Genomic DNA, 56757 nt, shown 5'->3' with positions numbered 1-56757 from the left:
AAGAAAACTTGGCTAGCACCAAGCCCTAGCGAAGGTGGTAGGCCTAGTTGCCTTATCCTGCCGGACTTAACCACTTGCATCGTAGGAGAATGAAAGCCGCTGGTTGCACTTATACTATCTGCCCCAAAATTTATACTTTCTACCCTGAAAACAATTCTTCGTTTCAAATCTCTTAAGGGCAAAAATGTCCCCCCAAACCCGCAGGTTTCAGATTTTTTCAAAGCCAATCCTGGGGTATTTAGATTCTTTAATAACTTAATTGGCAATAGTCAATGCTTCAGGGTTGTTTACTGTGACTTCAATTCCTAAGTTTTGTAAAGTCTTTAATGATCGTTTAATTGTATAGTTCTTTCTTCGTCGGTCAAGGAAATCAACACCTAGGTCTTTGTACTTTTCTCGGGTCTTGAGCATGTTATAAATAATCACCAAAATCGTATGGCCAACCGCAACTGCGGCACGATTTGCTCCTCTTCGAGCAGCTATTCGATGATATTTAGCCGATAGATACGTATTCTTGCTTCGGGCTGCCGCCCAAGCAGCTTCTGTAAGCGTTCTTCGAAGAGCATTATTTCCTTTGCGCGTTCGACTGGCTTTTCGTTTCCCTGCACTCTCATTCTGACCTGGAGACATTCCTGCCCATGATGAAAGATGGGCATCGCTTGGAAATCGACTCATATCTGTCCCAATTTCAGCAATGATTTCTTCAGCTGAGCGCCGACCAATGCCTGGAATGGTATCCAAAAGCTCCAGGTCTTCCTCAAAAGGGAGTGTACGATTCACTACTTCTCGATCAAGATTTCCAATCTTTTGATCTAAAAAGTCAATGTGTTCAAGTTGGGTAGCGAGGATCATCTTCTGATGGGCCCCAATTAGTCCTTTCAAGGCTTTTTCGAGAGCTTCTTTCTTATTCTTGAGTCGTCCTTTTGCTAGGGATGCTAACAATACGGGATCATTCACATCCTGAATAATCGCATCAATCATTGCTCGCCCTGATACTCCTAAAATATTGCTAGCTACCGAGGCAAGTTTAATATTAGCTCCTTCTAAAATCTTCTGAAGCCGGTTGACCTCACGAGTACGCTCTTCGATTAAGCTTCGGCGATAACGGACTAATTCACGAAGCTCTCTCTGGTCTCGATCTGGAATATAACTTCCTTTAAGAAGTCCATGACGTAAAAGATCAGCAATCCACTCTGCATCCTTAACATCTGTCTTACGACCAGGAACGGCTTTAATGTGTTGAGCATTGATTACAAGTGTTGTCTCAACTTCATTTAGCTCTAAGAGATTGTAAATCGGTTTCCAGTAAACACCGGTGCTCTCCATGGCCACACGGGAACACTCTTTGCTCTTGACCCACTCGACCAAAGAAATAATATCTTCGGTCATCGTACCAAAACTTTGAATTTCTTTACCTTTTGGGGTGATGCTACAGGCGACGATAAGCTTCTTATGAATATCTAACCCACAACACCTTTCATACACGACTTACATATGCGCTCCTTCTACGGCAGTAGATTTGCTACGGCTAGTGCAGCAACCTCAAGGGAAATATTCTACCCTACGTTCTAATGAAACAATTTGTGGTGCACTAGACCGCTGAGGTCCGTCTGTTAGTCGGGCTCAAAAGCACCAAGAAAGTTCGACCTCGATCGCTAGCCGTATAAGGTATTAATTGCCAGAGCACCAGTTTTCATTCTTTGATGGTGCCATTGGTGGCATGGGGGTCTGTTAGTATAAATAAAGCGGGCCGATGGCCCGCTCACAAATCATTAAATAACTTCAAATTCAGCTTTTGCTACACCGCACAGGGGACAGACCCAATCATCCGGAATATCCTCAAAAGCGGTTCCTGGAGCAATGCCACCCTCAGGATCACCTAGCGCGGGATCATAGATATACCCACAACCTGGACATAAGTACTTTTTCGTTGGGGAAGCTTCTTTCTTCTCCTTGACGACTTCAAATTCAGCTTTTGTTACGCCGCATAAGGGACAAACCCAATCGTCTGGGATATCCTCAAAAGCGGTTCCTGGAGCAATGCCACCCTCAGGATCACCTAGCGCGGGATCATAGATATACCCACAACCTGGACATAAATACTTTTTCATTCTCAAATCCTCCTTTTGTTCCTAAAGCTGACTTTCTCGGTCTAGTCAGTATTTCTACTGAATCAGTCGATATTCCTGCTCTCATAAATAACTTTTCAAGTTACGCCAGAGAAATTCTCCTCCATCTAACCGAGCTCTTCCTTTTGGCACACGACATCTATCAACTTTTTGTTACTTAATCCTTCAGTTCTGAGGTGCAATGTGGACACCGAGTAGCAGCGATCGGTATTTCCGTATAACAATAAGAGCACACTTTTGTTGTCGGTTCAGCAGGTACTTCTTCTTTCTTTTTTGTAAAACGGCTTAACTGTCTAATCACGAAGAAAATAGAGAAAGCAACGATCAAGAAGTCGATAATATTGTTAATAAAGAGTCCGTAATTTAAGGTTGGAACGAGTGCTTTTTTTGCTTCTTCGATTGTAGCAAAATGCCCACTTCCAAGCGTAATAAACAAATTGGAGAAATCAACTTTACCTAATAAAACTCCAACTAAGGGCATGATAATATCATTTACGAGAGAGGTAACAATTTTACCAAACGCGCCTCCAATGATAACCCCAATGGCTAGATCGACCACATTGCCCTTCATCGCAAATTCTTTAAATTCTTTCAACATATGCGTATTCTCCTTTGTACCCAAAAGCTGGGTAATTTTTGCGGAATCTAGCCAGAAACATAAAGGTAACATGTTCAATACGGGAATTGCAATGGTTTTTTCGTAAGAAGCTTTCTGGATTATAGGTATTATATCATAAGAAGAATACTCTTTAACACGTGAAAAAATAACATCACCCTTAGCTTAAGATGGAATAAACTTTGATGCAGAATTTTTGATTATGCTTATTGGACCATCACAAAAGGAAGAGGCTGCTTCACAACAAACTAACCATTTCGTTGTGCAACAGCCCCTCTACTTTACTGGTGAGACACCCCACTCAATTTTCACATACAGGATTTTTTGGCACTGCTACCAGAACAGAGCTTATTTGAAAACCTTAACTCGTCCATCTAAAGGCAAAACCTCTTTTTCAGACGCCGAACCAATAGGTTTGCCAAAAGGCATTTGACCAAGGAGCTTCCAATCGCTTGAGATATTCCATTCTTTGCTTACTGCTTCATCAATCAGAGGGTTATAGTGCTGTAAAGAAGCTCCCAAACCTTCATTGTCTAAGCCTGTCCAAACGATAAATTGAAGAATACCTGAAGATTCGAGCGACCAAACCGGGAAATTATCAGCATAAAGGGCAAATTTTTCTTGGAGCCCTTTGATAACGCTTTGATCTTCAAAAAACAAGACGGTTCCATAGCCATTCCGGAAGGAGTTGATCTTTTCTTCCGTTGGGGCGAAATTTTCTGCTGGAACGAATTTTCTTAAGGTTTCCATGGTTATATCCCACAACTTATTGTGCTGTTCACCTAATAACAGAACCAATCGACCACCTTGGGAATTAAAAGCGGTCGGAGCATATTCTGCCGCCCGTTCAACGATTTCTTGAATTTGAGCATCCGAAATGGGTGATTCTTTACTGAGGGCGTAAAACGTTCTTCTTTCTTTCACTGCTGTTTTAAAATCTTTAGACATGATAATTTCTCCTTTCAATTTGACCATTACATAGGAAACTTAACCGCAGGGTATACAGGTGATTTATTATGTAGAAACTACGAATCGGATTTAAATTTACACTTCTCTATTACTTATTATAATTAAGTTAGTGTTATTTTGTCAAGTAGTTACTTTTAGATAGTATACTTTTTGATACTTATATTCTTAACCTTTAACTTACGTATTACGCGCAGCGAAACCTTTCCTCTCTGCTTTTTCCAACCTTTTGGCTTCTTGAGCATAATAAATATTCCACTCACCCGCCAAAAACGAGCTGACACACATTTTCAAAGACATCGACAAAACGGTCTTTGGTGTGTTCATCTTATCCACTCCACCCTATTTCTACCCTTGTTTTTGGCTGCATACAACGCTTTATCGGCACATTCTATTAAATGTCTAACCGTCTCCCCCTCGGAGGACTCGATGCTATGGACTCCAAAGCTAGCTGTAATCTTTACCGACTTGTTCTCAGATATGATTACTTCATCCTCGATAGCCTTACGCATCGTTTCAGCGATTTTACAAGCGCTCTCCAAGTTTGCTCCTGGAAGACAGATTAAAAATTCCTCTCCACCATACCTTGCCACCCAGTTACTTTCCCTTTTAACGCTGTCTGAAAGGACTACCGAAAAAAGTTTTAAGACACGATCACCAACAGAATGTCCATACGCCTGAACTACATATCGTTTCTCCTCGCGACGCAATAACTTTCTTTGTGATAGGGTCGACTAAACGGATATGCTCATACATTTTATCGACAACTTTTAGACTGTCAAAAATCTTTTCACTTTCTTCTTCTATTGACATTATGGTTCCTCCTGACAAGTCCCAAACAAAGCGTTAGCACTTTTTCATTCAAAAAAAGAAAAAGTGCATACATTACTTATGCACTTATATTTGACATAAATTTACAATATTCCTACATTATATACCCAATATTTTAATGGGCTTCTCATTCAGACTTACGCACATGCCGCTGAATTATAAACGCTATTAACCCAATGACAAGTAACCCCACGAAGGCAGACACAAGATACACAAGTGCTTGTTGCCAGAAGGACTGATCGAACCCCGCTCGACCATAATCCGGGAGCAAGCTATGTTTCCAAACGTCACCAAATTTCTGAAACCCACTCGGCAAGAAGCCTAGCTGTGCGTGCAATTCTTCCTGGCCCCATTCCCCCCAGGCGGTCCCTGACGCTAAGAGTCCCAATGGACTGAGTACAGCCAGGATGACGATACCGAGCACGAACTTGCCGTAACGAAAAGTTTTAGTCGGTTGATCAGATGTTTGTCTTAATTGTAGCATCGCCGGGTTGGTCCGTTGTAAGTAAATTACCACTAAAGCTGTAATTAATCCTTCAATCGGACCCGCTATCGTCAAATGAGAAAAAAGCATCGCTGGCACCGCAATATATAACCCATAAGGACTATAAAGGGGTATTCCATCCGGGGTGTGAAAGAGAAGAGGTTGTAAGCCAAACTCAATTCCCGTACAAAGAGCAGCAACGTTAAGCCCTATGTATCCAGCAATCGCCGCTGCAATCCATTGCCGTTTCGACTGAACGTTGCTTCTGCCTGCAATGAGCCGATAGACTCCATAGCTGACAAAAGGTAAGACCACAGCCATGTTAAAAATATTTGCACCCAAAGCCAGAATCCCGCCATCTCCAAAGAAGAGGGCTTGCAGAGTCAACGCAATCGAGACCCCAACCATCGCGGCCCAGGGTCCGAGCAGAATTGATAAAAGAGTTCCGCCAACGGCATGGGCAGTCGTCCCATCCGGTATCGGAATATTAAACATCATAATCGTAAAAGAAAAGGCGGCTCCAATGGAAAGTAAGGGAACATATTTGGCTTTGACAGTGTGAGCCGTTTGATAAGCAGCTCCAGCTGCGGCTATGGCACTTGCAATTCCTAAGACTGCATCCGTTTGTGGACTCAAATACCCATCAGGAATATGCATAAACACTCCTCCTTCATTCATGGGAAGCAAGAGAACCGTCCCTACATTTGAACCGTTTTCTTTCATCCTCCCAGGACTTTTTCCGCGGCAAACATGATCAGTCCTGCTAAAATAACGAACATCAAAATAAGAATATCTTGCCAGCCCAGTCGAGACTGGTGAAGGATACGTATTTCCCCTGTATAGCCTCGAGCGGTCATGGCATTATACACTTCCTCGCTCATTTGCAACGACTTTCCAAATAATCCTCCCATGGTTGTCGCTACAAATCTCCGTTGTTCCTTCAGCGAGGACTGTCCTGCATCACGCGCTTTACGCGCGATAAAGATTTCCTCCATGGCCTTAACTAAAACGAATATATAGCGGTAGGTCATCTCCATTGTAACGATGAAGATTCGCGGTACCAAGAAAGAGTGCAAGGCACGCAGCATCTCCATCCAACGTGTGCTTAGAGTGAGAACTGCCGCTAAAGAAACGGAGATACCCACCCTGCTAACCAACAGGATTGCTCCTGCTATCCCCTGTTTCGTCACAGCCAAAGTCGAAGGCAAGGTTATCGGACCAAGGCTAAAAGAGTGTCCAAAATTCCATATCATCCAAAGTGATTCGCCCGGTCGTACCCAGTTAAAAATTGACGGGAGCACCATGATCCCCGTAAATAAGGGAATAACCAACCAAACTCGAGAAATCACCTGACGCACGGGTAAATGAGACAAAAATGCCACCCCGAGCAATACAAAATAAAAGGTCCAGAGTAGGGCAAGGTTTGAGCCCAAATTGATAACGACCAAGAGATAAAACAGGGACATCACTTTTACCCGTGGATCCATGTGTTGTAAGAACCCCTGTCGCATCGCAATTTCTTCAGAAAGCACAGCTTCACGTAGAAAGTTCACAATATCATGGAGGGTCTTCTCGATAAAGTTCCCTTTACGCCGACCACCACAGCCGCAACGACACATCGAAGGGCTCGTCTCATTTAACCAAATTGGAAGTTCCATCACGCTATCCTTTCTCCAAAAAAGAAAAGATCATAGAGTGACCCTCTACGGGGTCAGACCTCCATGGTCTTTTTTAATCTTCTTTTTAGTACTAACAGAAAGTATAAGTCTGGGGGCAGATAGTATAAGTGCAACCAGCGGCTTTCTTTATTCTGCTCGTTTTGGATCATTTCTAGGTCATATTAATTGGGTGTTATTTAACTATTCAAACTATTCGACATCTCAGTATTAATAACCTTCTTAAATAATAGAAGTTCAAAATATTTTTTTAGGGTAATTGATATTTCTCTCGAGATGTCGAGATGTTAAGAAACTTACTTTTGATCCGGATTAGATTTCTCTGGAGGGGTCTTTTCTTTTGAATCAAGGTCCTTTTCTTCTACTGGTATGGTCGATATAGCCTTATTTTTCTTTTTTGGACGAAATTGACGCCACAAGGCAATTAAAAAAACAATAAGTGCTCCTGCCAGCACTGAGCCTATAATGACGAGAACCAGAGGAACCTGTGTCGTTATCCAAAATAAATTAATAGCGACTGGAGCCGCATTTTGGATCGCAAATATCGCAATAAGTAACGCAAAGGCTAACGTTAAAATCAATAAATACATTCTAATCCCCCTTATCTGAATTTACACCGTTTGATTTAATCATTATATCATTTTCGCTCCCTATTTTACGATAATTTTCGAGCTCGAAAATCTTTAAAATTAAAATCAAAATTAAATTTGGTTAGTAATTTCTGATTTTCACGGTAATTACCTTGACAGTCCTTTTTCCTTGTGTCAGATTAAATGTAAAGGAGTGTGATCGATATGATCCATGAAAAAATGCAGGAAGCCCTAAATCAACAGTTAAACAAAGAATTTTATTCCGCCTATTTCTATCTGGGAATGGTTGATTATTTTTCACATCTTGACCTTGAAGGTTTTGCCCACTATTTTCGGGTTCAGGTTCAGGAAGAACGGGATCATGCCCTCGGATTTTTCAATTATTTGTTAAAGACCGGCTGTCCCGTCCAACTTCCTTCGATTGCTCAACCCCCACAGAATTTCAACAGCCCCTTGAATGTGTTTGAATTAGCCCTTCATCACGAAGAATTCGTGACCCAATCGATTTACTCTTTAATGGACGTCGCCCAAGAGGTCCGGGATCATCAGACACAAGTTTTTCTGCAATGGTATATCACGGAACAATCCGAAGAAGAAGATAATATGACTCGTGTTTATAACCGTCTCAAGTTGGCTGGTAATGAAGGTTCTGGGCTATTCATGATTGATAACGAACTGGCCCAACGCCTTTACACCCCGGCAGTGATTCCTGGAGTGACGTTAATAATTTAACAGAACCTTTAATCACGAATGACCTAAACTCGCATCAACATAAGAAGTAAGTAAGTAACAAACCAACAAGAACGCGAACCTCTTCAGCACATGCTTTCGAGGTTCGCGTTCTTGTTTTTGAACCCGTGTCTAATTTGAATTCCTTTTTCAAACGAATTTCTTCACATTTACTTAACAATGAAGAATGAGGGCAGATGGCGTTCCCCATACTGACTCGAAGGGTGATTCACAATCTGTTGATTATAATAGAGAATAGTTGAAGCGCCGCCGTCGAGATTGGCCACATTATAGGCGCCATACTTCAGCATGATATCCTGGACATCTTTAAGGCTTGCACCTACTGAACTCACTTGACGTCCGTCAATGACCAACATCAAGATCGTGCCATCCCGGGTTTGTCCAATAGCCGTCCTTGGAGCAATGCCCCATCCCCCATCTCCTTGGGTGATCGCAGGTTTACCATTGACGACGAGGAAAGGACTAAACGAGACTGCATCCCGAATATCCATCTTCTGAATTTGTGGCAAAGTATAATGTCCTAAAATTAGCTTATTGTTATGATCCAAACCAATCAAATCAAACGTGTTTACACTATCTTTGTGCTGAATTTTCCCCCCTGAGATGAGAATACCCAATGGCCTTCCGCCGCTTCCACTACCCTCTGGATCGCTAAAGCCACCTCCGTTGATGACGGCGATAGCCCCAGTCTCCTTAGCTATCTCTTCTGCCATCTCTCCCCGCGTGCCGAGATAGCGAGTTCCCGCAACCTCGACCCGTGATGGATCCTTTATCTTAAGTAAATATCCTTTAAACCCTTTTTGACTGATGTCAACGAGTTCAATCCCTTTATTATGGGGCGTACCCAGGGTACTGATCGCGGAAGGATTAGAATTTCCCAAATCAGCGGCTTGATTACTGTCCATAATTTTTTGAATCTCAGCATCGCTAAAAAACCAAGTTGCTAAATACTGGTGATTCATCGTTGTCATCGCTGTGGTCACCCACAAATTACGTAACCCCTCAAAAGGGGGGAAAGGTGCAAATCGAAACCCAATAAATAGAAGGGAAAGAAGGATAAGAAAACTAAAGCTTCTCCCCAGAACCCGACTAAACCTCCTCTTTTTGCGGCTGTAGTGGTAGACCCCTGCAGGTTTTCCATGGAGTCGCGGCTGCATCGTCGGGCGTGTAGACCCGGGAATCCCTGTACTACCCATAAAAACTTCCTCTCTCAAATAAAGCTCTATAATCGACAATTATCTTTAATATACACTATTTCAAGTTAAATGAGGTTAATAATTCATTAAGACTGTAGAAAAAGCTCAGCCCTATTTACAAATACGGAGAAGAGTCTTATAATTCTCCCAGAGTTATACACAATTGCATAGTGCAGGGGGTGCTCCACGGGGAGCTGAGAAAGAATGATCTTAACCCTTAGAACCTGATCTGGTTAAAACCAGCGTAGGGATGCTGAAAACTGTCTGAGTAAATTCAGACTCACAAGATAGGAATAGGCTTACCCCTTCTGGGTAAGCCTTTTTTATTTTACTAACAGAAGGTATAAATTTTTGGCAGATAGCATAAGTGCAACCAGCGGTTTTCGCTTTCGCAAAGCTCGGCGAAAGCCTGGTTTTCTTTATCGCAAGCTCGTCTTAGGAGAGGAGGTTAAGAAATGCTCGTTCAGATTAACGGGAAACCCTTGGAGCTCTCGAATGAGGTCTCACTTTTAGCCTGGATCGAAGAACAAAAGATTCCGCCTGGGACCGCTATTATCGAGTATAACGGAGAAATTCTACCGCAGGATCGCTGGAAAGCCACCTTTCTCAAGGATGGGGATCAGCTAGAGGTTTTAAAATTTGTTGGAGGAGGACGTTAAAAATGGAGAAAGTAGCAACAGATATTTTTAAAATCGGGGACAAAGAACTTTCCAGCCGTCTTTTCATCGGCACAGGAAAATACGCCTCAAAAGAAATTGTACCCAAGGTCTTGGAGGCCTCCAGTTCGCAAGTGATTACCCTGGCGATTCGCCGAATTGACTGGAAAAATCCCCAAGAGAATATGCTCAATTATATTCCGAAAGGTATGACTCTCCTGCCCAATACGTCCGGTGCTCGGAACGCTGAAGAAGCTGTGCGGATTGCGCGGCTTGCTCGTGCTGCAGGATGCGGAGATTGGATTAAAATTGAGGTAATTCAAGACCAGCGGTATTTGTTACCGGACAATTATGAGACCTTAACGGCTACCGAGATTTTAGTCAAGGAAGGCTTTATCGTCTTACCTTATATGAGCCCTGATCTGGGAACAGCCCGCCGTTTAAAAGATGTGGGGGCTGCCGCGGTGATGCCCTTAGGCTCGCCGATTGGGAGTAATCGAGGAATTCAAACCAAAGAACTGGTTCGTATTTTGATTGAAGAAATCGATTTGCCGATTATTGTTGATGCGGGAATTGGCCGTCCTTCGGAAGCTGCTGAAGCTCTGGAAATGGGTGCTGCTGCCGTTTTAGTGAACACCGCGATCGCTACCGCCAACAATCCTGTCACTATGGCAAGCGCTTTCCGTTTAGCCGTAGAAAGCGGAAGACTCGCCTTTTTAGCAGGGCCTGGCTCGCGCCAGCAAGCCGCTGAAGCCTCTTCGCCGTTAACCGGTTTTCTTAGGGAGGCGGAATAATGTTTTATGATCAACTAACGCTCTGGAAGAAGGAACTCCGCAACGATTCATTTGAAACCTTCACCGCCGCAGATGTGACTCGCGCTATAAATAAAGAACATCTCGCCCCCGTGGATCTTCTCGCCTTGCTTTCCCCTGCGGCTCTTCCTTACCTGGAAGAGATGGCTCAAAAAGCACACCAGATTACCCTGCAGAATTTCGGTCGAACGATCCAAATATTTGCCCCCCTCTACGTCGCCAACATTTGCACCAATAAATGCGTCTATTGCAGTTTTAACATAGAAAACGAAATTGTCCGCCGTAAGCTAACCTTGGAGGAAGCCGAACGTGAGGGAAAAGCCATTGCTGCTAAGGGAATTCGGCATATCTTAGTATTAACCGGGGAATCCCGTAAAGAAAGTGGACCGGATTACATCGCAGCCTGTGTTGAACGTTTAAGGCCGGTGTTTTCCTCAATCGGTCTTGAAGTTTATCCACTGAAGGAAGAAGAATACAAACAGCTTTATCAAGCAGGCGTCGACACCATGACCATGTTTCAGGAAGTTTACGACGAAGGAATCTATGCTTCGGTTCACTTGGGTGGACCCAAACGAATTTACCGCAATCGTTTGGATGCCCCGGAGAGAGCTTGTAATGCTGGACTTTCCGGGGTTACCCTGGGGGCGTTGCTTGGTTTAGGGCATTGGCGGGAAGAGGCTTTTTTTACAGCACTGCATGCTGATTTCTTGATGAAAACTTATCCTGGTGTTGAAGTCGGGGTATCTGCACCGAGAATGCGTCCTCACGTGGGCTCGTATCAACCTCAATGGCCGATCAACGATACCGAACTCGTTCAAATCATGCTGGCCTATCGTCTCTTCTTACCCCGTTTGACAATTACCCTCTCCACACGCGAGAGTGCACCTCTCCGTGATGCACTCTTGCCCCTCGGCATCACGAAGATGTCCGCCGGATCACGCACTTCCGTTGGTGGATATGACGAATCGACTGAAACTGGGAGCTCGCAATTTGAGATTTCCGATGAGCGAACCGTAGAAGAAGTGACGAAGATGATCCGTTCGCAAGGCTATCAGCCGATCTTTAGTGATTGGCTCGACTTCCGTGAAGGATGTCGTAACCTGGGATGAATCCTTTTACTTCAAAAGAAGAGTAGGTCAGTGAATATGAGCCAAAGAGGGTTGGGTATGAAATGAAGAAGGTATTAAAGGGAGCGATTGAATGTCACTCATAAAAAAGACGCTGCCCAGCGGTTTATACGCATTGACCTCTGAACCCCATTCCCTTGGGCGAAGCAATATTGAGGTTGCAAAGGAGATTCTCAACGCTGGGATAAAGATCCTCCAATATCGCGAAAAAAATAAGAAAGCGAGACAAATGTATGAAGAGTGCCTAGTGATTCGCGAAATGACCCGAGAAGCCGGAGCGTTGTTCATTGTCAATGACCACCTGGATATCGCAATCGCAGTCGATGCGGACGGGGTTCATGTCGGACAAGATGACTTACCCGTGAAATGGGTTCGAAAGATAATAGGCCCTTCTCGAATAATTGGGGTATCCACCCACTCCCCAGAGCAAGCCCAGAAGGCTGTTGCAGATGGAGCTGACTACATCGGCGTCGGACCGATTTACGCCACCCACACGAAAACTGATGTATGTGATCCGGTAGGGCTGGAATACCTGCGTTATGTAGTCGAAAATATTGACCTTCCGTTTGTTGCCATCGGGGGAATCAAAGAACATAATTTGGCGGAAGTTCTCCAAAATGGCGCTCAAACCGTTGCGTTGGTGACGGAAATCGTAGGAAGCCTTGATATTAAGAGGACGATTCACAGGCTTCAAAAAAATATGATCCATTTAAGCTAATCTCGATACTTATCGTGTACAAAGCCCCTTGATAAGCTCAAGTAAACTTGGGTAGATTTTATAACCTACCTGAATAAAACACGTTACTAGCATTTATACATTTATATTTATTTTATTATGAAAGGTTGATAATAGATGGAACGGATAAAAAATTCATCCTTATTTCTTTTATGGGCCGGAGCGGCCATTTCGATCTCTGAGATTTACACTGGCGGACTAACCGCGCCCTTAGGACTCGCCAAGGGTTTGGCTGCTATTCTTCTCGGCCATCTAATCGGCACGTTGCTTCTTGCCTTTGGCGGCTATATTTCCTTCCAAAGTGGCCGTACAGCCATGGAAAAAGTTCGTGATTCCCTAGGTCCAGTAGGAGTAAAAATTATCGCTTCCTTGAACGTCCTCCAACTCATCGGCTGGGGAGCTGTCATGATTATCCAATCCGGCAGAGCCTTTGGCGGAATCGTTAATCTTCCCTTAAGTGTCTCCATGATTTTAATGGGTTTGGCTGTCTTAGTTTGGGCCTTCTTCTTCAACAACTATTCTAAAACGCTTAATAATATCTTTGTCATTATTCTTCTTCTCCTGAGCATCATGATCTTCTTCAAAATTGATATGCAGGTGTTTCCGGGGTTAAAAGGACAAATGAATTTTGCCACTGCGGTGGAGCTCTCGATTGCAATGCCTATATCTTGGCTGCCTCTTATCGGGGATTACACGAAAAACGGACAAAGCAAACAAGGGGTATTTGTGGCTAGTTTTTTCGGCTACTTCATCGGAAGTGTTCTCATGTACCTTTTAGGACTTCTGATTACCATCCATTCGGGGATGGATGTTATTGAATATATTGTGCAAAGCAATATGAAGTTCGTCGCTGGCTTTATCATCGTGATTGCTACAGTAACCACTGCCTTCATGGATATCTACTCCGCTGTCATATCCTCAAAGCAAATTGTTCCTTTTAAAAATGAAAACCCCTGGATCATTATTTATTCATTAATTTCTCTGCTGATTGCCTTTGTCTTCCCGATTGAAAACTTCGAAAACTTTCTTCTGACGATCGGCAGCATATTTATTCCAGTCTATACCATCGTCTTCATCGAGTATCTCACCCATTATAAGGGGCAGGGCACTAAGCTCAATACGCTAGGTATCCTCGTCTCAATCCTAGGTACTCTTCTCTACAATTACTTAGTTAAAGCCCAATGGGGATCTCCGACAATTATGGTCTTTATTCTCGTTTCGCTGATATACTTGCTGATCAAATGGAAGCTTGGGGACGGTTCTTCTGCTTCCTAATAAAGCTAAAAAGCCTTCTCTATTTTTTTGTTGTCACTTTGACCAATTCATAGTATGCTTTTATCAATACCCCAGTGGGGTATAAGGTGAGCAAAGAAATAGGAGTGGAGTTATGAGTAAAACAGCCTATGTCGACCCTAAAAAATGTGATCGTTCACCAATGTGTCCGTCCCGACGATCTTGTACTCAAAAAGCGATTTCACAGGAAAAACTAGGACTTCTTAGCCGAGGACCAGCACTAGTTAATCCAGAACTGTGCATTGCCTGCGGTGTCTGTATCAAAATGTGCCCGCATGGGGCTGTAAGTATCATAGGGTCAGAGCCAGAGCAGAAGAAAAAAAAGAAAAAAAGATAAATTTCTAAAAGAAAACAAGCCCAATCAAAGCTAAGGGACGGTTCTTCTGCTTCCAAAGAAGCAGAAGAACCGTCCCTTAACTTCCTACTATTTCTTGAACCCTTCCGATTTGCCCATTTGTCAGCCTAACTTTGATTCCTCGGGGATGGATCTGTGAGTTCGTTAGGATATCTTTAACGATTCCTCGCGTTCTTTTTCCTGTTCGTTGATCTTCTTTCAGAACAATATCGACGGTTAACCCCGCGTAAATGTTGTTTCTTATCTGACCATCCATGTTAATTGCTTCCTTCCATGAGTTTGTTTTTATGTTCTCTAATCAATAATAACCCATCTTTATTCGAAAAAGTAACAGTTTGGAACTTTCAGTTTTATATGGTCAGCCTAAAACTTTTAACTTCAGAGATATGCAATAAAGAAAACTTGGCTTGTGCCAAGCCTCTGGCGTAGGCGGAAGCCTTAGTTGCACTTATGCTATCTGCCGGAAATTTATACTTTCTGTTAGTATAAAAAAGGCCTGGATTAACCCAGGTCTTTTAAGAGACAATACTCACTTGATGAATTTATTTTCATTAAGTTCTTTGAACGCAAGCTTTAGCTCTTCCCTTGTATTCATAACGATTGGGCCTCCCCAGGCAATAGGCTCTTTTAACGGTTTCCCAGACAAGAGTAAGAACCGAATCCCTTGATTTAAAGCTTTAACCCATTTTAAATATTTTATGGAAAATAAGGTTATACAAATCTATTTATCGTGTAAGAAAAAGGACTTTATAAAAACTGTTGTTACAACCGACACCACGTTGGAATATAATACCATGAGTCATTCAAGGAGGAGTGGGACATGGTTTCAGGAGAAAACAAGAGAGTCGAAAACATGAATTATTTTGAACTTCTAGCTTGGTTAGGAATCGGCAGTTCCCACCCTGGTGGCTTTCCTGCGACAAAGCAGAATTTGGATTCAGTTGAAATCAAGCCCGAGGAATATGTGCTTGACGCCGGCTGTGGAAGTGGTCTTAGCGCTTGTTATTTAGCCAAAACGACAGGTTGTAGGATAATAGGAATCGATATTAATCCTCTAATGATTGAAAAAGCCTCGCAAAGGGCGGAGAACGAAGGAATTTCCCAGCTTGTGGAATTTAGAGTAGCCGATATTACTCACTTGCCCTTCGCAGAAAACTCCTTTGATTGGGTCCTCGCGGAATCAATAACAGTGTTTTTAGATAAAGTAAAGGTGTACCAGGAGTTTTATCGTGTGCTCAAGCCTGAAGGCCGGGTTGCCGACCTCGAAATGGCCTTGCTCAGAGAGTTGCCCTCCTCTCTAAAGCACCAGTTGGCGGAGTGCTTCGGTTTAAGCACAGATCCCCTGCCTTTTGAAGAATGGTGTCAGGCAATAACACAAGCGGGATTTCAAGATGTAGAAATTAAAAATCCGCAACCCTTGAAAAATAATGGCAATCTCATCATGAATGATCTTATGAAGGATTGGCTATTGGTAAAAGATCTTGCCGACAAAGTAAGCAAACAGCCCGGCTTAATACCCAGGCTGCAAAAAAACGCGAGTTTCATAAGAAAAACACAAGGTTACTTCGGATTTGGACTAATTTATGGGCGCAAGCCCACTCCTCCCCCTCTTCCCATTCTCCCAAAATTGGGCTTCAAACGTTGGGTACTAAAATTGCTACGGTCTAAAAGGTCAGATTAAATTCATCTCGTCATTAACCTGATGTGGATAAGGCTTTTTGGCCCCCGATAATACTAAATAAGATACCGCCGATAATCAACACTGCACTCCCTGCTTCATCGACAAACATCCAAGATCAACATTAGCTTATTCTAACGGTCGCTAAGGCCCTATGTATTCATAGTAAGGGTATCTTCCGTGTGATATTAGGAGGATTTCCTTAGCGGATCTCGAATACAAGTTGCAGACCAGTCGAGCATGCAATTGAGCAGTCTTATCGAAATCCATCTCCCCAACCCTGTAAAGGAGAGCGTGTTATGTTAAAAAATCATCTCGTAACAGGTATAAATACTATGACCTATGTATCAAACGCTGGCGTCCTAATCCAGCTTCAGGATAAAAAGATACTCATTGATGGTTTATGTGATCCTAACCAACCCTTTTACAAAAATCCTCCTGCTGAAATTAGTGCAAAAATAAAAGGGGGTATGCCCCCTTTTGATAACATTGATCTTATGCTTATCACTCACCAGCATAGTGATCATTTTGATCCAATCAGTATCCATGAATTTCGAAAGCGAAATCCAAATACGATAATTCTTTCAACCTCCGAGGTCATCTCAAAAATCAAAACGTATGCTTCAGATAATGATGCCCCTGATACGGGAATCATGAATTTAGAACATAATTTAATAGAACTCAAAACCGCACTTCATCATGCCGAAATGCTCACCGTAAAAGGAATAAATATTCGGATTCTCTCGATGCTTCACTCGGGAAAAAGCTATGACGATGTCCGCAATTTTTCCTATTTGATTGAATATGGCTTACGCATATTGCACGTTGGTGATGCCAGCCCCGTTCGCGAGAATTACGACGGACAAAATCTCAGGCGTACTAAAATTGATTGGTTCATTGCTCCTTTTCCTTATATCGCGCTCCCCTCAGCTCGTGTAGTAATCAAGGAATACATCAATCCCCAGAAAATAGCCATCGTCCATTTACCCAATGAGGAACGGGATCGTTTTGGCTGGATCAAAGCGACCCATAAAAGCTTCGGGAAGATTGAACACGATTTCATCGAAACGATATTTCTGGAAGAACTAGGATCGACAATAGGCCTATAGCGATTCTCTAAACTTAAGCTTTCTTCTCATCAACATCTTTTCTCCAGAATACGTGATGAAGGCCACTACCCCGATGATCCCAGAGAATGTAAGAATGATTCCCGCAGGATTGGCACTTCTGAGTCCACCTTTCCTCCCGTCTTCACCGACGCCCTCGCTATGAACGTCTCTTTCTCCACCAGGTCTTACTCCACGATTTTCTCCGTTGAGACCTTTTCTCTCGATCTGCCCCTTAAAGCCCTCGGGTAGCGTTTGCTCCGAATTGATGATCGGCGTTGTTCCGATCTGAGCTATTTGGGGAGCGACTTGAGTTTCGAAAATTTGGAATCCACCAAAAAAGATAATCAAAACCAAGGCAACCTTGGCCAGTACATGTAGCAGACTCGATGATTGAACCTTAAATACTTTTTTCATCATGCCTACGATCCATTGCCAATGAAGTCCGACGTGCATTCCCACGATGGCGAGAGTGAGATAGGAAACACCGAGGTGGATAACATAGAACCACCGTTGATCCACTGCACGAAAACCTGGAAAAATAACCTTGGAAATCATCAGTCCACTTACAATAATAACGCTCATCGAAATCAGAAGTAAAAGGTTCAGGGAATAACCCAAGCGTGTTTTTCCTGGTAGTTTACGGTCAAAAAACTTGAGCGTTACTGCTTTGACCCATTGAGAGTTAAGTAGGATATGCACTAAAAAGCCTAAACCAATTCCTACTCCCGCAACTTCGTGAAAAGCCAATCCTCCGAGAACTCTTACATTGAATAGTAAAGTAAAAATCATGCCAATCACAACATCCAGAAATAATTTAACGCAATTCCTATTTTTTAACATATAACCTCCAACCAGACTTTGTACTGAGGTTATTTTACTGGATCAAACTTAATCTTAACTGAGTGGAAACTTAAAGTTCGCTTAAAGTAAGACAAGAAGAGGACGTTGACTTAATTCTCCTTCAAAAATTGATGTTCTCGTATCGTTATGATAGAATCAAAATATATTTTACAATTGAGATTTGACGAAAAGATAATCATCGATAGAAAGTGAAAAATTTGAATGGACAACATTTATAATGTCAGAGGTGGAAACTCAAGACAATTATGCCAAACTTTTGGCATAATTGTCTTGAGGCCGCCGAGGAAAGCCGATATTTTATTCTGCACTATTCTGAATTGGGCTATGGTACAGAAAAAATTCTATTAGAATATGAGGATGCATTCCGCAACGAAGAAATTCAATCTGAGCAACCCCTCAATGCCTTTCGAATCAACACACGAAGTATGATAGAGACTGTCTTAAGAGAAAGATGAAAAGCCCTCCTTTCTTACTGTCAAGCGACAAGTTAAGCAAGGAGGGTTTTGATTTTAACAATCTTTTCGCAGGAATCCTTATCTCAGTTCGACGATATCTTTCGAGTTTACGCTGAAACTCTCTCCTATTTTCATCAGAATATGCCCTGATGCTCGTGTATGAAATTAACCAGTATTTAGAATTCTTTTTATCCTAATGTGATAAAATAAAAGCAAACATCTTCTTAAAGTAATCCATTTCCTTAATTCTTACAAAGCCTTTCCCTTAATATTAGTAAAGGGACAATATTAAAGCGTCTTTAGAAGCCGATTTCTGCGTTATTTGCGCTATTGATGGTCATTAAACATTTTGAAGGGTAGATATGATAAAATTCATCATTCGATCTTTTATTCAAGATTACGAGGCTATACATAACAAACAGGTGCGCGAAGCTTATGGCGTATTAGGTGGCGTCTTAGGAGTAATTTGTAATCTCTTACTTTTTATTATTAAACTAACGATTGGTTCACTGATCCATAGTATCGCTGTTATTTCTGACGCTTTTAATAACCTTTCGGATTTAGGTTCATCTCTAATTTCGATCATCAGCGCAAAAATGAGCAACCTTCCTCCAGATCCTGAGCATCCCTTCGGACATGGCCGAATCGAATATATTGCTTCCTTAATTGTATCCTTTATTATTTTTTCCGTAGGCTTTCAATTACTCAAAAGCTCCTTTAGTAAAATTCTTGCTCCTGAGAAAGTAATATTTAGTCCGATATTGATGCTCATTCTTTTTCTTTCGGTTCTCGTAAAAGTATGGATGTTTTTCTACAATAAATATATTGGCGAAACAATCAATTCGAGTATCAATAAAGCAACCGCCTATGACAGTCTCAACGATGTTATTGCTACCAGCGCAGTCATTGCTACCACAATCTTAGAGCATTTTATTCCTTTTTCGATTGATGGCATCGTTGGATTAGCTATTTCGTTTTTAATCCTTTATACCGGCTTTAAAATAGCCAAAGGCACTGTCAATCTCTTAATGGGCTTATCACCTAATCCTGAACTTGTTCACACCATCAATTCAAAGGTTCGCGAAGGACAATATATCGTTGGCACCCATGATTTAAAAATCCACGATTATGGTCCAGGTAGAATAATCGCCTCGATTCATGCCGAAGTTCTCGATACAATCAATATCGTCGAAGCGCATGCCATCATTGATGACCTAGAAAAAAGAATCTCCGATGAGCTGGGGATTAATATCGTGATTCACATCGATCCGATCTCGACTGATATCGAAAAAAACGAACAGATTAAAGTCTTTATCACGAATCGTGTTTATGAAATCAATGAGCAATTCAGCGTCAAAAATCTCCGGACAACGAAAGGCTTAAATTGTACGAATACGATATTTGATTTATTTGTCCCTTCATCGATAAAGAAAACCGACTATAAAGAGATATGTAAGCTAGTTTCCGAAAGAATTGTACAAAATAGCCCTCAACTTAACATCATCATTGATACGGTTAACCCTATCATAAGTGAAGCGGAGAGGTGATTGTGGATGTGGTTTTCCAAATCACAAGAAAACGTTCTCAAAGAACTTGATGTGAACCCAACCCGAGGCCTTACAACTGTGGACGCACAGGCTAGACTTAAGAAATACGGTGAAAATAAACTGAAGGGCAAACCCCCGAAAAGCTTTTTTTCCTTATTCTTTGCCCAACTTACAGATATGCTTATCTATGTCCTGCTCGGTGCAGACGTCATTACCCTGCTTATTGGGGAATATGTTGATGCCGTCATCATTCTCATCGTAGTTATCTTAAACGCAGTTATTGGGGTCATCCAAGAGTATAAGGCTGAAAAAGCGATTGAGGCCCTTCAACAAATGACCACTCCACACTCCCTAGTTCGACGTGATGGTGAAGTTAAAGAAATTAACTCTGAAGAAATCGTACCTGGAGACATTATTGTAATTGATGCGGGACGATACATCCCTGCTGACCTAAGGCTTATTGAAAGCGTAAATCTTCAAATCGAAGAATCCGCTTTAACTGGAGAATCTGTACCCTCCGAAAAAGATGCTAATGATATACTGGAAGATCCTAAAACACCCCTTGGGGATAAATCCAATATGGCCTTTATGTCAACGCTTGCGACCTATGGAAGAGGTGAAGGGGTTGTCGTTGCGACGGCAATGGAAACAGAAATCGGTAAGATTGCCAAAATACTCGATGAAGATATTGAAGAAATGACTCCCCTCCAAAAAAGATTGGATGAGCTGGGCAGGATTTTAGGATTTCTAGCGATCGGCATCTGTGTTCTGATCTTTGTCGTTGCCTTTTTCCAAAAAAGAGATTTATTCGAAATGTTTTTAACTGCAATTAGCTTAGCTGTGGCAGCCATTCCCGAAGGACTACCGGCCATTGTTGCCATTGTTTTAGCCCTCGGCGTGACGAAAATGTCGAAGATCAATGCCATCGTTAAGAAGCTTCCAGCTGTCGAAACTTTGGGTTCAGTTAATATCATCTGTTCTGATAAGACAGGAACTCTGACTCAAAATAAAATGACCGTTGTTAAACACTACACCTTCAATAACCTGAAAGATGTTCCGCCTGAAGGAATTGGATTCGAGGCCGATAAAGACACGCGCGAATTACTAAAGTCTTTTGTTTTATGTTCTGATGCAACCTATGAAAATGGAGAAGGAACCGGAGATCCAACTGAAATTGCTCTCGTCGTTTTAGGGGACCGCTATAACCTTTCCAAACGAACCTTGAACTCTGAATATAAACGAGCTGGGGAAAAGCCCTTTGATTCTGACCGCAAGCTTATGTCAACTCTTAACGAAGAAGAAGGAAATAGGTATCGCATTCATACCAAAGGGGCTATCGACAATATTTTAAAAATATCCATACAGGCTTTGGTTGACGGCAAAGTCGTTCCTTTAACGGAAGCCATGAAAAATGAGTATTTAAACATTGCCGAAAAAATGTCTGATGATGCCTTAAGAGTCCTCGGTGCAGCCTTTAAAGATACAGATCAGATTCTCGCCCCTGAAGAAATGGAAAAAGACTTGACGGTCATTGGTCTCGTGGGCATGATCGACCCACCCCGTCTCGAGGTTAAGGATTCCATCAGAGAAGCTAAAATCGCAGGTATTACCCCGGTTATGATCACGGGAGACCATAAAAATACAGCCGTAGCCATCGCCAAGGAATTGGGAATTGCTGAATCCCTCGGGCAGAGCCTGACCGGTGCCGAAATAGATGAGTTCTCTGATGAAGAATTTGCCAAACGAATCAATAACTATCGAGTATTTGCGCGCGTTTCCCCTGAACATAAGGTAAAAATCGTCAAAGCTTACAAAGCCCAGGGTAACATCGTCTCCATGACTGGTGATGGGGTTAATGATGCTCCTTCCCTTAAGACTGCCGATATCGGAGTCGCCATGGGGATCACCGGTACTGATGTTGCCAAGGGTGCCAGCGACATGATCCTCACAGATGATAACTTCTCGACCATTGTTCATGCGATTGAAGAAGGACGAAATATCTATAATAATATCAAAAAATCGGTGGTCTTTTTACTTTCCTGTAACTTGGGAGAAATTATCACGATCCTTGCATCCGTTCTCTTCTTCTGGCCCGTTCCTCTCCTTCCTACTCAGATTTTATGGATTAACTTAATTACCGATACGCTTCCGGCAATTGCCTTGGGGGTTGATCCTGGGGATAAAGATGTGATGAAGCTGAAACCTCGAGACCCGAAAGAGAGCTTTTTTGCCCGAGGAGCTGGAACTAGAGCGATCATCGGCGGTACATTGATTGGCATTTTAACCCTTGCTACTTTCAACTTTGGGCTCACTGAATATGGCTATAGCTTAGGTTCAAAAAAGATCCCTGAAGAAGTTTTAACCTATGCCCGGACCATGTCCTTTATTGTGCTTGCTGCTTCACAACTCTTTTATGCTTTAAGCATGAGAAGCGCTACAAAAACAATCTTAAAAGTTGGCTTGTTCTCAAATAAGTATCTAATTGGAGCCATAATCGTCGGTCTGATCCTCCAACTTGGAGTGATCTCTATTCCTTTCCTTTCAAGCGCCTTTAAGGTTCAGTTGCTTTCATTCCGGGATTGGGGCTTAGTCTTTGGCTTTTCTCTCGTTCCGCTCATCATCAATGAACTGATTAAGGTATTTAAGAAGAGTTTTGGGAACGGTTCTTTTGCTTCAAAATAACTACTATGCTTTAAAAACCAGATTTATCGAAACCTCAAGAATTCTCGCCACTTGTCGCTGGGTTATTCCTTCTGTTCCTCATTGAAGTGGAATGGAAGCAGAAGAACCGTCCCTAATCTTCCAAAGAGGAGTGAGTAAACGTCATGTTTTATGAAGGAAATATTTATCGTCCACCCAGTGAAGCCTCTAGCCTTATCCTCCAAGTTACGGTGGGCTGCAAGCATAATCAATGTACCTTTTGTAGCATGTATAAAGGCAAGCCCTACCGTCAAAAGAATCGCGAAGAAATAGCGGAAATAATCGAGGAAGGAGTCGCTTTATACCCCTTAGCCAAACGAATTTTTCTTGCCGATGGGGATGCTCTCACCTTAGACACCGAACTTTTAGTGGATCTTCTCAAGGAACTTTATGCAAGGTTTCCGCGCCTAGAACGGGTAGGCATTTATGGCGGACCCTTGGATATCTTAGCAAAATCTTCTGCGGAATTAACCCTCCTCAGACAATATGGATTGCAAATCGTCTACTTAGGCATCGAAAGCGGCAGTGCTGTGGTTCTTAAGCAAATAAAAAAAGGCGTGACCCCTCAGGAAATGATCACGGCTGGGCAACGTATTGTTGCCAGTGGTATTCTTTTATCTTGCACGGTTATCTCAGGTCTTGGGGGTACGGAATATACAAAAGAACATGCGCTGGAAACAGCTAAAGTCGTGAATGCCATCGATCCCCAATATTTCGGGACCTTAACCTTGATACTCGAACCCGAAGCTCCTCTCAGACGGCAAGTGGCAGCAGGAACGTTCAAGCTCCTTAATCCCTGGGAAACCCTTGAAGAACTTAAGCTTATGATTCAGCATCTTGATGTCCATAATTGTGTTTACCGAAGTAATCACGCTTCGAATTACCTTACACTCAAAGCCCACCTTCCCGAAGAAAAAGATGCCTTACTCGCGACCTTAACCAATGTCCTTGAGCAGAACCGTGACGAACTGTTGAGACCCGAAACATGGCGAGGATTATAAAGAAGACATTCTATTGAAAGTCAGTACTTCCAAATTAACAGCCAGATCCACATTACGGGTTTCAACATGTGAGGAAACATGTTTGTTCTATTACTTTTTTATTGATTTTCCCATTTTCCAACTTGGGCATTATATTTAATAAAACCACACGATCAGGGATCTTATATTTGGTAATTTTCCCTTTGGCATATTCTCTTAAGGATTCTTCCGTTTCTTGACTGTTCTCTTTTAATTGGATGAAGGCATGCGTTTGCTCCCCTAATTCTTCATGAGGTACTCCCAGAACACAGACTTCTAGGACAGCGGGGTGACCATAATAGATTTTTTCAACTTCTGCAGGATAAATATTATATCCTCCGCGAATGATCATATCTTTCTTTCTGCCGACAATCCTGATATACCCTAATTGATCTACAGTCGCCAAATCTCCCGTGTGCAACCAACCCTTATCGTCAAGCACTTTCGCGGTTTCATTCGGCATAAGATAATAACCCTTCATTACACCGAAGCCTTTACACACCAATTCTCCTACTTCTCCCGGTTCGACCGCTTCTCCATTGTCATCCACCACTTTGACTACCACTCCGTCATAAGGGCGACCTACGGTTTGGATGCGCGTATCGATATCATCTTGAAAACTCGTCATTGAAACAGCTACTGATTCTGTGGAACCGTAGGCCACCATGACATCGCAATCAAATTCAGAGCGGATTTTTAGAAGTATATTTTCATCAGAGTTAGCGCCTGCAATAATTCCAGTTCTTAAAGAACTGACATCTGTTTTGTTCTGACTATATTCGTGCAATTCCCGTATAAACATGGTCGGTACACCATAAATAACCGTAATTTTTTCCTGTTCAATAAGAGCCAAAGCTTTCTGAGGACTGAATCTGTTCAGCAATACAATTTTTCCACCGAAGAAGAAAGGTACTAACATTCCTGTTACTATGCCAAACATGTGGCAGCACGGCATGGGGACGAGAAACGTATCTTGACCCGTACATTCGAGTCGATACCCAATATTCTTAGCGGCATGAAATAGATTCTCGTAGGTCAGCTCTACCCCTTTGGGACATCCCGTAGACCCTGAAGTAAACATAATGACAAAAACATCGTCGTAAGGATTAATTTCGACGGTCTCAACCTTTCTATTTCTCCCTGATTTTAAGAGGTTGGAGAAGGATAAGTACCCTTCTTCCTCAAACCGAACGGTAATTATGGCAGAAGAATCTTCATATGCCTGTAACCAGGTCAAGTGAGACTGACGAGCCACAAAAACCGCTTTAGGCTTAATTTTTTGTAAACGATCGCTTATTTCTTCTTTTTCACTGGCGAAATTACAGGGGATGAGGACGGCCCCAAGTTTGGCTAAGGCAAAAAAGAGAACCATAAATTCATGCCAATTCGGGATAAAGGTCAGAACCTTATCTCCTTTTTGGAGGTGTAACTGTGACAGAGCAGCTGCGAGTTGTTGGGTTTCCTCTTTCAGTTCCCGATAGGACATTCTCCGTAGTCCATCAAAAATAGCCTCTCGATCAGGCGTTTCCTCTCCCCAGTAATCCAGAAGGCCCTGGAATGTTTCTTCTGTACACATTCCCATCCCTCACTTTTTCTCTAGATTCCCTTGATCCCCAGATTATTAACCCCATCTGAACTCTACACCCAATGTTCCTACAGGAAATTCCCATTTTTCTAAAATCGTCTTACCGCATAGCACTCGACAGGTTCCACATTCGAGACAACCGGCATAATCGAAATGGATGTTTCCTTTTTCATCTAACTTATAGAGGCCTGCTGGACAAACGAGCATTAACTTTTGAAATTCTTTCATATCGATGTCCCCTGACTTTAAAACACTATGGGCATTTTCTTCATCGACATAAAATTTATTCAAACCGAGCTTTTGGTCCACATTAACTGTACTCATAGAGAACGCACTCCTTTCCAGGCATCTTTAGCCAGGTTAAGCATTCCGACTTTCTTGATATGCTTCATCATGTTTTTCATCAGAGGCTGTGCGGGCTGACCGTTCATCACAAACAGTTCTGCCATCATATCCGCCGCCATGCGTGGATATCCGTCAAAAATCCGAGGCGTCTCTTCTAAGAAGTGAGGGAATTTTTGGTAGTGAGTCAAATCTTTCATCACAAAGCTTTCATTTAAGAAGGATTGATAACATTGGAGAAAACCTTCACTAAAATTCCGGGCTTCTTTGGCAGCCAGTACGGCTTTCGCGGCACATTCTGCTGAACCGACCGCAAAGTCCATACCCCGAACCGCATACCCGAGGTTAAGACAAAAACCGGCTGCATCTCCGACAACCAATACTCCATCCCCAATTATTTTGGGAACCATCGCCAGTCCGCCTTCGGGAACGAGGTGACCGGAATACTCGATGAGTTTTCCCCCTTTGACTAGAGGTTCAATGGCGGGATGATTTTTAAAATCCTCTAACATTTGAGGCACGGATTTGTTCCCTTGGACTAAATCACTGAGCGTACTGACGACACCTAAGGAAATACTCTCTTTATTCGTATAGATAAATCCGCTGCCAACCCGTCCTGCAGAGGGAGTTCCAGCAAACAACCAAGCGGTTCCTTCATTTCCTCGGCAATTAAAGCGGTCTTCGATGACTGAGGAAGGTAATTCAATCACTTCTTTCGCGCCTACCGCAACTTGATCCGGTTTTAATTCACCCCGGTAACCTAACTTTTGGGCTAGAAGAGAGTTCACCCCGTCAGCTAAAATCGTAATATCTGCTTCGAGCTCATCTTCCCCGGCAATAACCCCACAGACCTTCCCATCCCGGACAATTAAGTCATCAATGCGAATTCCGGCGATGATTTCTGCACCGGCTTCTTCGGCTTTTTCTTGCAGCCACTGGTCAAAGACACCGCGCAATACGGAATACGAGTCACTGCCCTGAACGCCTAACAGATCAGAGTAATAATCAAGGGTGACATTGCTTTCATCCGTCATCAGGCTGATCTTTTCCCGAGTGATCTTCCGCTCAATCGGAGCTTCCTGGGCAAAGTTCGGCATGATTTTTTCCAGACTATGGCTATAAATTCGTCCTCCTGTCATATTTTTGCTCCCGGCGTAATTGCCTCGTTCAATGAGCAACACGCCCAAGCCTTCTTTAGCCAATAAATAAGCGGCGACGGTACCGGCTATTCCGCCACCGACGATAATGGCATCAAATTTATCGTCAGACATTTTCAAACATCCTTTCGGTTCTCTTTGGAAAAGTAGATCTTGGATATAAGGCGAAAAAACTGAAGACCAGTTTTTTCGCCTTTTTCTCCAGAACCCTGATCATTAAACCTATTTTAATTGTTCGATCAAAGCAGGAAGCACTTTATATAGGTCTGCTACAAGACCATAATCCGCTTGTTTAAAGATCGGTGCATTTTTGTCTTTATTAATAGCGATAACGACTTTAGAACGGTTGACGCCCACCATATGCTGAACTTGACCGGAAATACCCAAGGCAAAATAGACTTCGGGTGCCAGCATTAAGCCGGATACTCCGATATAACACTCTTTAGGCATCCATTTTTCCCCTTCAGCGATCGGTCGGGAACAACCAACCTCTCCGCCAATCACTTCTGCCAACTGGCGAGCCATAGCAATGTCTTCGGCTTGAGCTATACCTCGGCCAACGCCGACCACGCGTTTGGCGCTAGCCAGATCAACGGAAACTTTCGGTTTTTGTTCTTTGCCGATAAGCTTCAATTTCATCTTGGGCTCAACAAAATCGACGGTTTCCACTTCTCCTTGACTTGTTGCAGCTTCCGGTGACACGGCCAATACTCCAGGTCCTACCATAGCAATGGCTGTAGCCGTGGCCGCTTTCTCACTGCGTATCGCAGCACCACCATAAACCATCCGTTTTGTTTCGCCACCTTGGGTTAATTCCATAACATCGGTGATTACGCTGGCTCCGATCATGGCGGCTAAGCGCCCGGCAATTAACTTACCTCGTTTGGTCGGTGCAACCAGCAGAAGCTCCGGTTTTTCTTGATTCACAAGTGATGCTAGGGTTTCCGTATAATCTTCCAGCATCGCTCCCTCTTGAGTTGGGATGGACCAAACTTTATCTGCACCGTTTACACCCTGTTGATCTTGGGTGCCAATTACAACGGCTTCTACTCGATCTCCAAGCTGACGTGCACCGCCGCATAATTCCGTAAGTGCACTCTCTTTCTCAGCAAATACCCATATTTTCATTTCTAATCCCCCTCTATTTCAATTCTCCAGAGATTTTAGCGATAAATTGTTTAATCGCTTCCTCAGAATCCCCTTCGATAATCTCTTGCTTCCGATCGACTTGTTTAGGAGCTTTGGTTTCCAGAACCTCAATCGAATTCGCCGGTTTGGCTAAATTGACATCGTTTGCAGTCCAAACGGTTGAAGGTTTTTTCCCTGCGGCCAAGATTTGCTTCATACTCGCAATGCGAGGTAAATTGATATCTGACGTCACCGAAACCACAGCCGGTAAAGTCAGTTCAATTGTTTCTACTTCAGCTTCTAAGGTACGCTCGACGATAACTTTTCCGTCAACTTCAGTAATTTTGCTAATACTATTGATCGTGGGGACATTAAGCAGTTGACCCAGCTGTACGCCAACTTGTTGAGCATATAAATCGGCTGAACCTTCTCCACAGAGAACAAGGTCATACGCTCCAATTTTTTCAATCGCTGCTTTTAAGGCAAGCGAGGTCTGATGGGTATCCATGTTGTCTAGGTTGTCATCAGCCACAATATATAAACTTTCCGGTCCACGGGATAAGACGTTTTTCTTTAATTTCGAATCATCGATCTTTAAACCACCGACACTTAAACCCATTAAGGTTCCGCTATTCGCTTCAATAAGTTGAGTTCCAGCTTCTATACTGTTCAAATCGTAATTACTAATGGTCATTTTTGCTCTCTCGAAAGAAAGATCTCCATTAGAAGTTATGATAATGTCTTCTTCCGGCACTACTTTAAAACACGTAATAATATTCATAATTACACCTCAAATACAATATTATATCGATGGGCTACAAGCGTCCCATGACTTCTTCCACTGCTCTATAGGTTTTATGGATAGAAACCTTAAGGCAGAAATTTTAATGAAAACATCTGCCCTTGAGTTAAACCAAAACGTTTGACTACCGTTGTAGTTTATTCTTATTTAGCGTATTTTTTGAGGAGTTCTCTTCCAGCAATATGCACCATAATTTCGTCAGTTCCGCCCGCGAATTGCCATCCACGTGCATCCTGCCACGCTCTGGAGACTCGGGTTTCTGTGGTGTATCCAAGTCCGCCAAAGATTTGCATCGCATCAGAACATACTTCGGTTGCTGTCATAGCACAATAGCGCTTGCATAAAGCGGACTCTAACTTAGTAGACATTCCATTATCTTTTTTCCATGCCGTTTGATACAGCATATTGCGCATATTCATAATTTTAATTTCCATGTCAGTTAACTTTTGTTGAATCAGTTGGAATTGACCAATAGGTTTACCAAATTGTTCTCTTTGTGCAGCATAAGCAGCTGCATCATCCATAGCAGCTTGGGCTAATCCTAACGAGAAAGAACAAATCAACAAGCGCTCAACTTCAAGATTTTTCATTAACTGAAGAAAGCCTTTACCATGTTCTCCGACTAAGCAGCTTTCATCAATTTCGACCTTGTCCAGGTACATTTCACAGAATTGAGAAGTTGTCTGTCCAATCTTATGAAGGGGTGCAAATTTCACTCCAGAAGTATCAGAAGGGAATAACCACATCGATATAGCTTTATTATCTAAATCAGAAGATTCGTCTTTCGCAAAAACTAAAGAGTACGGCGCAACCCCACCATGAGTAATAAAGGTTTTACTTCCATTGATATAAACTTTACCATTCTTACGGACTGCTGTTGTTGCCATTCTGCTATTATCAGATCCAGCTTGAGGTTCCGAAATAGCTAATAAAAATGCAGGGTTGCCGGTTTCTTTAGTAATATCTAGTGTTAATTTGATTTGTTCTGGCGTTCCAAATTCGACTATATCGTACATGTTTAGAATATTAGACAAGAGAGGAATCGTGGCGCACGTTTGACGAGTTAATTCTTCTGAAACAAGCATTAATGTTGTAATATCGGCTGGTGTACCACCATATTCTTCTGGGATACCTAAAAAACCAAATCCGGATTCAATAAATGCTTTATTGAATTTTTCGGATACAGCGTGCTCTTGATACCATGTCTTTACTTCAGCCTCGGTCACTTCTCGAGCAATCAATTCTGTTAAACTTTCTAATAATAATTCTTGTTCTTCAGTCTTTCGAAAATCCATGTTAATTCCTCCTGATTATTAAATTTGGGGTAAGGAGCTGTCGAAGTTAGAAAGGAATTTCCCGGCACATATTGGGTGGAAACATAATTCAATCCCCATTTATGCTCGATTAAGCCTCTCTCTTTGACGTAAATATAATTTTGTAATTCACTCGTTTCTAAAACAGGAGCCATACAGCAATCTACTTTTAAGGAAAACTCAACCCACTCACGGAAGGTTCGGCTTTTAAAAACGTTCACCATTTCTAAATAATAAGGATTATCTAACTCGGCCAGTGTTTTTTGATAAGGGATGAGATCTTCCTTACTCACTCCTTTGCAGAAGTTGACCCAGAATTTCTCTTCTATGGCTCCTAAAGTGACATACCGCTTGTCCATTGTTTCATAGATGTTATACGCGATCCCGTGGTCATTGATCCCATGTTCTTCATGAGTAGCCGATTCATGGGATACATGAAGTCCCATCATTGAAAGCATGCTATCAGTTATAGATACATCCAAATAAGCGCTTTTCCCAGTTCGTTCTTTTTGTACTAATCCTGTCAAAATAGCCTCACTGGCCACGATTCCCCCAATTAAATCAGCAAAGGCAATATGGGGTTTTAGAGGTACTCCTGCAGCGTCTTTCAATTGAGCTAGAACACCGCTTAGAGCCATATAGTTTAAATCATGACCCGCCATATGAGAAATCGATGTGTTTTGACCATAACCCGATAAAGAACAGTAAACAAGCGAAGGATTTATTTGTACTAGGCTGTCATAATCAATTCCGAGCCGTTTAGGAACCCCAGGTCGGAAACTTTCAATGACGACATCCGCCGTCCGGATGAGTTTCAAAACTTGTTGACGTTGTTTTTCATCCTTGAGATTAATGGCCATACTTTTTTTACCTCGACTTTGAGAACGGAAAATACATCCTTCTTCCCCGTTGATCGTATCCATGAATCGAGCAGGATCCCCTGTTGGCTCTTCGATCTTGATAACCTCGGCCCCTCGGTCGGCTAAACGCAACGTTGCAAAAGGTCCTGGAAAGTAGCGTGTAAAATCAATAATCTTGATTCCTGAGAGCAATTAAAACCCTCCGTTCCAAGTATTACTCCGCCGTATGCGGTACTTTTTTTGTCATACTCATAACTGCATATCCAAGAACGAATGCCAAGACAAGAATCCCGCAGGCGACAGCCAAAGTTAAGGCATAGCTGCCAGTTCCATCGATGACAAAGCCCCAGGCAGAAGATCCGATGGTCGAACTTAATGCTGCCGCAATTGAAACATTACCAAAGATCTGGCTGTAATCGCGGCTGCCAAATGCTTTTCTGATAGTCATGGGCACCACGACGTTGTTGCAGGCATAACTGACGCCGTATAAGAAGCCGCCAACCATAATCACCCATACGCCGGCTTTGCCCATGAAGATCATCATACCCATTCCGATAATACCGCCGGCAATCCCTACAACCAGACCGGCCATAACATTTATTTTATCAATGATGATACCCAGGATAATCTTGCCGAACATATTCCCGAACATGCTGGCGGAAGCAACTGTTGCCCCAATCGTCAGCGTCATACCCAAAGAGGTCGCATACGAAGGAAGATAGGCGTTAATATTCGTAACAAAGGCTATAGCGAATGCGAACAGAAGTGCGATATAGAAATAACTGCTTTTAAGCGCAACAGAATAAGAGATTCCCGTTACCGGTGCAGCAGCAGTGACAGTTCCAGCCTCCCCTGTATCCCCAAAGGGTTTTAATCCTTTATCACTCGGGTAACTACTGATCAGCAAGGCGCAAGGAATTCCGACAACTGCGGTAACAATGGCATAGATTAAATAGGCTGTCTGCCAGCCACTATTGGTAATTACTGACCCGGCGATGGGATTGAAAATAACTGCACCCACACCTGTAAATGCCGAACATAATCCTAAAAAGAAACCAGTTCGCGTTTTGAACCAACGGTTAATCATGGTAGGTACAGCAAGATATAACAGAAAGGCTTGGCATGCTCCCATGAAAGCACCAATGACATAGAAATGATAAACACTAGTCGATCTCGACATAGCAAAAAAGCTAAGGGCTATAACTGTTACAGCCGTTGTCAAAATCGTGCGGGCATTGACTTTGGCATATACCTTACCAGCAAAAGTCAGCGTAAGAGCTGCAGCCAAACAAATAATGGACATGTAAATGGCAAAAGTTCCTTTTCCAACCCCTAAAGCCTTGCTTACAGGGCCATAAAAAACGCCTGCTGCATTAAACGTCAAGGCAGCGGCCGTCCCCATGATTCCACATAATGCTATAACAATAACGTACGCATAATGAAAGCCACCGTTTTTTTGATTATCGCTCATAGCTTTCTACCTCTTTCTAAATATTATTAGTCCTAAATTTAAGCCGGATACCATTTGAACAAACAATAACTTTTACACGAGAGGGCTTACTTATGTACCTCCTTCATCACTATTCTCTGGTGGCACAATTCGAATTCTTTGTAATATATAGCAACTTTCATGCCAACCCTAATTACTTGATTTCCTAAGGTTTTTTAGGAGTTGTTGTCTAAAATCGTCGAATTAGATTGTATAAATGTGTTCTCTAGGTTGGTTAATCCAGGGTTGTCTCTTTTAGACAACCCTGATTATAAGAATCTATTAACAGGTTGGATCTTGCTTCAAAATGTTTTTCATGTAAAGTTCTTTAATTTTTTCAGGAGCGTAACCCAATTCTTCAAGAATATCTTCATTATCCAATCCATAACTGGGGGCTTTTCTCCATACTTGACCAGGATTGTTCTTAAACCTTGGGCATAAAGCTGGAGCCACGAACTTCCCGCCTTCAAATGCATCGTATTCCATGAAGACGCCACGGGCTTTATAGTGCGGATGATCTTGCATTGTCTTGTAAGTCACGATGGCACTCGACACAATTCCATTATCATTCAGAATTTTTTCTGCATCCATTACTGTGTGCTCCGCACAAAATTCAGTCAGCTTCGCATCCAGTAAATCCCCGCCTGGAGTTCCTTTAAAAACAGCATATTTATCTTCTGGGAATTCAGAAGAGCCAAATTCAAGGCCTAATAAAGGCAGTCCTTTTTTCAGGGTATTGGTACTCAGGAAGAAGATATAGATATATTCGCCGTCTTTACACTTGTATGGTTTACACCCAGCAAAAGTAGGACTCTCAGACCCTGCACGTTTTCTTTCGATTCCATAATTTATCCAGTCACTGGGGAATCCCGCCTGGATACTGAGCATTGCTTCAAATTGTGATAAATCAATACTATCGCCCTTGCCTGTTTCCTTCGCTCTAATATAGGCTCGATAGCGTCATAAGAGCCTCTTTTTAGATACTCAGGATCACCGGTTAAACCGTAACCTGTGATGTGCAAAATCACGAGTTTAGGATTTGCTTGCCAAAGAACTTCATCAGCCAGGCCGCGTTTATCCCATGCACCTGCTTTTGAATTCTCAATAAAGATATCTGCATCCTTAACGAGATTCAATAAAACTTCCTGTCCTTCCGGTTTAGCGACATTTAAAACCATAGCCCTGTGGTTGCGACGTTCCTTGTTCAGATACGACATAGAATCCGTTGTTCGATATTGATCTTTTACTATCGGACTTTCGACGAAGATAACATCCGCACCAAAATCTGCCATCATTGCGGCCGAATATGGGGCAGACGTAGACAAACCACAGCTCAGTACTTTGATACCGGTCAAGGGACCAAATTTCGGAACTTCCGAACTTTTCACGCTAGCACCTCCAAATTATTATTGATTTTCGTTTTAAGAAAAAATGTTCAACAAAAGATAACCCAGATTATTTGGAGTATTGTTTTACCAATGCCCTGCCGGCAGGTAGCTGTTCTTTACGCATAAGATATCTTTCACATTTTCGTCTATGCTTCGCCTCCTCTTTGACACTATATATAGCAACTTTCATGCCAACTTAAGCCCCTTGATTTTCAAGGGGCTTTTCAGAGTCTTCGTCTTATATTGTCGAATATTGTACAAATATGTACAATCCTTCTTGTACATATTTGTACAATCTAGAGAACTACATCTTCTGGTTTCTTCTATTGATGCATGCAAAAGAGGATGTAAGGAACTTTATGTTCTTTACATCCTCTAATTGACTTTAATACTTTTATTACTTTTATTACTTTTATTACTTTGATTATAGTTACTTTAATTGATAATCCCTCAATTTTTTATACAAAGTGCTCCTGCTAATACCTAATTTCTCAGCGACCTGAGATTTGTTTCCATTGTATTCAATCATTAAACTAAGTATTTTCTTTCTTTCCTCTTTATCAAATTCTTTTCCCTGGCTGCTAATTTGCCCGAATTCTTCACGATCTTCGCATTCAAAGTAGTCAACAATATCATAAGGCAAATCTTTAAGTTCTAAAAATCGTCCTATCGCATTATTTACACCGCATTCGATCGTATTTCTTAATTCCCTTGAATTTCCTGGCCAAGGATACCGTACCAAATAGGACATAGCCTCTGGCGAAACCCGTTCTACTTTTTTATCGAGTTGTTCATCAAAATGGTCAAGATAATAATTAACTAAAAGTGGAATATCCGTAATTCTCTCTCGCAAAGCAGGTAAACGGAGATGTATTACATTGATCCGATAATATAAATCTAAACGGAACGTTCCCTCTTTGACCATCTTTTTAAGATCTCGATTGGTCGCACAGATTAGTCTAACATCAATAGGAGTCGTAACATTGCTCCCAATTCGAGTAACTGTTCGTTCTTCTAAAACCCTCAGGAGGATTGTTTGGGCAAACAAAGGCAACTCACCAATTTCATCTAAGAAAAGAGTTCCTTGATCTGCATATTCAAATTTGCCCATGGAACCACCTTTTCGAGCTCCGGTAAAAGCGCCTTCCACATAGCCAAATAATTCACTCGCAATCAATTCCTGCTGAATCGCCGCACAATTCAAGGCAACAAAAGGTCCTTCTTTCCGAATACTTGCATTGTGGATGGATTGAGCAAAGAGTTCTTTTCCTGTTCCACTTTCCCCCGTAATAATAACAGAACTATTACTTTGACCAGCAGTTCTAGACTTTTCCTTTACCCCTTTGAGCTCGCTGGAATTTCCAATAATGTTATCAAAAGTATAATAGGCCTGTGAGTTTGAAATTTTATTTACCGTCCGCCGAACACCTCTAGTATCGCATAACGTGATAATCAGCCCTGAAATTTCTAGGCCTTGAAACATGGGCGTAACATCCATACGCATGAACTGTGAATGGGCGTGATTATTATGGAAAAAAACTTCTTCAAAGATAATTTTGTTTCCTGTGTGCAAACAGGTTAAGGCTTTTTCTAACTCCGGAAACAATTTTAGACAATCTATATTTTTAACTTCATCTAATTTCATTTTAAACCAATTTAGAAATGTGGAATTAGCTGTAATAATCTTCCCAAAAATATCAATAAAGAGAATCCCTTGATTCTTATTTTCTAAAAATTGAATAAACAAATTGGTTTTCATCGCCAACTCCAAATTTATCCTATAATCCTCAAGCGTTGCCTTCCGGGCTTTATGAAATAGTTGAAGATATAAATGAAACAAATCTGTGAACTCGTCTTTGGGTAAAATTATAAGCGTATAAGTTCGACCATTAAAATCCTCGGAATAAAAGCAATGGGTTACAAAAGGTAATAAAATATCAAGATAATGTTCTTCCCCCACAACCCAAGCTTCCTGATTCGCTTCTTTAATCAATGCTACCCCAGTGGTTCCTAGCGTTTCCTCTGTTATACAGGTTCCAATTCCGATATTTAAAGCGTTAAAATAGCGAAGCATATCTTCGTTTCCTCTTTGAGAAAATACGATACCGTCATCATAGGCATAAAATAAAGCTGCTCGACTTCGATCACACGTTTCATATAAGGAAGCTACAATTGACTGCAAAACAGAATCTCTTAAATAAGACATATCCTTCGTTACGACAATACTTCTTAAGGAATTCTCCATTGAAGAAAGTTCATGTTTTAATCCTTCTGCGTGGCATCGTTTCCAAGATTGTGCAATTTCAGATCTTACTTCTTCTTCAACAAAACAACCCGTAGCAAAAAAAACTTCCCTATTTTTTTTCATATTAGATTCATTATAGTTAAAGTACATTGACCTCAACTCCTATGAGTTATTTAAAATTGGCATATTTTTTAAGCGCACGAAATAAATACTTATGTTTGTGATTACATGTACAATATTATTCGACTTTATATTACAAATTCCTCCTTAGTCTTTAAAGCCGCCAGCCAAGCTGCATCCTTGGAAGCAAAAGAACCGTCCCTATGCTTTATTCTAAACTAAATGCCTTGATAAAATCCGTCTCAATATCATTATTGTTTTCATATTTCTTCGAATTAAAAAACGCCTACCCTTATTGAAAGGATAGACGTCTACTAGCTTTGTGCATCAATAAAAAAATACACTTTCCTTAAGAAAAGTAACTACCTAAATACAGATGCTAATCAAAGTGGTTAGTGCGCTTAGGCCAATTTTCTCGTCAAGGATGGTACTAAAAAAAAAGACAGTTCTCCTGCTTCATTTTCAGAAGCAACAGAACCGTCCCTAATTTGAGCTAATTTATTTCTTCTCTACAACCTGGATCGCTTGCTTTAATATATTGTCTGGAAAAGTGATCCCTAATGCTTGTGCAGTATCTTTATTCAAGTAAATATCCATCTTGCTCATAGTCCGCGCGGGAATATCTCCAGCTTTTCTACCGTTTAAGATCTCAACGGCCATATCTGCTGTTTCTTTACCAAGAGTCGTATAATTAATTCCATTGGTGGCCAAGCCCCCATCTCGCACTAAGGAATCCGCGGTCACGTAAACAGGTAACTTCGCCTTGATACCGATTTGGGAAACTATAGGCATCGCCGTTGCGACGGTATTGTCGTTAGGAATAAGAATGGCATCCACTTTCCCAACAAGTGAATTTGCAGCCTGTTGAACTTCGGAGGAGTTCGTAACGGTTGCCTCAATGACCTTTTTATTATTTCGGGCGGCATAATCCTTTAAGCTCTGGATAACCCATGCCGCATTGGATTCCCCTGGATTGTAAATTGTACCGATGGTTTGAATATTTGGCGTAATTTGATCAGCCAATTCCATGACTTTCTCAGCGGACACTGCATTTGAGGTCCCAGTTACATTGCCACCGGGTTTTTCAAAATTAGTGATCACTCCAGCCCCAATCGGATCTAGGACTGCCGAGAACAAAATAGGAATTTCCTTGGTTTCGCTAACTACCGCTTGGGCTGAAGGCGTAGCAATAGCAATAATCAGATCATACTTGCCATTAGCAAACTTCTGTGCCATCGTTTTCAAGTTGGATTGATCACCCTGGGCATTCTGATAATCAATGGTGATGTTTTCACCGTCTTTAAATCCTTTATCGCTTAACTCCTTGACAATAGCTTCTCTAATTTCATTCAGTGAGGGATGCTCAACAATCTGCAGGATCCCCACCTTTTTCTTGGGTTGGGAATTCGATGAATTCTGAGTCGTATTACTCGAACAAGCTGTTAAACTAAGCATTAAAAGCAGGGACACCATAACCGCAAGCATTTTAGGTAATCTTTTTTTCATTGAAGAATCCTCCCTTTTCAAAATAATAATATTCTTACGGGTTCTTCTCTGCAAGGTACCAAAACAACAAACGCCTGCCCTTATGAAAAGGACAGGCGTAAACCTGCGGTACCACCTTAATTAATGCACGAAAATGCATTCTCTTGCAAAGTGCCATCACACCCTCAGCCCAATAACGCTGGCTTTGCGTCAATAGCTACTAAAGTCCTTCGACCTTTTCGCTTTGCCCTCAGGGGTCCATTGATCCGATCCGTGCCTGCCAAGTTTCCAGCCCTCTCGGCTCTCTTTAAAGTCGGTCTTCGGTTTTACTTCCCCATCATTAGTGTAAAGAAACAATAACATTAAAAAGGTTAAATTTCAATAGTTTTCTACTATTTATAATTTTCTCGAAAAATCAAAGACTTCCTGAACTCATGGTGCAGGAGCCTTTAAACCTCATGGTAACATGGGTAGCATCGCAAAAGTTGGGGAGGTTCACTATAGAGTATTGTTATGATATGATATAATTTAATAATAATTCTGAAAAGTTAGAAATTTGTAGGAGAGGAATGCATTGAGATGAAAATTATCGCGATCAATGGAAGCCATCGCAAGGGGAAAAACACGGCCGCACTTCTTAATAACGTGTTAGAAGAAGCCGCCACACTGGGCGCCACGACTGAGTTGTTAGAACTAACCGATTTTAATATCAAATTTTGTATTTCTTGTAACAAATGTCTAGGGAAACCACAGTGTTCGATTACTGATGATGATATGGCTGCCGTGGGTAATAAACTTCTGGCTGCAGATGGGATCGTACTGGGTTCTCCTGTATATTGGAGCAACGTTACAGCATTAATGAAAAATTTCATGGATCGCACCCGTTATTTACACATGATTAAAAACTTGCTAGCCGGCAAAGTAGGAGCAGCAATAACTAACTCCGGGTTGCGTCATGGCGGGCAAGAAGCAACTTTAAAAATTATGGAATATTTCCTTCAGGGCCACGGTCTGCACCTTGCTGATACTCGTGACCCAGAGGGTACGATCATGTCCGCTGGTGTGACAGGCTCACTGATGGCAGACTTCAAAGATGACAAGGTAATCTGGCGGCGCAGCGCGACCGATGATGAATTAACCGTTACTGCCTGCAAGCAGCTAGGGCGGAATATGGTAAAGCTAATTGAGCAGTTGAATAAGTAAACGCTCTATCCCAAAAGATAAGGGGACAAGTAATTCTTCCTAAAACGGAAAGACTACCTGTCCCCTTCTTCATGATCTTTGTCGTGAGGAACTGCTCTTTACCTTCATGTTCAAACCGAAAGCGCCTGAAAAGCAACTGTTCATCCCATAATAGTTTCAATGTTCCGAATAATCATATTATTATTAAGTAGGTGTTTCTCACTTATTACTTAAACAAGGAGGTGGCAAACGTTCAACTCAGCAATATTGTCAATGAAATGAAATGAAAGGGGAATAAGTTATGGAGAGCCATCAACCTAAACCGCGATGGGGACAACCACTTACTGGATTGATTGCGCTTACTGTCTTCACCGTTATTGCCTTAATCGTGTGGTGGATATTTGCTGATCCCCGTGGGTTGTTCCATACGTATGAACAACCTTTTTTGGCTTTTCTCGCCTGGATGATTCTCGTTGGCCTCTGGCAAAGCATGCACTTTGGTAATTATCCTTTTGCAAATTTGCCCTCAGGAAAGAGATTATTGGTTCAAACTGTAGTTAATTTAGCAGCAGTATGGTTTATCATTTATGGTATATTTGGTCAACTTATTGGCCCGTTTTCCATACCCTTTTGGAGTCAAGGTGCACTCGAAGAATCTATGCCCTCGCTGAGTCATCATCTACTTGCGGATAATGTGGGTGCAGCATTAACCCTGTTTGTCCTTATCGGATTTTTCACCTACGCGTTTTGGACAATCGCCTTCCAGAAATGGCCCTTCGCCGGAATGAAACAGCCCGCGCTCGGTCTAGCCGAGTGGGGGATCACGACCTTTTTTACAGTTTTGTTCTTTGGGCTCCTAATCTTCCCCCACTTTGCGACCTATCTCGTCAGTAAGGAGTTTTTTGGACATACAATCTGGTGGGGATGGCTCTCGTCTATGATTGGCGGGAAAAGTGCAACGGTTAATTTTAACGTCGGTTGGTAGGAATGGTCGATTATATATCTATTCATGACTGCCAACGTATGGGAAGGTAAACCGTTTCATCTGATCAAAAAGCAGCCGTGGCGCGGGATAGTCACAGTCATTGCGATTTTTGCCTTGTCACTTTTTACTGTTAAACTACTCATGACTGGTATGACCTTAATCTACGGTCCTGTGGATCCTGCTGCTAAAGATGGCATCATGAATATAGAATATCGCTATTATCATACGGCATCGATGGCTGGGTTCACACTCTTTCCCTTCCTTATTTGGAATCATTATTTCGATAATTGGCCTCAGAAATGGGGAGTGGTTACCGGTTGGCTCATTCGTACATTCGGCGTGTTCATCGTAGCCGCTATCATCGGCTTTATCTATTATGCCGTGTGTGAACCCCTCCTCGGGTTGCCCTCCGTTTTTGCAAATAACCTCATTGAATATCAAGGCATGCACCTTAATAACAAGCCCTTGGTCTGGTTATTCTGGTGGATTATCCCCGTATTATGGAATGACTGGTTTGCTCATAAATGGCCCTTCTATGTTGAAGAGAAACCGAAGGTCAGCCACTATGAGAAACCTTCAGCCCAGGCTTAATCAGCACTAATTGCACAAGGCAATACTTTATCTTGTCTAATCCTATCAGCAGAAAACCTGTATTTCCTTGTTCTAAAAGATACTTTAATAAGCCTCTGGATTGAGGCTTATTTTTCATTCCATATACCTCATTTACATGAAATTACAAATTCGATTTGCGAGCACACAGCTCAAAAGCACCAATTCGGTGGTGCTTTTGAAGAACTTATTGGTGATCTCTAAATCTCACGCTAACATGGGATGCATCACAGAAAGGCTTATTCGTTGATTTACCGCAGCGGCAAAGCGCATATCGGTTCCTCACTTCGTAGGTAGAACCCTCTGATGATTCAATCGGAATATTTCCTTTAACAAAAAGCGGGCCGCTCACTCCTCTTTCTGGATCCTGAAGTATCTCGATAGACGGTTCCAATTCCGGTTCAATCATTTTTCCCGCTTTATCAACGGCCACCAGTCGGCCTGCAGGACAATCACAAGCGGCCTTAATGGCCTCTTCTCTAAATCTCGGATTATCGGACTGCTCGGTGAGTTCCCAGGCATTCCCATCTTCTCTGTGACAGAACCGAGCAAAAGCACACCGCTCGTCATCCAGTAGGTCAAGCTCAGGTCCTTCAAGTTTATAAGCCCTATTTATATACTTTTCTCGTGATGCAGTCTCTGTTCCATCAAAATGGGTTGTTTCATGAGAGCCATCACAAAAAGGCGGATTTTTGGATTTACCGCACCGGCAAAGGTGGTATTCCTCTTCCTGAGGGAATTGACGGCCATCCTTATATTCATATCCTCTACCCTGAGGTGAAATTATTTTTTCAGTTAACGGAACATTTCCAGTAACAATATAGGGTCCATTCTTTAAAATCTTGATTTTACACTCTTTTTTTTCCTGTGCCATGTCTAACATCCTCTTTCTTTTTAGAATAACTCCCGATATTCTCGCCTTTTCATAAAATTCCTTTCAGTTCTCTAAAAGTTTTCTTAGAAAATGGCTGATATACTATATAAGTACATATAATTGAAAAAATGATTACGTGAATATTACGCACGCCATTTTAAGCTTGCTCTGTGTTATATTTTTCTTACTTATTTTCAGCAATATAATAGATTAGCTTTTCTGTGTCCTCCCAGCCCAGGCAGGCATCTGTAATCGATTTTCCATAAATATTTTCGCCGATTCCTTGGTTACCCTCTACCAGATAACTCTCAATCATTAAACCCTTGACCATATGATGGAGCTTCCTATCATACTTTCTGCTATTCATGACTTCTCTGGCAATTCTAGGCTGTTCATAAAAGCATTTCATCGAATTAGCATGATTGACATCCACAATAATGGCAGGATTGTTAAGCTCTAGTTTTTCATATTCATTAGCAAGATAAATCAGGTTTTCGTAATGGTAATTCGGAATATTCCTTCCGTTCCGATCGACCGCACCACGTAAAATGGCATGCGTATACGGATTACCCGAAGATTCTACTTCCCAGCCATTGTAGATATAGGAGTGACCGTGCTGAGCCGCAAATACCGAGTTTAACATGACCGACAAGTCTCCACTTGTCGGATTCTTCATCCCTACAGGGGTGTCGACTCCACTGACAGTGAGCCGATGCTGTTGATTTTCTACGGAACGAGCGCCAATAGCGATATATCCCAAAACATCAGCTAGATAACTATAGTTTTCGGGGTAGAGCATTTCATCGGCTGCCGGCATATGCGCTTCAGATAATGCTCTCAGGTGCAATCTTCGAATCGCTTTGATCCCCTCACATAAATCAGGTCTTTTTTCGGGATCGGGTTGGTGCATCATCCCCTTATACCCTTCTCCGGTCGTTCGCGGTTTATTGGTATAGATTCGGGGGATGATTAGAATCTCATTTTTTACCTTTTCTTGAACTTCCGCCAACTTGCTAATGTATTCGCAGACCGAATCTTCATTATCCGCAGAACATGGACCAATTATCAGGAGAAAACGATCATCTCGATTGTTGAAAACGCTTCTAATCTCCTGATCTCTTTTCTCCTTGATATCCTTGATGTGATTCGGCAGAGGGATATGCTCTAAAACCTCTTCAGGCGTCGGTACTTTTTTAACGAATTTCATGCTCATGGTCTTTGCCTCTTCTTTCTATCGATTTCCACCTTTTCAATTAAACCAAACGTTTTAGTCAAAAGCCAAACCCAGATATCCTTGTTCTTTCGATGTGATCTTTATATCTGGTTTGCTCTGTTTGCGCACCATGCCAAAAGGACGAATGCTTCCACCCCAATTCTCACCTTGATCGGCAGGTGTGCGCAAAACATATTCTTTTGCAGGCAACAGTTTGGCGATCTGTCGAAGAGCGCTTTGAATAAGCTCCCCAGGTAATAAGATCTCTTTAATAAGCACCTTTTCCAAAGTCATTCTTTCGATCACTGCACAACCCTTAATCTCCTGATTGTCAAGAGCATAGATGTCCGCTCCTGATAGCTGTGATAGTTTTTTTTGGTAGGCAATTTCTTCGTCAGCATAGGCAATATGAAGCCCTCTTTTAAGCTGGTTATCTCGCCTCTGATTATACTCTGTAGGTGTAAGCGATGAGATTATAGGCGGACATTCGGAAGTTGCTAGGTCATCGATTCTCTCGCGAGTAAGCAGAACCTCTCGAAGATAAAATCCCTCCTGATAGCCCTGCTTGCGATAAAAATCGAAAAGCGATTTCCCGGCTGGGACAAGCAGGGAGAAGTCCTTTTGAGTTGCCCCAAGATATGCATGACAAAAATCCATTAATTGCTTAGCTAAACCTTTATTCTGGTATTTAGGGTGGGTTGCAATAGCATAGAACATTGCTGCAGCAAAGCTTCGCTGATCAGAAGTCACTATCCGGGTCGGAATCATGGTCAGCATAGCTGCAATTTCTCCATCCTCAAGCAAAACAACCGTTTCATTTTCTTTGTACTTGTTGGCATAATAGAAATCGATATAGCAATCATCATCGCCGAAGCAACGTTTCCATATTTCCTTTTGCCGAACGATCTCGTCCTTTTGCGCCAGTCTGATTTCGTTCATTTTAACCTCCAATCCCTAGCACCATTGAGCTCTATACTTTTCCTCCATTTTGTCAGGGTGATAGGATAACTTAGCCTTTCTCAGCCCTTCGAAACCCATGTCCTCTTCACGGTTAACGTAAATCACTTCCGGATAATTGTTTTTAATAAACGCTGCAAATTCACGGTTGATCATCTGATAAGCGCCCTGGATCTCACCAAAGGCTTTTTCAACATGGATGTCATAGGTATCCGAGTTTAGTTTTTCGCCCATGGTAAAGGCGATCACTCGACCATCGGAACGTAAGAGTCCACCCTCCAGACCCATTGCTATAAAATTTTTAAAGCATTGGCGAACTGCGCAAGATTCATCGGTTAGCTGATTATCTTCGTCCTTGTATTCGTTGGCTTTACACCACTCGACGTTCATTTCCCAGCATTCGACTAAATTTTCTAAGGAAATCTGTTCAAAGCTCCAGCTATGAGTTTCCTTAAAACGATTGATATGGTTGCGTTTGGAGTGAAGCTTATTCCCTGTGAGATTGACCAGCTTCTCCAGTAGATAGACATAATCGAAACTATCCCGCACTGCTTGGTATTCAAAGTTCTCGGGGTATAGGCTCTTCATGACATTGATATTTTCCGGTGATATCCCCAATAAGACAAATTCATGCTCGCAGTCCTTTGCCTCCTGCCGCATGGCCTCGAAAACAGGTTTAATATCCCCAGAACCCGCAGGATAAAAATAATATTGTCCCTCTTTTTCAGTGTTACCCTTGAGCACGAGGTAATCATTGACCCGAGCCACTTGATAGTTAAAAATCTTCGACCAAGCAAATATGTTTGTAAAGTTTTGATGGCAACCTCGCATATCGGCAGCCGCGAGAAGCGGTTTCATCCACGTTTTGTCGTTAATTTCGATTTCTTTAAAGTTAATCATTGTGTCCTTTCACTCATTACCAAAATCCACTGTAATTTGCCCTAGCATAACCTAACAAGCGTATCTTTTGCAAATATTTCTTCCCTATTATATAACGATTCTTTCTTTAACTGTCACAGCAACTATATCTCCAGGCTGCTTTCCAATTTTTGCACGAATATCTTTTCTAATGCCCAATATATGACAAGGCGTTTTCATTCTTACTAAACTACCTTCGTAAACTTCACCGTCGAAAGTAGCGGTGACGGGCACTCTTCCTTTCCCGAATTCTGCTTTAACATCGAACGGAATTTCAATATAGGCACCGTCAATGTCCGGTACTTTCTTAATCTCCGCTTCAAACTCATAGACCTTGCTCATCTCATAGTTACCTCTTTTCGGATTTGACTAGTGGCCTTGCAAAACAGAGTGTTATTACTACTCACGGTATAAGTATATAATAAATTTAAAATAATTCCAAAGGATATAGGGTTACTCTAGCCTAGCGCTTGATCAATACCCCTTTAGGGTATAATATTATTGGAATAGGCTGAAGCCGCTAGATATGAAAATATTCTGTATTTCCGGAGGTATACATGGACTGCACAAAATGTACTCTTAAAGGCTGTCGAAAATCAAACCCCTGCTTTAATAGAAGTAGTGAATACCTTGAAAACTACTCATTGCAGGATATTCAGATTTATACCAAAACAGCATCTGAATTAATCGATAATGGTAGAGCCGGAACACTAACTCGCCTCGAAGAAATTATCGAATACTGTAAATTACGCAAATATCTAAAAATAGGTGTGGCTTACTGTTATAGCATGGAGAATGAGGCCGTACTTCTCAGAAAATATCTTGAGCAGAAAAACATGAAACCTACCATGGTTTCATGTACTGTGGATGGAATTTTGGAATCTCAAATTGATCCTGAAAAAATTAACCATACAGTATCTTGTAACCCCCTTGGGCAAGCAACTATTCTAAATACCTCAGGAGTCCAATTTACGATCTTAATGGGACTTTGTCTGGGACATGATATTCTCCTTCAAAAAAATTTGAATATGGACTTCACCACATTTATCGTCAAGGATAGGGTCGTACATCACAACCCGCTCCTTGGATTACCTGGTTTTCAGCCTCCTGAAGACACTTTTATCGAAAATCTTCCGGGTAACTTTAACCTTCTTAAAGTTGAAGAATTCAAGTCCAAGCTTCAAAATCAACAAAGCCCGGAAGATTTCTATCTTCTGGACTTAAGAAACTCAGAGGCCTATAAGAAAGATGGTATCTCCGGTTCAATCAATTGTTCATTAAACGATCTTCCACAACAATATAAGAATATACTTCCTAATAAGAGCAAAGAAATCATCATTTATTGCAATGGTGGTATCCAATCAATTTACGGGTTAATGTTCCTTTCCCTGAAAGGTTATTCAAAGGTAAGAAGCTTGGCAGGAGGTTTCTCAAAATTCTTGCAATCTTATGATCTATTTTTAATAAAGCCGCCGCAAGAAATGCTTTACATCTTCTACGACGGTCTTTTTGCATAATTTAAATACGGATTGTGCTATGATTATATCATAGTTACCATAGTTATCCTGAACTCGATTGGATCTTAATTCATAATCTCATTTAAAAGGAGGACAAGTTCTATGTACAAAAGGATTTTAGTTCCTACCGACATCTCAGAGCCCTCACGCCGTGCTCTGCTCACTGCCTTACAACTTGCAGAACATCTAGATTCAGAAATCATTCTTTTCCATGTCATCCCTATTCCAGCCTTAGCTTGGGATTATTACGGAAGTAATTCCTATAATTTTTCTCAAGAGGAAATTAACCAAATGGGAGATGCTGCCTTGGAAGCCGCACTCACTGGAATAGATATCGGACAAGTCAAAGTACAGAAAAAATTCGTCTTAGGTTATCCAGCCCAGGCTATTATCAATGAAACAAAGAAAGATATAGACATGGTGATAATAGGTACCCGTGGGCACGGACCCATCGCAGGCGCTATCATAGGGAGTGTAACTCAACGTGTTTTGGTTAATGCACCATGCCCTGTTCTTGTGACCAAATGAAAAACTTGGAGAGGTACGCAATTAACAGAGTTGTTCTTCAAATAAGATAAAATAATTGCATTTTACTGGTGCAATTATTTTTATTGCAATTATTTCAAAACCAATTGGCTAAGTCTAAATTATTGAAAGTAGAGTGATCGTAGTGGAAATCAAAGAGAAGGTCGAAAAGTTAAGGCACTTAATGAAAGAATATAAAATGGATGCATACATAATTCCGAGTGCGGATTCGCATCTTAGCGAATATGTGGCAGATCACTTTAAATGCAGGCAATGGATCTCCGGGTTTACTGGTTCAGCTGGTACGGCCGTTATAACTTTAGATGATGCTGGTCTTTGGACAGATGGGAGATACTATATTCAAGCCGAAAAGCAACTCCAGAATTCCGGAATTAGATTATTTAGAATGGCCGATCTCGGTGTACCCTCTTACACCGATTGGTTAAGCACTGTTCTTACCGAAAATAGCTGCATTGGTTTTGATGGACGTGTTTTTTCGGCGTTTAAGGTTAACGAAATGAAAGAGGAATTTAAGGCAAAAAATATAAATTTGAAAATAGATCAGGATTTAGTGGGAAAGCTCTGGGAAGACCAACCCGCACTGCCTGCTAAGCCAATTTTTGTCCATGATGTTAAGTTCGCGGGGACGTCGCGTATCGAAAAACTAAACCAAGTAAGAGCGGAAATGAAAACTAAAGGTGCCAACTATCATTTACTTACTTCCTTAGATGACATGGCTTGGCTTTTAAATATTCGGGGGGCTGATGTTCCTAATAATCCCGTTACCCTCGCCAACGTAGTAGTCACACTAAACACCTGTTATCTATTTATCGAAGCTTTAAAGGTTCCAAGTGCTGTTAAATTAGAATTAGAGACTGAAGGTATTGAGTTAAAAAATTACAATGAAACTGCGCAATTCTTACAGGGGCTGAAAGTTACTGATTCAATTATGTTGGCTAACTTTACATTTGCAAGATTCCAGGCTTGAAAAATTCGACATTATTTGATACCATAAAAGTAGAATTAACGCTGGTTCTGGTTACAGAGACTGGCTTGACTAGGAACCTCCGTAGAGTTGATAGCTCTCGGGGGTTTTCCGTTTTTATTCAATCAATATACCCTCCCACATTAACGTAGGAGAATCAAATGTCGTTTGCAGAAATGAGGATGAACTATGACAACCACAAAGCCTAACGTGGTGATCTACAGTAAGCCTGGATGTTGCCTATGTGACAAGGCTAAAGCAATTCTACTTAAAGTACAGGAAAAGATACCATTCACATTACAGGTGATAGACATTTCACAAAATCAAGCACTCTTTGAAAAATATCAATATGTAATTCCCGTTGTTGCTATTAATGGCCAAGATCTTTTTGTCTCCAAAATATCGGAATTTAGATTTCGCAAGACTCTATTGGAAATTATTGATTAATTATATTCGGGTTTCTATGATTCCTAGGGTATAAATGCATTCGTTTTGCACTATGCTATTATAGAAATTATGCTTAGATAGGCTATTACATACAATTATTTTTTGTCATATACTAACAAATATTAGGAAGGTGAGGTGCTGTTCGCCGTAGGTTCTCATGTTCCTTGTTGCAAAAGCCTGTATCACGTTCCTGTGACCTCTATACCGACTACCATCCGGACAGTAATCAGGTTCCTTCCGGATTAATCCCAGCTACTCCGAAAATCTCTGGTTTTGATAGCATTGTTCCCTCTTACGGAACTTCTTCAGTCCTACATTTTCGTTTAGCTCCATGATACACACATAACTGGTCCTTCCAGCCTTTTCCTTAACGCTCACTACCATGTCTTTTGAACACAGCAGCTTAAGGTTGTTTGAACCCTGCACCTGAATACCGGGTTCGAGGGGCCTTCCCTCATCTTTTGCAAAGCATGAAATTGATTTACGTCTCAATTCCTTCATGACACACTTCGGAGGCGAGGGTTGCGGAAGGGGCTTAGAGTAGGTTGTATGGATAATGGGAAGCTGGATTAGAAAATGAATTAAGGCGGTTCTATGCTGAGCAATACCCAGCTGTTGTCTATCAGGCAATCCGAATTAAACAACAGAGGATAATCGGTGAAATACGCAACAATTAAATTGTGATTTGCTCTGTACACTGATTTACCAGATCTTTTTATTAAGTTGGAGCTTAGAACTTGCGTCTTATAATTCATGTTAAGTAAAACAAAACTGCCAGGTATGAGTTGCGTTCTGACTCATTTCATAACCGTGTTAAACACCTGCTAGAATAGTCACTTTGCAATTCTTGAATAAAACACTTTCTTCGCTATCTCTACACACACGATATAGAGAAACACAATCAGCCCAATAGCCCCATAATAACTCAAAGATAAGGGAACTAAACCAAGGATTGCACCCAGAGGTGTTAAAGGCAGAACTGCGACGACACCCATGATGAGTAGAGTGGTTAGCAAAAGGTACCGACTGGGTCTGCTTTGAAAAAAGGGTCGACGGGTTCGGATCATGAGCACCGCTGCCGAAGCGGATATGACCGATTCAATCATCCAGGCCGTTCGCAGCTGTTCGACGTTGGCATGGAAAATTAAAAACAAGACACCAAACGTCAAATAATCAAAGACTGAACTCACGCCCCCAAAAACAATCATAAATCGACGAATGAATTTAAGATCCCAGCGCAGCGGTTTCTCGACCATCTCATCATCGATTTTATCCGTTGCAATTGTCAGCTCGGGGAAATCCGTCAATAAGTTCGTCATCAGGATCTGCTTGGGCAGCATCGGCAAGTAGGGTAGGAAAAGGGAGGCACCAGCCATGCTAAACATATTACCAAAATTAGCGCTCGTCGCCATGAAGATATATTTCAAGGTATTGGAAAAAGTTTTTCTGCCTTCTTTGACCCCTTCCGCTAACACCATTAAGTCTTTTTCCAACAGAACGATATCTGCTGTCCCTTTCGCCACATCCACAGCACTTTCTACCGTAATTCCTACATCCGCACTATGCAGGGCAGACACATCATTGATTCCATCACCGATATAGCCTACAACGTTGCCTGACTTCCGCAGAGCCAGGACAATCCGTTCTTTACTATTAGGCTCCGTTTCAGCAAACACATCGACTTGGTTAACCCGATGTAGGAGGGCAACATCACTCATTTTGGATAACTCCGAACCGGTTAACACCTGGGCATTCTGAATTCCGATTTCCTTGGCAACCGCCGCTGCGACCAATTGATTATCGCCTGTAATCACCTTCAGGGAAACCCCCAATTCCTTGAGGTAAGCGATGGACTGGACGATCTGATCCTTCGGGGGATCATAAAGTACCAGCAAACCCAAAAAAGTCATATCCTTTTCTTGTTCCCTATCGAACTTTTGGTTAGGATCGACTTCTTTATAGGCCAAACCCAGGACACGTAGTCCTTTGGTGCTCAGATCCTGATAATTCTGTTTGGCCTGTTCATAAATAGCCGACTGAAAATCAACACTATTTCCCTGCTCATCTTCCACGGTTGAACAAATTTCTATAATATTAGTGAAAGTCCCTTTTGTCACCATCAATAACCGGTGATCCTTTTCCACCAAAATGCTTAATCTTTTACGTGTGAAATCATAGGGAATCTCTTCGACTTTGCGATAATCCGTAAGGTCGTATTGACGGTAGGCTTTAATAGCTTCATCGATAGGATTTGAATAACCTGATTCATAGATAGCATTTAAATACGCATAGAGTGAAGCCTTTTCACTTGCCCTTCCTAGAGCATCCAAGGTGCTGTGCACGCGCACTGTACCTTCAGTTAAAGTCCCCGTTTTATCTGAACAAAGAATATTCATGCTCCCAAAATTCTCGATGGCATCCAGCCGCTTGACAATCACCTTTTTTTCAGCCATCCCCTTGGCTCCATGAGCTAGGTTGATACTAATTATGGCCGGTAATAATTGAGGTGTAAGTCCTACCGCAAGAGCGAGTGAGAACATGAACGCTTCCAAGACTGGCCGGGCAAAGTAAACATTGATCGCGAAAATAAGCAACACTAAGATAAACGTAACTTCTAACAATAGATAGCCAAACTTGTGAACACCCCGAGTGAAGTCTGTCTCTGGCGGTTTCAAGCGCAAGCGCTCTGAAATCCTGCCAAACTCAGTTTTCTTCCCCGTTAATACGACAAGCGCCTTCGCCGTTCCACTGACCACATGGGTGCCCATCCAGAGCGAATTCGTTCTTTTCGCAAGCGGTGTATCCTCAGGTAATATTTCAACCGTCTTCTCAATCGGATAGGTTTCCCCAGTCAGTGTGGCTTCTGATACAAATAGATCTGTTTCTTCAAGAAGATAACTATCCCCAGGAATGACATCTCCTGCTCTCAAAAGAATCACATCACCCGGTACGATTTCTTTCGTCGATATTTCTACAGGCAATTCATCTCTGAGTACTGTACATTTAATGTCCACAACGGCCAGTAAGCTTTCGACGGCATTTTGAGCTCCTCGTTCCTGCCAAAAGCTCAATAATCCACTAACCAGAATTATAAAAACGATGATCAGCGTATCGCTCGCATCTCCTAAAAATGCGGATAATCCTGCGGCAAAAAGAAGGATGATTATAATTGGACTTTTAAACTGGTTGAGCAATAAGCTAAGCGTTCCCGTCTTTTTTCGTTTTAGACTATTATTCAAGCCATATTCTTTTTGAGCAATATTAACCTCCTGAGTTGAAAGTCCAGAACTTCTTGATCGCATTTCTCGAAACAAAGCATCCGAGGTTTGACTCCAAAAAAATTCTCTGTTATTAGCCAAGCTGTTTCCCTCACTTTCCCTACGCTTAGCTTGATCATAAGGGAATCCGTACTATTGTGCAATATGGCGTTGTATAACCCTTGCTTTAGTGCCGTATATGGAAAGGAACACTGGCAATGACGATGTCTTTTCTTAATAATAATGCCGTTTTAAGATAAAGCCCGGTCTGATTATGCAACGTATACTGCCACCATTTATGCGTAACAAACTCCGGAATTAAAACCGTGATTAACTCTCTCGGAGCAGTCTGCGCTTCCTGCTCATTAATATAATCGAGTATCGGATCTAAGATGGAACGGTAAGGCGAAGGCAAAATAATTAAGGGGATATCTGGCTCATATTCCTCCCATTTCTTCTTCAATTTTTCAGCCTTTTCCTCATCCACACCTGCATGAACTGCCACGATATCAGGCGACAAGGTCTTAGCATAGTCTAAAGTTTGGGCTACTACCCGAGTTAAACTAGCGATCGGGATAATGATTTTTTGGCGGGTCGGCATTTCTATTGTTTCGCCGTGAAATGCTAGTTCTTGAGCAATAGTCAGATAGTGATCATGGATTTTTTGAAATAATAACACCAAAAGAGGGATTAAGGCGATGACCATCCAAGCTCCGCTCGTAAACTTAGTCACCGCGATAACGATCAAGACAATGCCCGTTACCACCATCCCTATGCCATTGATCAGAACATGGGCATGCCAGCCGGCATGTTTTTGACGAATCCAGCGCATCACCATTCCGCCCTGAGATAAGGTAAAAGATAAGAATACGCCAATGGCGTAAAGAGGAATTAAAGCGTGAACTTCCCCTTTAAAGATGATAACCAGCAAAGAAGCTAACGTTGCCAGAGTGATAATCCCATTCGAATAAACTAAGCGATCTCCCCGCATAGCCAGTTGCCGCGGTAGGAACCCATCCTTTCCTAAGAGAGAGGCCAACATAGGAAATCCTGCAAAGCTCGTATTAGCCGCTAGAAATAAGATCATCGCCGTACTGATTTGGACCACATAATAGAAAACGTTACGTCCAAAAACCATGGCGGCAATCTGAGAAACTACCGTTTCTGTAAGATTTGGTCTTATATGATAGATGTTAGCTAACAACGTAATCCCACCAAATAAGATCACAATAATACTGGCCATGATGATTAAGGTTAAGGCTGCATTTCTAGATTCCGGGCGTTTAAAGGCTGGGACACCATTACTTATCGCCTCTACTCCAGTTAAGGCCGTACAACCCGCCGAAAATGCTCTGAGTATAAGGAAAAGAGTAATGCCTGCCGGCAGAGTCGTAACTGGGATATCCTGGACCAGTGGCTGACCATACAGATAAAGCTTCACGATTCCCGTTCCTAACAAGAAAATGATACTGGCTATGAAAAGATAAGTGGGTAAGGCAAAAATCGTTGCTGATTCAGTTAAACCCCTGAGATTCAAGAGCGTCAAGATCCAGATAAAGATCAAAGCAATAAGTACCTTATGATCGTGAAGTGCTGGAAAAGCTGAGGTAAGCGCTGCAACACCTGCAGCAATACTAACCGCAACAGTCAAAATGTAATCGATGACTAACGCTGCCCCTGCCACCAAACCAGGATTTGTCCCTAAATTTTCCTTAGCTACAATATAAGCCCCTCCACCCGAAGGATAAGCATAAATGGTTTGCCGATAAGAAAGTACTAGGATTGCTAAAAGCGCTAAAATAGCAGCCGCAATTGGAATTGAATACGGCAGAGCTACTGCACCTGCGATTACGAGGACTAAAAGAATTTCTTCAGTAGCATAAGCAACAGAAGATAAAGCATCCGAAGAAAATACCGCTAAAGCTTTCTTCTTACTGAGGCGTTCATTTATTAATTGGGCAGTGTTCTTTGGTTTACCAATAAGGAAACGTTTAAAATACCTTAACATCAAAAGCCACCCCTAATAGTTGAAATCAATTGTTCTAGGTTACCCTTTTAAAAATAAGAAAAAACCCCGTCTCGGGGTTTGTAGCAAACAAACATAGTAAACCAAAGGGTATGGTTTACATTTTTACCCCCTTCAACGCTTACGAGGTTAGCTGTCGGATTCGGGTCGAAAGGAATAACCCGTCACTTTGTGTGATTCACCCCAGTCAGGCTTCAACAGCCTGGACATTTGGTTCCCCCGTTTCAGAAGAATTCAGCGTTAGCCATATGTAACTGTTAACCATCATACTCGTTTTCAAGTGAATTGTATAGCGTCCAATTGAGTCAAGATTAGGGCAATAGCACCAAAGATTATAAGAAATTGGCCAAAAAATACCGTGCATGGAGCAGAGCTTAATATATCGCGAATGATCTTAAAAAGACAACAACACGCAACCCAGCCGATGCATAATCGGCTGGGCTGCGTGTTGTTGTCTTTTCACTATTTAACGGCTCTGGCTCTGGCGCCAAATCTTGAGTTTCTTTGCCTCAGCGATCAGTTCCTCCCTGAAATCAGGGTGTGCAATCGAAATCAAAGCTTCTGCCCGTTGCCAAGTAGACAACCCTTTAAGATTAACCTTTCCATACTCTGTAACCACAAATTGGACGGTTGTCCTCGTATCTGTAATCGCAGCGCCCTCTGTTAAAACCGGTTTAATACGGGACTTAACGTGCCCCTGTTTATCTTTATAGGTGGAAGGCAAGCAGATAAAGCTTTTACCTCCTTTTGAATAATAGGCGGCTTCCACAAAGTCAAGCTGGCCACCAGAACCGCTCATCATATTGGTACCAACCGATTCAGAACAAACTTGACCCGTCAAGTCGATCTCCAAACAACTGTTGATGGAAATCAATTGGTTATTTTGTGAAGCATTGCAGGGATAATTTGTGTAATTCACAGGATACGCTACGACATCTGGATTATTCTTCATGAAATCATAGAGCTTTTGTGTTCCAGCTGCAAAGGAATAAACAATTTTACCCCGATCGAGTTGTTTACACGATCCATTCACTTTTCCTGCTTTAACCATGTCCACAAATCCATCCACTAACATTTCTGTGTGAATCCCTAAGTCCTTAAGATCCGATTCGGCAATCATCTGTCCTAAGGCATTCGGCATCCCCCCTATACCTAACTGAATACATGAACCGTCCGAAATCTCAGGCAATACATATGAAGCAATTTTCTTATCTATTTCTGAGGGAGTTGCCGAAGGTAATTCAGGAAGTCCTAGATGTCCCCCTTCAACAACATAATCTACGTTTGAAATATGGACCCTATGGTCATACCCACCTTGGACACTCGGCATATCCTCATTCACCTCGACTATGACGGCTCGAGCCTTTTCAATCGCCGCCGCATAATGAGATATTGTAACCCCAAAGCTAAAATACCCCTGTTCGTCCATTGGTGCAACTTGAATTGCAACAACATCGGTCTGTAAATTTTCGCGGATCCACCGAGGCACCTCTGAATATTTGATAGGAATATAATAGGCTTGACCGTTTTGGACTAATTTTCGTTCACTCCCACTGAGATGCCAACTATTCCAGGTAAAATGTTCACCCTTAGGATCACTTTTTAAAATTTCCAACGGCTTCATGAGCACTGCTCCGCGTATATTCACATCATAAAGTTCTTCTGTACGCCGAGCCAAAGCTTCTTCTAGCAAACTTGCAATACTTGCAGCCCAGCAAAACTCAATCCAATCTCCACTACGGACCACTTTTACGGCTTCATCGGCAGTGACACACTTGTTACGATACTCATCTCTGTACATAAGTATCCCCCTCACTTTTTTACTCTAACTTCTTGTAAATCACCCTCACTCCGCAATCATGCATTCCGTGAATGCCTAGTTATACAGCAACTTTTTCCGGTTCTGATGTGATTAACGTAGCCTCTGTACACTCTTGCACTTCCTCGAAGGTTAAACCCGGTGCAATCTCCTTAAGGACCAAACCCTTGGGGGTCACTTCGATAACTCCCATATCCGTGACAATCAGATTGACTTGTTTTGCTGCCGTCAAAGGCAATGTACACTTCTTCAAGACTTTTAAGCCACCATTTTTGGCGGTATGCTCCATGGCAACAATAACGCGTCGCGCCCCGACCACCAGATCCATTGCTCCCCCCATTCCAGGAACCATCTTTCCTGGGATCATCCAGCTTGCTAAATTTCCTTCTTCATCCACTTGAAGTGCTCCTAACACTGTAGCATCTACATGACCACCCCTAATGATGGTAAAAGACATGGCACTGTCAAAGCTGCAACCACCTGGTATAATGGTAGCATATTGTCCTCCGGCATTAACTGTGTCAGGATCCTCCTTTCCAGTTTCCGGTATAGGGCCAACCCCCATATATCCGTTTTCAGACTGAAGAATAATTTTTATCCCTTCTGGTAAAGCGTTCGCTACCTTAGTAGGTATCCCGATCCCTAAGTTGACGACATCTCCCGTTTTGAATTCTTGGGCCACTCGTTTTACAAGCCACTCCATCCTCGCTTCCTTATCCAACGTTGGTCACCTCCCGCGACTGTTTCTGTACTAGATAATCGATAAAGATACCTGGGGTCATGACTTCGTCCGGATCGATTTCCCCAACTTCAACGATATGATCCACTTGAACAATAACAATATCGGCGGCCGTTGCCATTATTGGATTAAAGTTACGGGCAGCACGACGATAAACAAGATTTCCAGCCTTATCCGCTTTATAGGCATTTAATAAGGCTACGTTTGCTCGGACAGGGAGCTCCAGTAGATATTCGGCTCCATTTACCTCGAGCTTCTGTTTCCCTTCCTCCACAATCGTTCCAATCCCAGTCGGTGTTAAAACTCCTCCCAATCCCGCGCCCGCTGCCCGAATTTGCTCGACTAACGTTCCTTGTGGTACGAGTGTCACCTCAAGCTCGCCGGCTGACATTTGCCTTCCGGTTTCCTTGTTCGTGCCAATGTGGGTTGCGATGAGCCTACTAATACATCGTTGTACAATGAGCTTGGACATCGAATCCCCGAGAATACCCGTATCATTGGCAATGAGAGTCAGCTCTTTAATTCCTCTCTGGCAGATTCCTTCCACAAGTTGTCCGGGAGTTCCACATCCAATAAACCCTCCGGCCATTATGGTCATTCCATTCTCAATCTTGCTGATCGCTTCTTCAAGACTAATTACTTTTGTCATTTTTAATTTCAACCTCCCTAAGCCTCAAATCTGGGTACTAGGAGATTAGCCAATATATACTTGCACAACCTAAGCAATGCTAACTTACGATATTTTTGAAGTTACTATGAAGGCTGAGTAAACTCTTTTACCCACTTGTTTTCAACCCTGTCAAAGGATCCAACGGCTAAATTCTCTTTCTCCCCCTTAAGTTTCTGTTTCTGAATCTTACCAGTCGGAGTAACAGGCAAACTATCCCGGAGTTCCCAATAGCGTGGTATTTTATAATAAGCCAATCGATCGACCACCCAAGCGATTAGATCGCCTATAGGTACGGAATCAATCGAGTATCCTTCTTTTAATACCACATAACCCCTCCTTCATGATTTCTATTTCTAGACATCTAACTCTGCCCCAAAATAAAGAATGTGGCACCCCCTTCCTGCTTCTAATGGTTATATTAAGCAAGAGTCGTGCCACATTTTGAATATTCAGAAATATAACCAGAACACACTGATAGCAGGTCTTGAGTCTATACGTTATCGCGATTCTGCCAGTGACCTAGGCAGCTCAGCC

General features: G+C 42.1%; 54 protein-coding genes, 4 pseudogenes and 2 riboswitches. Of the genes and pseudogenes, 19 read left to right on the top strand and 39 right to left on the bottom strand.

The features are described from left to right. The 12 genes and pseudogenes from VM640_RS11315 to VM640_RS11260 form a co-directional block, all read right to left on the bottom strand. On the bottom strand, positions 1-182 hold a 182-nt coding region (locus VM640_RS11315; RefSeq protein ID WP_325392249.1), incomplete at its 3' end, for a hypothetical protein. Positions 183-255: 73 nt separating this feature from the next. Beyond that, on the bottom strand, positions 256-1485 hold the full coding sequence (locus VM640_RS11310; protein ID WP_325392247.1) for an IS110 family RNA-guided transposase: 1230 nt from the start codon (positions 1483-1485) through the stop codon (positions 256-258). Between the two features lie 287 nt (positions 1486-1772). After that, positions 1773-1928: pseudogene (rd, locus tag VM640_RS11305) on the bottom strand (rubredoxin); the annotation flags it as partial. 21 nt (positions 1929-1949) lie between these two features. Continuing rightward, positions 1950-2111, bottom strand: a pseudogene (gene rd / locus VM640_RS11300) (rubredoxin); the annotation flags it as partial. Positions 2112-2286: 175 nt separating this feature from the next. Continuing rightward, complete coding sequence (gene mscL / locus VM640_RS11295) at positions 2287-2727, bottom strand: large conductance mechanosensitive channel protein MscL (protein WP_325392246.1); 441 nt, start codon at positions 2725-2727, stop codon at positions 2287-2289. Positions 2728-3093: 366 nt separating this feature from the next. After that, positions 3094-3693 (bottom strand): nitroreductase family protein, encoded by a 600-nt coding sequence (locus VM640_RS11290; protein WP_325392244.1) that lies wholly within the window; start codon positions 3691-3693, stop codon positions 3094-3096. A 198-nt stretch (positions 3694-3891) separates the two neighbouring features. Further along, positions 3892-4038 carry a hypothetical protein gene (locus VM640_RS11285; protein ID WP_325392242.1) on the bottom strand — a complete coding sequence of 49 codons (147 nt, stop codon included), beginning with the start codon at positions 4036-4038 and terminating at the stop codon, positions 3892-3894. Then, positions 4035-4421 carry a GGDEF domain-containing protein gene (locus VM640_RS11280; protein ID WP_325392240.1) on the bottom strand — a complete coding sequence of 129 codons (387 nt, stop codon included), beginning with the start codon at positions 4419-4421 and terminating at the stop codon, positions 4035-4037. Before VM640_RS11280 ends, VM640_RS11285 begins: the two co-directional genes overlap by 4 nt. Continuing rightward, entirely contained in the window at positions 4366-4524 is a 159-nt protein-coding gene (locus VM640_RS11275; RefSeq protein ID WP_325392238.1) for a hypothetical protein, read from the bottom strand. Before VM640_RS11275 ends, VM640_RS11280 begins: the two co-directional genes overlap by 56 nt. Before the next feature lie 145 nt (positions 4525-4669). Beyond that, positions 4670-5683: a cobalt transporter CbiM gene (cbiM, locus tag VM640_RS11270; RefSeq protein WP_414647967.1), complete on the bottom strand. Its 1014-nt coding sequence runs from the start codon at positions 5681-5683 to the stop codon at positions 4670-4672. Positions 5684-5745: 62 nt separating this feature from the next. Further along, positions 5746-6684 (bottom strand): cobalt ECF transporter T component CbiQ, encoded by a 939-nt coding sequence (gene cbiQ, locus VM640_RS11265; RefSeq protein WP_325392255.1) that lies wholly within the window; start codon positions 6682-6684, stop codon positions 5746-5748. A gap of 314 nt (positions 6685-6998) precedes the next feature. Then, positions 6999-7292, bottom strand: a complete 294-nt coding sequence (locus VM640_RS11260) for a LapA family protein (RefSeq protein WP_325392234.1) — start codon at positions 7290-7292, stop codon at positions 6999-7001. A gap of 204 nt (positions 7293-7496) precedes the next feature. On the opposite strand from VM640_RS11260, the gene VM640_RS11255 reads away from it, so the two are divergent. Continuing rightward, the gene (locus tag VM640_RS11255) at positions 7497-8024 is read left to right on the top strand and encodes a ferritin (protein ID WP_325392232.1); all 528 of its coding nucleotides are present in this window, start codon (positions 7497-7499) and stop codon (positions 8022-8024) included. 167 nt (positions 8025-8191) lie between these two features. Here the strand turns inward: VM640_RS11255 and VM640_RS11250 are convergent, their stop codons facing one another. Continuing rightward, positions 8192-9238, bottom strand: coding sequence for a phosphodiester glycosidase family protein (locus VM640_RS11250; protein ID WP_325392230.1), 1047 nt, complete (start codon positions 9236-9238; stop codon positions 8192-8194). Positions 9239-9403: 165 nt separating this feature from the next. After that, a riboswitch (TPP riboswitch) is annotated at positions 9404-9506 on the top strand. Between the two features lie 187 nt (positions 9507-9693). Here VM640_RS11250 and thiS point away from each other — a divergent pair. The 6 genes from thiS (at position 9694) to VM640_RS11220 (ending at position 14199) form a co-directional block, all read left to right on the top strand. After that, positions 9694-9897 carry a sulfur carrier protein ThiS gene (gene thiS, locus VM640_RS11245; protein ID WP_325392228.1) on the top strand — a complete coding sequence of 68 codons (204 nt, stop codon included), beginning with the start codon at positions 9694-9696 and terminating at the stop codon, positions 9895-9897. A gap of 2 nt (positions 9898-9899) precedes the next feature. Then, positions 9900-10688 carry a thiazole synthase gene (locus VM640_RS11240; protein ID WP_325392226.1) on the top strand — a complete coding sequence of 263 codons (789 nt, stop codon included), beginning with the start codon at positions 9900-9902 and terminating at the stop codon, positions 10686-10688. After that, positions 10688-11815, top strand: a complete 1128-nt coding sequence (thiH, locus tag VM640_RS11235) for a 2-iminoacetate synthase ThiH (RefSeq protein ID WP_325392224.1) — start codon at positions 10688-10690, stop codon at positions 11813-11815. Before VM640_RS11240 ends, thiH begins: the two co-directional genes overlap by 1 nt. 91 nt (positions 11816-11906) lie before the next feature. Beyond that, entirely contained in the window at positions 11907-12551 is a 645-nt protein-coding gene (thiE, locus tag VM640_RS11230) for a thiamine phosphate synthase (protein WP_325392222.1), read from the top strand. Between the two features lie 135 nt (positions 12552-12686). Next, a complete protein-coding gene (cytX, locus tag VM640_RS11225; protein WP_325392220.1) occupies positions 12687-13844 on the top strand; it encodes a putative hydroxymethylpyrimidine transporter CytX in 1158 nt (385 codons plus the stop codon). A gap of 112 nt (positions 13845-13956) precedes the next feature. Beyond that, positions 13957-14199, top strand: a complete 243-nt coding sequence (locus VM640_RS11220) for a 4Fe-4S binding protein (protein ID WP_325392218.1) — start codon at positions 13957-13959, stop codon at positions 14197-14199. A gap of 76 nt (positions 14200-14275) precedes the next feature. On the opposite strand, the gene VM640_RS11215 is transcribed toward VM640_RS11220, so the two are convergent. Beyond that, entirely contained in the window at positions 14276-14473 is a 198-nt protein-coding gene (locus VM640_RS11215) for a YwbE family protein (protein WP_325392216.1), read from the bottom strand. 273 nt (positions 14474-14746) lie between these two features. Next, positions 14747-14899 (bottom strand): annotated as a pseudogene (locus VM640_RS11210) (pirin-like C-terminal cupin domain-containing protein); the annotation flags it as partial. Between the two features lie 138 nt (positions 14900-15037). Here VM640_RS11210 and VM640_RS11205 point away from each other — a divergent pair. Together VM640_RS11205 and VM640_RS11200 are read left to right on the top strand one after the other, a co-directional pair. Next, the gene (locus VM640_RS11205) at positions 15038-15898 is read left to right on the top strand and encodes a class I SAM-dependent methyltransferase (protein ID WP_325392214.1); all 861 of its coding nucleotides are present in this window, start codon (positions 15038-15040) and stop codon (positions 15896-15898) included. 296 nt (positions 15899-16194) lie between these two features. Further along, on the top strand, positions 16195-17004 hold the full coding sequence (locus VM640_RS11200; protein ID WP_325392212.1) for an MBL fold metallo-hydrolase: 810 nt from the start codon (positions 16195-16197) through the stop codon (positions 17002-17004). Here VM640_RS11200 and VM640_RS11195 read toward each other — a convergent pair. Beyond that, complete coding sequence (locus tag VM640_RS11195) at positions 16999-17844, bottom strand: DUF4405 domain-containing protein (protein ID WP_325392210.1); 846 nt, start codon at positions 17842-17844, stop codon at positions 16999-17001. The two genes, VM640_RS11200 and VM640_RS11195, sit on opposite strands and share 6 nt — an antisense overlap. A gap of 838 nt (positions 17845-18682) precedes the next feature. On the opposite strand from VM640_RS11195, the gene VM640_RS11190 reads away from it, so the two are divergent. From VM640_RS11190 to VM640_RS11180, 3 genes are all read left to right on the top strand, one after another. Continuing rightward, complete coding sequence (locus VM640_RS11190; RefSeq protein WP_325392208.1) at positions 18683-19867, top strand: cation diffusion facilitator family transporter; 1185 nt, start codon at positions 18683-18685, stop codon at positions 19865-19867. A gap of 6 nt (positions 19868-19873) precedes the next feature. After that, on the top strand, positions 19874-22549 hold the full coding sequence (locus VM640_RS11185; RefSeq protein ID WP_325392206.1) for a cation-translocating P-type ATPase: 2676 nt from the start codon (positions 19874-19876) through the stop codon (positions 22547-22549). Positions 22550-22692: 143 nt separating this feature from the next. Beyond that, positions 22693-23568: a radical SAM protein gene (locus tag VM640_RS11180; RefSeq protein WP_325392205.1), complete on the top strand. Its 876-nt coding sequence runs from the start codon at positions 22693-22695 to the stop codon at positions 23566-23568. 61 nt (positions 23569-23629) lie between these two features. Here the strand turns inward: VM640_RS11180 and VM640_RS11175 are convergent, their stop codons facing one another. From VM640_RS11175 to VM640_RS11120, 12 genes are all read right to left on the bottom strand, one after another. Next, positions 23630-25162 carry a class I adenylate-forming enzyme family protein gene (locus VM640_RS11175; protein WP_325392203.1) on the bottom strand — a complete coding sequence of 511 codons (1533 nt, stop codon included), beginning with the start codon at positions 25160-25162 and terminating at the stop codon, positions 23630-23632. Positions 25163-25207: 45 nt separating this feature from the next. Continuing rightward, on the bottom strand, positions 25208-25495 hold the full coding sequence (locus VM640_RS11170; RefSeq protein ID WP_325392201.1) for a ferredoxin family protein: 288 nt from the start codon (positions 25493-25495) through the stop codon (positions 25208-25210). Then, positions 25492-26784 (bottom strand): FAD-dependent oxidoreductase, encoded by a 1293-nt coding sequence (locus VM640_RS11165; RefSeq protein ID WP_325392199.1) that lies wholly within the window; start codon positions 26782-26784, stop codon positions 25492-25494. Before VM640_RS11165 ends, VM640_RS11170 begins: the two co-directional genes overlap by 4 nt. Before the next feature lie 108 nt (positions 26785-26892). After that, positions 26893-27798 (bottom strand): electron transfer flavoprotein subunit alpha/FixB family protein, encoded by a 906-nt coding sequence (locus VM640_RS11160; protein ID WP_325392198.1) that lies wholly within the window; start codon positions 27796-27798, stop codon positions 26893-26895. Between the two features lie 13 nt (positions 27799-27811). Beyond that, on the bottom strand, positions 27812-28579 hold the full coding sequence (locus VM640_RS11155) for an electron transfer flavoprotein (RefSeq protein WP_325392197.1): 768 nt from the start codon (positions 28577-28579) through the stop codon (positions 27812-27814). A gap of 164 nt (positions 28580-28743) precedes the next feature. Then, a complete protein-coding gene (locus tag VM640_RS11150; protein WP_325392196.1) occupies positions 28744-29895 on the bottom strand; it encodes an acyl-CoA dehydrogenase in 1152 nt (383 codons plus the stop codon). Beyond that, the gene (locus tag VM640_RS11145; RefSeq protein ID WP_325392195.1) at positions 29856-30965 is read right to left on the bottom strand and encodes a CaiB/BaiF CoA transferase family protein; all 1110 of its coding nucleotides are present in this window, start codon (positions 30963-30965) and stop codon (positions 29856-29858) included. The genes VM640_RS11150 and VM640_RS11145 overlap by 40 nt, the downstream gene beginning before the upstream one ends. A 22-nt stretch (positions 30966-30987) precedes the next feature. Continuing rightward, positions 30988-32244 (bottom strand): MFS transporter, encoded by a 1257-nt coding sequence (locus VM640_RS11140; protein WP_325392194.1) that lies wholly within the window; start codon positions 32242-32244, stop codon positions 30988-30990. Between the two features lie 300 nt (positions 32245-32544). Continuing rightward, positions 32545-33174, bottom strand: coding sequence for a CoA transferase (locus tag VM640_RS11135; protein WP_325392253.1), 630 nt, complete (start codon positions 33172-33174; stop codon positions 32545-32547). Continuing rightward, entirely contained in the window at positions 33111-33650 is a 540-nt protein-coding gene (locus VM640_RS11130; RefSeq protein ID WP_325392193.1) for a CoA transferase, read from the bottom strand. Before VM640_RS11130 ends, VM640_RS11135 begins: the two co-directional genes overlap by 64 nt. Positions 33651-34080: 430 nt before the next feature. Next, the gene (locus tag VM640_RS11125) at positions 34081-36045 is read right to left on the bottom strand and encodes a sigma-54 interaction domain-containing protein (RefSeq protein WP_325392191.1); all 1965 of its coding nucleotides are present in this window, start codon (positions 36043-36045) and stop codon (positions 34081-34083) included. Positions 36046-36513: 468 nt separating this feature from the next. Next, entirely contained in the window at positions 36514-37521 is a 1008-nt protein-coding gene (locus VM640_RS11120) for an ABC transporter substrate-binding protein (RefSeq protein WP_325392189.1), read from the bottom strand. Between the two features lie 558 nt (positions 37522-38079). Between VM640_RS11120 and VM640_RS11115 the strand changes: the two genes are divergently transcribed. The 3 genes from VM640_RS11115 (at position 38080) to VM640_RS11105 (ending at position 40258) form a co-directional block, all read left to right on the top strand. Continuing rightward, positions 38080-38703: a flavodoxin family protein gene (locus VM640_RS11115; RefSeq protein ID WP_325392187.1), complete on the top strand. Its 624-nt coding sequence runs from the start codon at positions 38080-38082 to the stop codon at positions 38701-38703. Positions 38704-38983: 280 nt separating this feature from the next. Then, complete coding sequence (locus VM640_RS11110) at positions 38984-39667, top strand: hypothetical protein (RefSeq protein ID WP_325392185.1); 684 nt, start codon at positions 38984-38986, stop codon at positions 39665-39667. 24 nt (positions 39668-39691) lie between these two features. Then, positions 39692-40258, top strand: a complete 567-nt coding sequence (locus VM640_RS11105; RefSeq protein WP_325392184.1) for a hypothetical protein — start codon at positions 39692-39694, stop codon at positions 40256-40258. Between the two features lie 205 nt (positions 40259-40463). Here VM640_RS11105 and VM640_RS11100 read toward each other — a convergent pair whose 3' ends face one another. The 5 genes from VM640_RS11100 to VM640_RS11080 all read right to left on the bottom strand — a co-directional run bounded on the left by VM640_RS11100 (position 40464) and on the right by VM640_RS11080 (position 44580). Next, positions 40464-41150, bottom strand: coding sequence for a CDGSH iron-sulfur domain-containing protein (locus tag VM640_RS11100; RefSeq protein WP_325392183.1), 687 nt, complete (start codon positions 41148-41150; stop codon positions 40464-40466). 184 nt (positions 41151-41334) lie between these two features. Next, entirely contained in the window at positions 41335-42363 is a 1029-nt protein-coding gene (locus VM640_RS11095; RefSeq protein WP_325392181.1) for a 3-deoxy-7-phosphoheptulonate synthase, read from the bottom strand. Positions 42364-42417: 54 nt separating this feature from the next. Next, positions 42418-43302 (bottom strand): GNAT family N-acetyltransferase, encoded by an 885-nt coding sequence (locus VM640_RS11090; RefSeq protein WP_325392179.1) that lies wholly within the window; start codon positions 43300-43302, stop codon positions 42418-42420. A 15-nt stretch (positions 43303-43317) separates the two neighbouring features. Further along, on the bottom strand, positions 43318-44220 hold the full coding sequence (locus VM640_RS11085; protein WP_325392177.1) for a DUF2156 domain-containing protein: 903 nt from the start codon (positions 44218-44220) through the stop codon (positions 43318-43320). Positions 44221-44307: 87 nt separating this feature from the next. Beyond that, positions 44308-44580 (bottom strand): DUF1905 domain-containing protein, encoded by a 273-nt coding sequence (locus tag VM640_RS11080; protein WP_325392175.1) that lies wholly within the window; start codon positions 44578-44580, stop codon positions 44308-44310. A 215-nt stretch (positions 44581-44795) separates the two neighbouring features. Between VM640_RS11080 and VM640_RS11075 the strand changes: the two genes are divergently transcribed. The 4 genes and pseudogenes from VM640_RS11075 to VM640_RS11060 all read left to right on the top strand — a co-directional run bounded on the left by VM640_RS11075 (position 44796) and on the right by VM640_RS11060 (position 47712). Further along, positions 44796-45755 carry a DUF1847 domain-containing protein gene (locus VM640_RS11075; protein WP_325392173.1) on the top strand — a complete coding sequence of 320 codons (960 nt, stop codon included), beginning with the start codon at positions 44796-44798 and terminating at the stop codon, positions 45753-45755. Between the two features lie 102 nt (positions 45756-45857). Continuing rightward, entirely contained in the window at positions 45858-46283 is a 426-nt protein-coding gene (locus tag VM640_RS11070) for a universal stress protein (RefSeq protein WP_325392171.1), read from the top strand. A 142-nt stretch (positions 46284-46425) separates the two neighbouring features. Next, a pseudogene (locus VM640_RS11065) lies at positions 46426-47235 on the top strand (aminopeptidase P family N-terminal domain-containing protein); the annotation flags it as partial. 219 nt (positions 47236-47454) lie between these two features. Further along, on the top strand, positions 47455-47712 hold the full coding sequence (locus VM640_RS11060) for a glutaredoxin family protein (RefSeq protein ID WP_325392169.1): 258 nt from the start codon (positions 47455-47457) through the stop codon (positions 47710-47712). A gap of 833 nt (positions 47713-48545) precedes the next feature. Here the strand turns inward: VM640_RS11060 and mgtA are convergent. From mgtA to VM640_RS11030, 6 genes are all read right to left on the bottom strand, one after another. Further along, positions 48546-51071 carry a magnesium-translocating P-type ATPase gene (gene mgtA / locus VM640_RS11055; protein WP_325392167.1) on the bottom strand — a complete coding sequence of 842 codons (2526 nt, stop codon included), beginning with the start codon at positions 51069-51071 and terminating at the stop codon, positions 48546-48548. Between the two features lie 85 nt (positions 51072-51156). After that, positions 51157-52977 carry an APC family permease gene (locus tag VM640_RS11050; RefSeq protein WP_325392166.1) on the bottom strand — a complete coding sequence of 607 codons (1821 nt, stop codon included), beginning with the start codon at positions 52975-52977 and terminating at the stop codon, positions 51157-51159. A 121-nt stretch (positions 52978-53098) separates the two neighbouring features. Then, positions 53099-53245: riboswitch (cyclic di-AMP (ydaO/yuaA leader) on the bottom strand. Positions 53246-53461: 216 nt separating this feature from the next. Further along, entirely contained in the window at positions 53462-54796 is a 1335-nt protein-coding gene (locus tag VM640_RS11045) for an acetyl-CoA hydrolase/transferase family protein (protein ID WP_325392164.1), read from the bottom strand. Positions 54797-54875: 79 nt separating this feature from the next. Beyond that, a complete protein-coding gene (locus VM640_RS11040) occupies positions 54876-55535 on the bottom strand; it encodes a 3-oxoacid CoA-transferase subunit B (protein WP_414647965.1) in 660 nt (219 codons plus the stop codon). Continuing rightward, positions 55528-56202: a CoA transferase subunit A gene (locus VM640_RS11035; protein WP_325392162.1), complete on the bottom strand. Its 675-nt coding sequence runs from the start codon at positions 56200-56202 to the stop codon at positions 55528-55530. Before VM640_RS11035 ends, VM640_RS11040 begins: the two co-directional genes overlap by 8 nt. A gap of 104 nt (positions 56203-56306) precedes the next feature. After that, on the bottom strand, positions 56307-56549 hold the full coding sequence (locus VM640_RS11030; protein ID WP_325392160.1) for a hypothetical protein: 243 nt from the start codon (positions 56547-56549) through the stop codon (positions 56307-56309). Positions 56550-56757 lie beyond the last annotated feature (208 nt).

The organism is Desulfitobacterium sp. (assembly GCF_035539115.1).
In the GTDB taxonomy this organism is placed as follows: Bacteria; Bacillota; Desulfitobacteriia; order Desulfitobacteriales; family Desulfitobacteriaceae; genus Desulfitobacterium_A.
Note: the sequence above shows the minus strand (reverse complement) of the source record. Positions and strands in the feature narration are given on the sequence as shown.

What these genes read in the sequence shown, in the direction of transcription:
- VM640_RS11195 (WP_325392210.1), bottom strand. Translation starts at nt 17,844, where the DNA reads ATGTTAAAAAATAGGAATTGCGTTAAATTATTTCTGGATGTTGTGATT.
- VM640_RS11215 (WP_325392216.1), bottom strand. Translation starts at nt 14,473, where the DNA reads ATGGATGGTCAGATAAGAAACAACATTTACGCGGGGTTAACCGTCGAT.
- VM640_RS11275 (WP_325392238.1), bottom strand. Translation starts at nt 4,524, where the DNA reads ATGTCAATAGAAGAAGAAAGTGAAAAGATTTTTGACAGTCTAAAAGTT.
- VM640_RS11060 (WP_325392169.1), top strand. Translation starts at nt 47,455, where the DNA reads ATGACAACCACAAAGCCTAACGTGGTGATCTACAGTAAGCCTGGATGT.
- VM640_RS11100 (WP_325392183.1), bottom strand. Translation starts at nt 41,150, where the DNA reads ATGGCACAGGAAAAAAAAGAGTGTAAAATCAAGATTTTAAAGAATGGA.
- VM640_RS11285 (WP_325392242.1), bottom strand. Translation starts at nt 4,038, where the DNA reads ATGAACACACCAAAGACCGTTTTGTCGATGTCTTTGAAAATGTGTGTC.
- VM640_RS11240 (WP_325392226.1), top strand. Translation starts at nt 9,900, where the DNA reads ATGGAGAAAGTAGCAACAGATATTTTTAAAATCGGGGACAAAGAACTT.
- VM640_RS11220 (WP_325392218.1), top strand. Translation starts at nt 13,957, where the DNA reads ATGAGTAAAACAGCCTATGTCGACCCTAAAAAATGTGATCGTTCACCA.
- VM640_RS11105 (WP_325392184.1), top strand. Translation starts at nt 39,692, where the DNA reads ATGACTGCCAACGTATGGGAAGGTAAACCGTTTCATCTGATCAAAAAG.
- VM640_RS11090 (WP_325392179.1), bottom strand. Translation starts at nt 43,302, where the DNA reads ATGAACGAAATCAGACTGGCGCAAAAGGACGAGATCGTTCGGCAAAAG.
- VM640_RS11160 (WP_325392198.1), bottom strand. Translation starts at nt 27,798, where the DNA reads ATGAAAATATGGGTATTTGCTGAGAAAGAGAGTGCACTTACGGAATTA.
- mscL (WP_325392246.1), bottom strand. Translation starts at nt 2,727, where the DNA reads ATGTTGAAAGAATTTAAAGAATTTGCGATGAAGGGCAATGTGGTCGAT.
- VM640_RS11095 (WP_325392181.1), bottom strand. Translation starts at nt 42,363, where the DNA reads ATGAGCATGAAATTCGTTAAAAAAGTACCGACGCCTGAAGAGGTTTTA.
- VM640_RS11180 (WP_325392205.1), top strand. Translation starts at nt 22,693, where the DNA reads ATGTTTTATGAAGGAAATATTTATCGTCCACCCAGTGAAGCCTCTAGC.
- VM640_RS11140 (WP_325392194.1), bottom strand. Translation starts at nt 32,244, where the DNA reads ATGAGCGATAATCAAAAAAACGGTGGCTTTCATTATGCGTACGTTATT.
- VM640_RS11125 (WP_325392191.1), bottom strand. Translation starts at nt 36,045, where the DNA reads ATGTACTTTAACTATAATGAATCTAATATGAAAAAAAATAGGGAAGTT.
- VM640_RS11120 (WP_325392189.1), bottom strand. Translation starts at nt 37,521, where the DNA reads ATGAAAAAAAGATTACCTAAAATGCTTGCGGTTATGGTGTCCCTGCTT.
- VM640_RS11290 (WP_325392244.1), bottom strand. Translation starts at nt 3,693, where the DNA reads ATGTCTAAAGATTTTAAAACAGCAGTGAAAGAAAGAAGAACGTTTTAC.
- cytX (WP_325392220.1), top strand. Translation starts at nt 12,687, where the DNA reads ATGGAACGGATAAAAAATTCATCCTTATTTCTTTTATGGGCCGGAGCG.
- VM640_RS11255 (WP_325392232.1), top strand. Translation starts at nt 7,497, where the DNA reads ATGATCCATGAAAAAATGCAGGAAGCCCTAAATCAACAGTTAAACAAA.
- VM640_RS11260 (WP_325392234.1), bottom strand. Translation starts at nt 7,292, where the DNA reads ATGTATTTATTGATTTTAACGTTAGCCTTTGCGTTACTTATTGCGATA.
- VM640_RS11045 (WP_325392164.1), bottom strand. Translation starts at nt 54,796, where the DNA reads ATGTACAGAGATGAGTATCGTAACAAGTGTGTCACTGCCGATGAAGCC.
- VM640_RS11115 (WP_325392187.1), top strand. Translation starts at nt 38,080, where the DNA reads ATGAAAATTATCGCGATCAATGGAAGCCATCGCAAGGGGAAAAACACG.
- cbiM (WP_414647967.1), bottom strand. Translation starts at nt 5,683, where the DNA reads ATGCATATTCCTGATGGGTATTTGAGTCCACAAACGGATGCAGTCTTA.
- VM640_RS11165 (WP_325392199.1), bottom strand. Translation starts at nt 26,784, where the DNA reads ATGTCTGACGATAAATTTGATGCCATTATCGTCGGTGGCGGAATAGCC.
- thiE (WP_325392222.1), top strand. Translation starts at nt 11,907, where the DNA reads ATGTCACTCATAAAAAAGACGCTGCCCAGCGGTTTATACGCATTGACC.
- VM640_RS11175 (WP_325392203.1), bottom strand. Translation starts at nt 25,162, where the DNA reads ATGTGTACAGAAGAAACATTCCAGGGCCTTCTGGATTACTGGGGAGAG.
- VM640_RS11085 (WP_325392177.1), bottom strand. Translation starts at nt 44,220, where the DNA reads ATGATTAACTTTAAAGAAATCGAAATTAACGACAAAACGTGGATGAAA.
- VM640_RS11185 (WP_325392206.1), top strand. Translation starts at nt 19,874, where the DNA reads ATGTGGTTTTCCAAATCACAAGAAAACGTTCTCAAAGAACTTGATGTG.
- VM640_RS11070 (WP_325392171.1), top strand. Translation starts at nt 45,858, where the DNA reads ATGTACAAAAGGATTTTAGTTCCTACCGACATCTCAGAGCCCTCACGC.
- VM640_RS11080 (WP_325392175.1), bottom strand. Translation starts at nt 44,580, where the DNA reads ATGAGCAAGGTCTATGAGTTTGAAGCGGAGATTAAGAAAGTACCGGAC.
- VM640_RS11170 (WP_325392201.1), bottom strand. Translation starts at nt 25,495, where the DNA reads ATGAGTACAGTTAATGTGGACCAAAAGCTCGGTTTGAATAAATTTTAT.
- thiH (WP_325392224.1), top strand. Translation starts at nt 10,688, where the DNA reads ATGTTTTATGATCAACTAACGCTCTGGAAGAAGGAACTCCGCAACGAT.
- thiS (WP_325392228.1), top strand. Translation starts at nt 9,694, where the DNA reads ATGCTCGTTCAGATTAACGGGAAACCCTTGGAGCTCTCGAATGAGGTC.
- VM640_RS11250 (WP_325392230.1), bottom strand. Translation starts at nt 9,238, where the DNA reads ATGGGTAGTACAGGGATTCCCGGGTCTACACGCCCGACGATGCAGCCG.
- VM640_RS11150 (WP_325392196.1), bottom strand. Translation starts at nt 29,895, where the DNA reads ATGGATTTTCGAAAGACTGAAGAACAAGAATTATTATTAGAAAGTTTA.
- VM640_RS11190 (WP_325392208.1), top strand. Translation starts at nt 18,683, where the DNA reads ATGATAAAATTCATCATTCGATCTTTTATTCAAGATTACGAGGCTATA.
- VM640_RS11035 (WP_325392162.1), bottom strand. Translation starts at nt 56,202, where the DNA reads ATGACAAAAGTAATTAGTCTTGAAGAAGCGATCAGCAAGATTGAGAAT.
- cbiQ (WP_325392255.1), bottom strand. Translation starts at nt 6,684, where the DNA reads ATGGAACTTCCAATTTGGTTAAATGAGACGAGCCCTTCGATGTGTCGT.
- VM640_RS11155 (WP_325392197.1), bottom strand. Translation starts at nt 28,579, where the DNA reads ATGAATATTATTACGTGTTTTAAAGTAGTGCCGGAAGAAGACATTATC.
- VM640_RS11205 (WP_325392214.1), top strand. Translation starts at nt 15,038, where the DNA reads ATGGTTTCAGGAGAAAACAAGAGAGTCGAAAACATGAATTATTTTGAA.
- VM640_RS11110 (WP_325392185.1), top strand. Translation starts at nt 38,984, where the DNA reads ATGGAGAGCCATCAACCTAAACCGCGATGGGGACAACCACTTACTGGA.
- VM640_RS11200 (WP_325392212.1), top strand. Translation starts at nt 16,195, where the DNA reads ATGTTAAAAAATCATCTCGTAACAGGTATAAATACTATGACCTATGTA.
- VM640_RS11075 (WP_325392173.1), top strand. Translation starts at nt 44,796, where the DNA reads ATGGACTGCACAAAATGTACTCTTAAAGGCTGTCGAAAATCAAACCCC.
- VM640_RS11050 (WP_325392166.1), bottom strand. Translation starts at nt 52,977, where the DNA reads ATGTTAAGGTATTTTAAACGTTTCCTTATTGGTAAACCAAAGAACACT.